Source organism: Pseudomonadota bacterium (assembly GCA_016719885.1).
In the GTDB taxonomy this organism is placed as follows: domain Bacteria; phylum Pseudomonadota; class Gammaproteobacteria.
Genome location: JADJYF010000010.1, coordinates 57,672 through 112,901, shown reverse-complemented (window position 1 = coordinate 112,901; position 55,230 = coordinate 57,672). Strand labels below are relative to the sequence as shown.

At 66.7% G+C, this 55,230-nt stretch carries 57 protein-coding genes (2 of these 57 running past the window's edge); 35 read left to right on the top strand and 22 right to left on the bottom strand.

The window, feature by feature from the left end; all coding sequences use genetic code 11:
- Together IPM80_11365 and IPM80_11360 are read right to left on the bottom strand one after the other, a co-directional pair.
- Positions 1-1,139, bottom strand: partial view of a flavin-dependent oxidoreductase gene (locus IPM80_11365; GenBank protein ID MBK8959009.1) — the 5' portion only. Its footprint begins 118 nt before the window's first position; only the first 1,139 of its 1,257 coding nucleotides appear in the window; it begins with the start codon at positions 1,137-1,139; its stop codon lies off the left edge, out of view.
- An 81-nt stretch (positions 1,140-1,220) separates the two neighbouring features.
- Complete coding sequence (locus tag IPM80_11360; protein ID MBK8959008.1) at positions 1,221-1,913, bottom strand: FadR family transcriptional regulator; 693 nt, start codon at positions 1,911-1,913, stop codon at positions 1,221-1,223.
- A gap of 269 nt (positions 1,914-2,182) precedes the next feature.
- Between IPM80_11360 and IPM80_11355 the strand changes: the two genes are divergently transcribed.
- The 3 genes from IPM80_11355 to IPM80_11345 are packed head-to-tail and all read left to right on the top strand — an operon-like array spanning position 2,183 to position 4,760.
- Positions 2,183-3,058 carry a fumarylacetoacetate hydrolase family protein gene (locus tag IPM80_11355; GenBank protein MBK8959007.1) on the top strand — a complete coding sequence of 292 codons (876 nt, stop codon included), beginning with the start codon at positions 2,183-2,185 and terminating at the stop codon, positions 3,056-3,058.
- 12 nt (positions 3,059-3,070) lie between these two features.
- Positions 3,071-3,436 carry a DUF1636 family protein gene (locus tag IPM80_11350; protein MBK8959006.1) on the top strand — a complete coding sequence of 122 codons (366 nt, stop codon included), beginning with the start codon at positions 3,071-3,073 and terminating at the stop codon, positions 3,434-3,436.
- A 31-nt stretch (positions 3,437-3,467) separates the two neighbouring features.
- On the top strand, positions 3,468-4,760 hold the full coding sequence (locus IPM80_11345; GenBank protein MBK8959005.1) for an amidohydrolase family protein: 1,293 nt from the start codon (positions 3,468-3,470) through the stop codon (positions 4,758-4,760).
- A 47-nt stretch (positions 4,761-4,807) separates the two neighbouring features.
- Here the strand turns inward: IPM80_11345 and IPM80_11340 are convergent, their stop codons facing one another.
- A complete protein-coding gene (locus tag IPM80_11340) occupies positions 4,808-5,935 on the bottom strand; it encodes an alpha/beta hydrolase (GenBank protein MBK8959004.1) in 1,128 nt (375 codons plus the stop codon).
- 144 nt (positions 5,936-6,079) lie between these two features.
- Here IPM80_11340 and IPM80_11335 point away from each other — a divergent pair, with 144 nt between their 5' ends.
- From IPM80_11335 to IPM80_11290, 10 genes are all read left to right on the top strand, one after another.
- Complete coding sequence (locus IPM80_11335) at positions 6,080-7,030, top strand: Tim44 domain-containing protein (GenBank protein MBK8959003.1); 951 nt, start codon at positions 6,080-6,082, stop codon at positions 7,028-7,030.
- A gap of 202 nt (positions 7,031-7,232) precedes the next feature.
- Positions 7,233-7,904 (top strand): 3-oxoacid CoA-transferase subunit A, encoded by a 672-nt coding sequence (locus IPM80_11330; protein MBK8959002.1) that lies wholly within the window; start codon positions 7,233-7,235, stop codon positions 7,902-7,904.
- Entirely contained in the window at positions 7,904-8,581 is a 678-nt protein-coding gene (locus IPM80_11325) for a 3-oxoacid CoA-transferase subunit B (GenBank protein MBK8959001.1), read from the top strand. The genes IPM80_11330 and IPM80_11325 overlap by 1 nt, the downstream gene beginning before the upstream one ends.
- Positions 8,582-8,594: 13 nt before the next feature.
- Entirely contained in the window at positions 8,595-9,314 is a 720-nt protein-coding gene (gene pcaH, locus IPM80_11320; protein ID MBK8959000.1) for a protocatechuate 3,4-dioxygenase subunit beta, read from the top strand.
- The gene (gene pcaG, locus IPM80_11315) at positions 9,311-9,838 is read left to right on the top strand and encodes a protocatechuate 3,4-dioxygenase subunit alpha (GenBank protein ID MBK8958999.1); all 528 of its coding nucleotides are present in this window, start codon (positions 9,311-9,313) and stop codon (positions 9,836-9,838) included. The genes pcaH and pcaG overlap by 4 nt, the downstream gene beginning before the upstream one ends.
- A gap of 2 nt (positions 9,839-9,840) precedes the next feature.
- The gene (pobA, locus tag IPM80_11310; GenBank protein ID MBK8958998.1) at positions 9,841-11,019 is read left to right on the top strand and encodes a 4-hydroxybenzoate 3-monooxygenase; all 1,179 of its coding nucleotides are present in this window, start codon (positions 9,841-9,843) and stop codon (positions 11,017-11,019) included.
- Entirely contained in the window at positions 11,012-12,373 is a 1,362-nt protein-coding gene (locus tag IPM80_11305; GenBank protein MBK8958997.1) for an adenylosuccinate lyase family protein, read from the top strand. The genes pobA and IPM80_11305 overlap by 8 nt, the downstream gene beginning before the upstream one ends.
- Position 12,374: 1 nt before the next feature.
- Entirely contained in the window at positions 12,375-13,571 is a 1,197-nt protein-coding gene (locus IPM80_11300) for a cytochrome P450 (protein ID MBK8958996.1), read from the top strand.
- 192 nt (positions 13,572-13,763) lie between these two features.
- Positions 13,764-14,621 (top strand): metal-dependent phosphohydrolase, encoded by an 858-nt coding sequence (locus tag IPM80_11295; protein ID MBK8958995.1) that lies wholly within the window; start codon positions 13,764-13,766, stop codon positions 14,619-14,621.
- A 64-nt stretch (positions 14,622-14,685) separates the two neighbouring features.
- On the top strand, positions 14,686-15,606 hold the full coding sequence (locus IPM80_11290; GenBank protein ID MBK8958994.1) for a quinoprotein relay system zinc metallohydrolase 2: 921 nt from the start codon (positions 14,686-14,688) through the stop codon (positions 15,604-15,606).
- Here IPM80_11290 and IPM80_11285 read toward each other — a convergent pair.
- The 3 genes from IPM80_11285 to IPM80_11275 are packed head-to-tail and all read right to left on the bottom strand — an operon-like array spanning position 15,572 to position 19,369.
- Entirely contained in the window at positions 15,572-17,152 is a 1,581-nt protein-coding gene (locus tag IPM80_11285; GenBank protein MBK8958993.1) for a glycerol-3-phosphate dehydrogenase/oxidase, read from the bottom strand. The genes IPM80_11290 and IPM80_11285 overlap by 35 nt on opposite strands.
- A 3-nt stretch (positions 17,153-17,155) precedes the next feature.
- Complete coding sequence (gene glpK / locus IPM80_11280; protein MBK8958992.1) at positions 17,156-18,637, bottom strand: glycerol kinase GlpK; 1,482 nt, start codon at positions 18,635-18,637, stop codon at positions 17,156-17,158.
- Between the two features lie 36 nt (positions 18,638-18,673).
- Entirely contained in the window at positions 18,674-19,369 is a 696-nt protein-coding gene (locus tag IPM80_11275) for a glycerophosphodiester phosphodiesterase (GenBank protein MBK8958991.1), read from the bottom strand.
- Between the two features lie 197 nt (positions 19,370-19,566).
- Between IPM80_11275 and IPM80_11270 the strand changes: the two genes are divergently transcribed.
- From IPM80_11270 to IPM80_11260, 3 genes are all read left to right on the top strand, one after another.
- Complete coding sequence (locus IPM80_11270; protein ID MBK8958990.1) at positions 19,567-20,097, top strand: gamma-glutamylcyclotransferase; 531 nt, start codon at positions 19,567-19,569, stop codon at positions 20,095-20,097.
- Between the two features lie 19 nt (positions 20,098-20,116).
- A complete protein-coding gene (locus tag IPM80_11265; protein MBK8958989.1) occupies positions 20,117-20,881 on the top strand; it encodes a hypothetical protein in 765 nt (254 codons plus the stop codon).
- A gap of 207 nt (positions 20,882-21,088) precedes the next feature.
- Positions 21,089-21,997 carry a LysR family transcriptional regulator gene (locus IPM80_11260; protein ID MBK8958988.1) on the top strand — a complete coding sequence of 303 codons (909 nt, stop codon included), beginning with the start codon at positions 21,089-21,091 and terminating at the stop codon, positions 21,995-21,997.
- Positions 21,998-22,081: 84 nt separating this feature from the next.
- On the opposite strand, the gene IPM80_11255 is transcribed toward IPM80_11260, so the two are convergent.
- The 10 genes from IPM80_11255 to IPM80_11210 all read right to left on the bottom strand — a co-directional run bounded on the left by IPM80_11255 (position 22,082) and on the right by IPM80_11210 (position 32,547).
- Positions 22,082-22,951, bottom strand: a complete 870-nt coding sequence (locus IPM80_11255; GenBank protein ID MBK8958987.1) for an FAD:protein FMN transferase — start codon at positions 22,949-22,951, stop codon at positions 22,082-22,084.
- 98 nt (positions 22,952-23,049) lie between these two features.
- Entirely contained in the window at positions 23,050-24,009 is a 960-nt protein-coding gene (locus tag IPM80_11250) for a hypothetical protein (protein MBK8958986.1), read from the bottom strand.
- Positions 23,939-25,663 (bottom strand): DUF3570 domain-containing protein, encoded by a 1,725-nt coding sequence (locus IPM80_11245; GenBank protein ID MBK8958985.1) that lies wholly within the window; start codon positions 25,661-25,663, stop codon positions 23,939-23,941. Before IPM80_11245 ends, IPM80_11250 begins: the two co-directional genes overlap by 71 nt.
- Positions 25,650-25,874 (bottom strand): DUF4266 domain-containing protein, encoded by a 225-nt coding sequence (locus IPM80_11240; GenBank protein MBK8958984.1) that lies wholly within the window; start codon positions 25,872-25,874, stop codon positions 25,650-25,652. Before IPM80_11240 ends, IPM80_11245 begins: the two co-directional genes overlap by 14 nt.
- 32 nt (positions 25,875-25,906) lie before the next feature.
- Positions 25,907-26,431, bottom strand: a complete 525-nt coding sequence (locus tag IPM80_11235; protein MBK8958983.1) for a TlpA family protein disulfide reductase — start codon at positions 26,429-26,431, stop codon at positions 25,907-25,909.
- A gap of 240 nt (positions 26,432-26,671) precedes the next feature.
- Positions 26,672-27,922, bottom strand: coding sequence for a cytochrome P450 (locus IPM80_11230; GenBank protein MBK8958982.1), 1,251 nt, complete (start codon positions 27,920-27,922; stop codon positions 26,672-26,674).
- A 34-nt stretch (positions 27,923-27,956) separates the two neighbouring features.
- Complete coding sequence (locus IPM80_11225; protein ID MBK8958981.1) at positions 27,957-29,075, bottom strand: alkane 1-monooxygenase; 1,119 nt, start codon at positions 29,073-29,075, stop codon at positions 27,957-27,959.
- 35 nt (positions 29,076-29,110) lie between these two features.
- Positions 29,111-30,298 (bottom strand): acyl-CoA dehydrogenase family protein, encoded by a 1,188-nt coding sequence (locus IPM80_11220; GenBank protein ID MBK8958980.1) that lies wholly within the window; start codon positions 30,296-30,298, stop codon positions 29,111-29,113.
- 80 nt (positions 30,299-30,378) lie between these two features.
- Positions 30,379-32,049, bottom strand: coding sequence for an enoyl-CoA hydratase/isomerase family protein (locus IPM80_11215; GenBank protein MBK8958979.1), 1,671 nt, complete (start codon positions 32,047-32,049; stop codon positions 30,379-30,381).
- Positions 32,050-32,055: 6 nt separating this feature from the next.
- The gene (locus IPM80_11210) at positions 32,056-32,547 is read right to left on the bottom strand and encodes a MarR family transcriptional regulator (GenBank protein ID MBK8958978.1); all 492 of its coding nucleotides are present in this window, start codon (positions 32,545-32,547) and stop codon (positions 32,056-32,058) included.
- Between the two features lie 230 nt (positions 32,548-32,777).
- On the opposite strand from IPM80_11210, the gene IPM80_11205 reads away from it, so the two are divergent.
- The 7 genes from IPM80_11205 to IPM80_11175 all read left to right on the top strand — a co-directional run bounded on the left by IPM80_11205 (position 32,778) and on the right by IPM80_11175 (position 38,704).
- Positions 32,778-33,944, top strand: coding sequence for an acyl-CoA/acyl-ACP dehydrogenase (locus IPM80_11205; GenBank protein ID MBK8958977.1), 1,167 nt, complete (start codon positions 32,778-32,780; stop codon positions 33,942-33,944).
- A gap of 12 nt (positions 33,945-33,956) precedes the next feature.
- Positions 33,957-35,093, top strand: coding sequence for an acyl-CoA dehydrogenase family protein (locus IPM80_11200; GenBank protein MBK8958976.1), 1,137 nt, complete (start codon positions 33,957-33,959; stop codon positions 35,091-35,093).
- A 15-nt stretch (positions 35,094-35,108) separates the two neighbouring features.
- The gene (locus IPM80_11195) at positions 35,109-36,050 is read left to right on the top strand and encodes a nitronate monooxygenase (protein ID MBK8958975.1); all 942 of its coding nucleotides are present in this window, start codon (positions 35,109-35,111) and stop codon (positions 36,048-36,050) included.
- A 32-nt stretch (positions 36,051-36,082) separates the two neighbouring features.
- Entirely contained in the window at positions 36,083-36,877 is a 795-nt protein-coding gene (locus tag IPM80_11190; GenBank protein ID MBK8958974.1) for an SDR family oxidoreductase, read from the top strand.
- A 30-nt stretch (positions 36,878-36,907) separates the two neighbouring features.
- Positions 36,908-37,705: an enoyl-CoA hydratase/isomerase family protein gene (locus IPM80_11185; protein ID MBK8958973.1), complete on the top strand. Its 798-nt coding sequence runs from the start codon at positions 36,908-36,910 to the stop codon at positions 37,703-37,705.
- A gap of 155 nt (positions 37,706-37,860) precedes the next feature.
- The gene (locus IPM80_11180) at positions 37,861-38,484 is read left to right on the top strand and encodes a hypothetical protein (GenBank protein ID MBK8958972.1); all 624 of its coding nucleotides are present in this window, start codon (positions 37,861-37,863) and stop codon (positions 38,482-38,484) included.
- On the top strand, positions 38,423-38,704 hold the full coding sequence (locus tag IPM80_11175; GenBank protein MBK8958971.1) for a hypothetical protein: 282 nt from the start codon (positions 38,423-38,425) through the stop codon (positions 38,702-38,704). The genes IPM80_11180 and IPM80_11175 overlap by 62 nt, the downstream gene beginning before the upstream one ends.
- 34 nt (positions 38,705-38,738) lie before the next feature.
- Here the strand turns inward: IPM80_11175 and IPM80_11170 are convergent, their stop codons facing one another.
- Positions 38,739-39,110 (bottom strand): nuclear transport factor 2 family protein, encoded by a 372-nt coding sequence (locus IPM80_11170; protein MBK8958970.1) that lies wholly within the window; start codon positions 39,108-39,110, stop codon positions 38,739-38,741.
- Between the two features lie 23 nt (positions 39,111-39,133).
- The gene (locus tag IPM80_11165; protein MBK8958969.1) at positions 39,134-40,702 is read right to left on the bottom strand and encodes a long-chain-fatty-acid--CoA ligase; all 1,569 of its coding nucleotides are present in this window, start codon (positions 40,700-40,702) and stop codon (positions 39,134-39,136) included.
- Positions 40,703-40,837: 135 nt separating this feature from the next.
- Between IPM80_11165 and IPM80_11160 the strand changes: the two genes are divergently transcribed.
- The 5 genes from IPM80_11160 to IPM80_11140 all read left to right on the top strand — a co-directional run bounded on the left by IPM80_11160 (position 40,838) and on the right by IPM80_11140 (position 45,493).
- The gene (locus tag IPM80_11160; GenBank protein ID MBK8958968.1) at positions 40,838-41,914 is read left to right on the top strand and encodes a 2Fe-2S iron-sulfur cluster binding domain-containing protein; all 1,077 of its coding nucleotides are present in this window, start codon (positions 40,838-40,840) and stop codon (positions 41,912-41,914) included.
- A gap of 66 nt (positions 41,915-41,980) precedes the next feature.
- Positions 41,981-42,985, top strand: coding sequence for a hypothetical protein (locus IPM80_11155; GenBank protein ID MBK8958967.1), 1,005 nt, complete (start codon positions 41,981-41,983; stop codon positions 42,983-42,985).
- Positions 42,986-43,088: 103 nt separating this feature from the next.
- The gene (locus IPM80_11150) at positions 43,089-44,177 is read left to right on the top strand and encodes a phosphotransferase family protein (GenBank protein ID MBK8958966.1); all 1,089 of its coding nucleotides are present in this window, start codon (positions 43,089-43,091) and stop codon (positions 44,175-44,177) included.
- Entirely contained in the window at positions 44,174-44,680 is a 507-nt protein-coding gene (locus IPM80_11145) for a hypothetical protein (GenBank protein MBK8958965.1), read from the top strand. The genes IPM80_11150 and IPM80_11145 overlap by 4 nt, the downstream gene beginning before the upstream one ends.
- 42 nt (positions 44,681-44,722) lie before the next feature.
- A complete protein-coding gene (locus tag IPM80_11140; protein MBK8958964.1) occupies positions 44,723-45,493 on the top strand; it encodes an SDR family oxidoreductase in 771 nt (256 codons plus the stop codon).
- Positions 45,494-45,732: 239 nt separating this feature from the next.
- On the opposite strand, the gene IPM80_11135 is transcribed toward IPM80_11140, so the two are convergent.
- From IPM80_11135 to IPM80_11120, 4 genes are read right to left on the bottom strand one after another with little or no spacing between them, the layout of a single operon-like run.
- Positions 45,733-46,239, bottom strand: coding sequence for a hypothetical protein (locus IPM80_11135; protein ID MBK8958963.1), 507 nt, complete (start codon positions 46,237-46,239; stop codon positions 45,733-45,735).
- A gap of 16 nt (positions 46,240-46,255) precedes the next feature.
- Complete coding sequence (locus IPM80_11130) at positions 46,256-47,449, bottom strand: phosphotransferase family protein (protein ID MBK8958962.1); 1,194 nt, start codon at positions 47,447-47,449, stop codon at positions 46,256-46,258.
- Positions 47,442-48,623: a phosphotransferase gene (locus IPM80_11125; GenBank protein ID MBK8958961.1), complete on the bottom strand. Its 1,182-nt coding sequence runs from the start codon at positions 48,621-48,623 to the stop codon at positions 47,442-47,444. Before IPM80_11125 ends, IPM80_11130 begins: the two co-directional genes overlap by 8 nt.
- 50 nt (positions 48,624-48,673) lie before the next feature.
- Complete coding sequence (locus IPM80_11120; GenBank protein MBK8958960.1) at positions 48,674-49,333, bottom strand: TetR/AcrR family transcriptional regulator; 660 nt, start codon at positions 49,331-49,333, stop codon at positions 48,674-48,676.
- A gap of 161 nt (positions 49,334-49,494) precedes the next feature.
- Between IPM80_11120 and IPM80_11115 the strand changes: the two genes are divergently transcribed.
- The 7 genes from IPM80_11115 to IPM80_11085 all read left to right on the top strand — a co-directional run.
- On the top strand, positions 49,495-50,760 hold the full coding sequence (locus IPM80_11115; protein ID MBK8958959.1) for a Rieske 2Fe-2S domain-containing protein: 1,266 nt from the start codon (positions 49,495-49,497) through the stop codon (positions 50,758-50,760).
- A complete protein-coding gene (locus IPM80_11110) occupies positions 50,727-51,245 on the top strand; it encodes an aromatic-ring-hydroxylating dioxygenase subunit beta (protein ID MBK8958958.1) in 519 nt (172 codons plus the stop codon). Before IPM80_11115 ends, IPM80_11110 begins: the two co-directional genes overlap by 34 nt.
- 9 nt (positions 51,246-51,254) lie before the next feature.
- Positions 51,255-52,160: a VOC family protein gene (locus IPM80_11105; GenBank protein MBK8958957.1), complete on the top strand. Its 906-nt coding sequence runs from the start codon at positions 51,255-51,257 to the stop codon at positions 52,158-52,160.
- A 6-nt stretch (positions 52,161-52,166) separates the two neighbouring features.
- A complete protein-coding gene (locus tag IPM80_11100) occupies positions 52,167-52,910 on the top strand; it encodes a glucose 1-dehydrogenase (protein MBK8958956.1) in 744 nt (247 codons plus the stop codon).
- Positions 52,910-53,902, top strand: coding sequence for an amidohydrolase family protein (locus IPM80_11095; protein ID MBK8958955.1), 993 nt, complete (start codon positions 52,910-52,912; stop codon positions 53,900-53,902). Before IPM80_11100 ends, IPM80_11095 begins: the two co-directional genes overlap by 1 nt.
- Positions 53,903-53,949: 47 nt before the next feature.
- Entirely contained in the window at positions 53,950-55,002 is a 1,053-nt protein-coding gene (gene wecB / locus IPM80_11090) for a UDP-N-acetylglucosamine 2-epimerase (non-hydrolyzing) (protein ID MBK8958954.1), read from the top strand.
- A 106-nt stretch (positions 55,003-55,108) separates the two neighbouring features.
- On the top strand, positions 55,109-55,230 hold the 5' portion of the coding sequence (locus tag IPM80_11085; GenBank protein MBK8958953.1) for a hypothetical protein. 70 nt of this gene lie beyond the right edge of the window; the window shows 122 of its 192 coding nt (coding positions 1-122); the start codon lies at positions 55,109-55,111; the stop codon falls past the right edge of the window.

Here is a 55,230-nt window from a genome sequence, read left to right as displayed (position 1 = left end):
GCTTCGCACAGGTCCAGCACCTGGTCGTGCGCACGACTGCGGTTGGCGGTGACCACCGCGGCGGTGGCCGGCAGACGCTGCGCTTCGTAGGCCAGCAAGGCCTCGCGCGGGTCGGCATGGATTTGCAACGCATCCACCAGCGCGCGGCAATCGAGCACGCCCTGCGACGCGCCGTTCGAGCCTATCGGCCACATCGGGTGGGCGGCGTCGCCGAGCAGGGTCACGCGCCCATGACTCCAGCGTGGCAAGGGATCGCGGTCGACCATCGGGAACGCGAAGGCCTGGCCCGAGGCGTGCGCGAGGGCCGGCACGTCCAGCCAGTCGAAGCGGAAGTCGCGAAAGTACTCGACGAATTCGCCGATGCCGGCGACGCGATTCCAGTCCTCGCGCTCGGGCGGCGCGGCGCCGTCCTCGCCGAGTTTGACCTCGGCTATCCAGTTGAACAGCGAGCGCCCCCGGCGCTTGTGCGCGGCCGAGATTTCATAGCCCACCACCTTGCATTCGCCGGTGCCGGCCGAAAACATCGTGCTGCCGCCGAGTATCGGCGCCGGCAGGTCGACGGTCATGCGCCACATCATGTTGCCAGCCCAACGCGGCGCGCCTTCATCCGGGTAGAAGGCGCGGCGCAGGCTCGAGTGTATGCCGTCGGCGCCGACCAGGATGTCGCATGCCACGGCGTCACGTTGCGCGCCGCTGGCGCGGCTCGCGAAGCGTGCGCTGACCTTGCGCGCGTCCTGGCTGAAACCCACGAGTTGATGATCGAGCACGATGGCCTCGGCGCCGAGGCGCATACGCACGGCGTCGGCCAACACGCGATGAAAGCTGCCGCGATGGATGGATACCTGCGGCCACGCGTAGCCGGCCTTGCGTCCGCGCGCCTCGCTCCAGATTTCCTGGCCATGACGGTTGAACCACATGTAGCGCTCGAGCTCCACGCCTTCGGCCAGCAGCGCGTCGAGCACGCCCAGGCGTTCGTATTCCTTGGCGGCATGGGGCAACACGTTGATGCCGACGCCGAGTTCGGCAAGGCTCGCGACCGCCTCGAACACGCGTGGACGGTAGCCTGCATCGTGCAGGGCCAAGGCCAGGGTCAAGCCTGCGATGCCGCCGCCGGCGATGAGGATGTCGGGTGTGCTCATGATGCAAGGCACGCTACACCAATCGCCATGCAGCGGGAATAGCGCGGCCGCGCGTGCGAGCCGGCCTGCCGACGTACTCGCTCACGCGCCGAACAGGTTGGCCTGCACTTCGTCGAGGTGGGCCTTCAACAGGGCGCTGGCCTGCGCTTCGTCGCGTTCACGCAGGGCCGCGACCAGGGCGCGATGCTGGGCTTCGTAGCGTTTGCGTCGCGCCGGCGTCAGCGCCTGCTGCTTGAGGCGCCCCCACTCACCGGCTTCGCGCACGACCGCCATCAAGGCGAGGATGGCGCCGATGAAACTGTTGTGCGTGGCAGCCGACAAGGCTTCGTGCAGCGCGCCGTCCCAGTATTCGAAGTCAGCCACGCTGTCGGCCTGCTCGGCGCCGAGCAGGCATTGTTCGAAGCGCGCGAAATCCTGCGGCGTGGCGTGACGCACGATGAGGCGCGGCAGCAGCGGTTCGAACAGGCGCCGCGCCTCCATGAGTTCCGCCGGACTGACGTTGTCGAGCTCGATGCGGGTGGCCGTGGCGGTGACGCCGCGCGTCGGCGCGCTTGCGACGTAGGTGCCGCTGCCGGCCGCGCGCCGCAAAAGACCGCGCGCGATGAAACCGTCCAACACCTTGCGCACCGCACCGCGGCTCAACAGGAAGCGTGCGCCAAGTTCGCGCTCGGCCGGCAACTTCATGGCCAGCGGCCACGCGCCGCTCGCGAGCTGGCCTTCGACGAAATGGGCGAGGGCGTTTGCCGCCTGGTTGTGACTGTCCGTGACCGGCATGGGCGGCGACTCCCGAAGGCGCATGGCATGCACCAGGTTGATGACCAATTGGTTTTTTTTGCGGATAAGCCTTGACGGCCGCCGCTGCGCTAAATACTTTTGCACAGCCGGCAGGCATTGGACATGTGCTCAACCAATTGGTCAAGGCCGGGGTGCGGGGCGCGCGTCGACGATGGCAGGGCGTCTTGCCGTCAAGTGCCGGCGCCGCTGGCGCTTGTACGAGTGGCGCCCCCGGCGTCGCCGACATCCATCCATTCACAAGGTCCGTCATGAAAATCGCCCGTTATTCCCATGCTTCCCGTGTCCAGCTCGGCCTGGTCGATACCGCCGCCGGCACGGTCACGCCGCTCGCCACCGACGCGGGCCATGGTGATGCGATGCTGGCGCTCATGCACGAGGCGCTGGCCGGCCACGCACCGCGCACCGCCGGCGCCGCCGTGCCCTTGGCGGACGTGAGCCTGCTGCCGCCCATCGCGCAGCCGCGCAAGAACATCCTGTGCATCGGCAAGAATTACGCGGCGCACGCCGCCGAGTTCACGCGCAGCGGCTACGATTCTTCGGCCAAGAGCGCGCAGGATGCGATCCCGGAGGCGCCCATCGTCTTCACCAAGGCGCCATGCGCCATGACCGGCGCGCGCGACGACATCATCGTGCCGTGGCACATCACCTCGCAGGTCGATTACGAAGCGGAGCTCGGCGTCGTGATCGGCAAGCCGGGGCGGCGCATCGCGCGCGAGCGTGCCTATGAACACGTATGGGCCTATTGCGTCATCAACGACGCCACGGCGCGCGACCTGCAGGCCAAACACAAGCAATGGCTGCTGGGTAAGTCCATCGACACCTTCTGTCCCATCGGCCCGTGGTTGACCACCGCCGATGAAGTCGAGCCGGGCAACCTCGACGTGCAGTGCTGGGTCAATGGCGAACTGCGTCAGAACGCCAACACGCGCGATCTGATCTTCGACATCCCCGCCATCATCGAATGCATCTCGGCCTCGATGACGCTGGAGACCGGCGATATCATCGCCACCGGCACGCCGGCCGGCGTCGGCATCGGTTTCACGCCGCCGAAGTTCCTCGCCAGCGGCGACGTGGTAAAGGTTGCCATCAGCGGCCTCGGCGAGATCGAGAACCGCGTGGTCTGAACGCCGCCGCCCGTGGCCGCCCTGTTGTTCGTGTGCGTGCGCTGCCATCGCTACGCCGAGTCGCGTAGCGATGCGGCGCGCGCCGGCTTGGACCTCGCTGAACGCCTCGCCGCGCTGTGTCGCGATGAACTAGAAGTGCGACAGGTCGCCTGCCTCGGCGCTTGTCCTCGCCCCTGCAACGTGGCGCTGCGCGGCAGCGGCCGTCAGAGTCTCTTGTTCAGCGACGTGGACGGCGCCGACGGCGTGGCGCTGGTCGAATTCGCAGCGACCTACTGGTCGCTGGCTGCAGGCAGCGATGCCGTGGCGGCCTTGCCGCCGGCGCTGCGCGTTAAACTCGCACAACAGACGCCGCCGCACGCCGGCAAGCGTCTTTCATGAGCAGCCGCGCACCAGCGGCGGGGAGAGCACCATGAGTCGCGTACTGTTCACCAATGTCGAGATCTTCGAAGGCACCGAGTCCCGGCGCCGGCCCGGCGAAGTGCTGTTGACCGGCAATCGCATCAGCGCGGTGGCCGCGCCAGGCGAGAGCCTGCCGCGCGACGGCATCGATGAAATCATCGATGGCCAGGGCTCGACCTTGATGCCGGGCCTGGTCAATCCGCACTGCCATTTCACCTACAGCAACGCGGTCAGCCTCGCCGACATCAACGCCTTGCCGGTGGAGGAGAACCTGCTCGTCACGCTGCGCAACGCGCGCACTTATCTCGATTATGGCTTCACCGCCGTGATCGGCGTGGCCTCGGCCAAGCCGCGCCTGGAAGTGGTGGTGCGCAATGCCGTCAACAAGGGCGAATTCCCCGGGCCGCGCATCCTCGCGTCGACGCCCGAATACACCGTCAGCGGCGGCGTGGGCGACGATTCGCGCCTGGACTTGTTCGTGCCTTCCATCGGTATCGTGTGCGACGGCGTCGAGGAATTCCGTAAATCCATCCGCCAGCTGATCCGCGAAGGCGTCGACATCGTCAAGTTCAACAACTCCGGCGACAGCTTCACCTTCGGCCGCATGCCGGGCGACATCAACCCGATGACCGAGGACGAAGTGCGCACCATCTGCGAGACGACCTTGAACATCGGCAAGCGCCTCGCCGCCCACGCGCATACCGACAGCGGCGTGCGCCAATGTATTCAATACGGCGTGGAACTCATCAATCACGCCACGTTTGCCAGTGATGCGACCATCGAGGCATTGGCCAAGGTCGCGCACAAGCACTGGGTGACGCCCGCCATCGCGGCGCGCTACAACACCACCTACGAAGCGCAGGCCTGGGGCATCACCACCGAAATCGCCGAGAGCATCGGCAACAAGCGCGAACTGGAGGCCGGCTGCGCGACCATGCAGAAGATGCATCGGGCCGGCATTCGTGTGCTGCCCTTCGGCGACTACGGCTTTGCCTGGATCCCGATAGGCACCGACTGCCGCGATCTCGAGCACATGGTCAACCTGTTCGACATGCAGCCCTGGGAAGCGCTGCGCGCCGCGACCGCTTATGGCGGCGAGGCGTGGGTGGGCAACAGCGGCGAAAAGCTCGGCCGCATCGCGCCCGGCTACCTCGCCGACATACTGCTCATCGACGGCGATCCGCTCGCCGACCTGAGCCTGCTGCAGGATCAGCGCCGCATCGTGGCGGTGATGAAGGATGGCCAGTTTCATCGCCGCTTCAGCGGCCGCGCCGAACGCGGCGCTGGCAAGGTCGCGGCCTGAGCGCTGCGGGTCGGCGCGCGATCACGCCGGTCACGTTCAAGCAGGGCTCAGCGAATGGCCGCCTGGGAGCCGTGCTGGTCGGCGCCCGCGCCCGGTGTACTGTCCGGCGGCGTCAGCGGAGGAAACAACAGCGGCAGGACTTCATCGGCGGTGAAGACGCAGCGCGCGTTGTGGCCGCAGTCCGGCACGATGCGGATGCGGTGGTGGGTACGCCAGCGCTGCTGCATGTAGGCGACGAAGGCTTCGCCGCGCGCGCGGCGCGTGGGGCCCTGCAGCATCGCCGCGCAGGATGAATCGAAACCTGCCAGCGGCAGCACATCGATTTGCCCCAGCACGTAGGTCGTCGGTCGGCTGGTGAGCTGTCGCACCAGGCGCTCACTTTCCATGGTGCGCGTGTAACCGGTGGTGCGCGCGTCGAGACCGAAAGGCCAGCGATTGAATTCGGGACATTGGCGTGCGTCGATGGCGCCGAACTCGAAACGTGCATGCGGCTGCTCGTCCTCCCAGGCCTGCCCGGCGGCGTGTGGATGGGCGTCACCGACCGGCAAGGGACGCGCGCTGTCCGGCCACGGATAGCTGGAAGGATTGGCCACCACGTAGCTCACTTCGACCGGCAGGTCATCGTGCAGCTTGTTGCTCATGGCATAGCGCATGGTGAATTGGCCGCCGGCGGAATGGCCGGCCACCACGATGCGGCGCAGCTTGGGGAACACGCCGCTGGTCGCCTTGCGCAGGATCTCGTCGACGAAATCGAAAGAGGTCAGATGCGGATGACTGAGTGCGCTGGCGCCGGCGCGCCAGCTGTCGCCGGTGCAGGAGAAATCAATCTGGGGCGGCGTGATCGGGTCTTCGCAATCGCGCGCCGAGGACGCCATGTAGGGCGCGACGATGGCGGTGTCTTCCATGGCGTGGGCAAGAAAGGCGGCAGCCATGGCGGTGCTGAAGTAGTTGTCGGCGTCGCGGTTCTTGCCGTGCACCATCACCAACAGGCGCGTGACGTGTTCGTTGCGCACGTCCAGCGAGTAGGAGCGATAAATGAGCGCGCGCGCCGGCCCGCCGCCGATCGTGACCCACTCCGTGCAGGCGCCGGGCGCGGCGGTGCAGGGCGCCGCGCTTTGCGCCGACGCGCCCGCGGCGGACAGCATCCACATCATGATCAACAGCAAGCCACGCATGACGGCAAGCTTATCAGGCTGGCGCGTATCGATTCACCGTCGCGCGCCAAGGCCACCGGGCGCGGAACCTTTGCTTGTCATCATGGCCAGACCTGCCATAGTACCCGGCCACGGGCCTTACACCGTCCATTGCGAGTAGTCATGATGTTCAAGCAAATCAGTCTCGTCTCATCCCTGCTGTTCGGGCTCGTCCTGTGTGTCGCGCCGTTCGAAGACGCCGAGGCCAAACGTTTCGGTGGCGGAGCGTCCTTCGGCAGTCGCACTTCGCACGGCACCGCCTACAAGCGCCAGCCGAGTGCCGCACCGGCGGCGCCGTCCGCCAGCCAGGCGCAGGCCATGGCGCGCAACCAGTCGGTGCGCGAGGGCTTGTCGCGTCGCGGCGGCCTGATGGGCATGCTGGGCGGTCTCGCCATCGGCGGCCTGTTGGGCTCGTTGCTGTTCGGCGGCGCCTTCGAGAACATCAATTTCCTCGACATCCTGATGTTCGCGGCCATCGCCTACATGCTGTATCGCCTCATGGCGGCGCGTAAAATCGCCAGCATGCCGCGGCCCGCCTACCAGCGGCAGGCGGAACCGGCGCCTTCGCGCGGCGGCCAGGATTACGCTCCGCCGCCTCCGCCGGCCGCGCCGCCCCAGGCACTGGACACCGGCGACTGGTTCCGTGGCGGTTTGAAGAACGACGATGGCGCGTCGCTGCCGGACTTCAACCAGGCCAGCGTGCCGGCTGGTTTTGACCAGGCGGCGTTCCTGGTTGGCGCCAAGAACGCTTACCACGACCTGCAAAAAGCCTGGGATGCGCGCGATCTCGCCGCCGTGCGGCGTCTCACCACCGATGCCATGTACGTCGAGATCGAAAACCGCATCAAGGAAATCGACGCCGACAACCGCACCATGGTGTTGAAGCTCGAGGCGGAATTGCTGGAAGCGCGGGAGGCGGGCGACCAGCTGGAAGCGGTCGTGCTGTTCGACGGCATCGTGCGCGAGGCCGATGACGAGCAGGCGCGCCAGGTGCGCGAGGTGTGGCATTTCACCAAGCCGCGCAACGCCACGCAGCCGACCTGGTTCCTGGATGGCCTGCAGCAGCTGGAAGACTGAAGCGAAATCGACGGCTGGAATGTCAGGCTTCAGCCTGACAATTCACGGCTGGCATGCCGCAGCCGGTGTCAGAGCTTCCTGAGGCCTGACCCGCAAAAGCAATGACCAGTGGATGAGGCAGGCTGACGGCCAAGCCTGCACCATCCACATCCCCCACACTTCTTGCCATAATTGCCGAGGACCTTCGTCACGGGACTTCGGCATGATCGATAAACGCGTCAGCACTCTCGCCGACATGGTGGCTGATTGCCCCGATCTGCGAGATGGCGCCATCGTGTTGATCGGCGGCTTCGGCGATGCCGGCGTGCCCGAGAGACTCATCGAAACCATCTGCGAGCTCGGCTTGCGCAACCTGACGGTGGTGAGCAACAACGCCGGCTCCGGCGATTACGGTCTGGCCTCGCTCCTGAAGGCCGGTTGCGTCGGCAAGATGGTGTGTTCCTTCCCGCGCTCGGCCGGCTCCATCGTGTTCGAAGAACTGTACGCCGCCGGCAAGATCGAACTCGAAATCGTGCCGCAGGGCACGCTCGCCGAACGCATACGCGCGGGTGGCGCCGGCATCCCGGCGTTCTACACGGCCACCGGATACGGCACGCCGCTCGCGCAGGGCAAGGAAACCCGCGAATTCGACGGCCGTCATTACGTCATGGAGCGCGCCATTCGCGCCGACGTGGCGCTCATCCATGCGCGCACCGCCGATCGCTGGGGCAACCTCACCTATCCCAAGACCGCGCGCAACTTCAACCCGATCATGGCCATGGCCGCCGCGACCACGCTGGCCGAAGTGCGCCGCTTCGTCGACAACGTGGCGCCCGAGGAAGTGGTCACGCCCGGCATCTTCGTCACACGCATGGTGGAAATAGGAGAGCGATGATGGTCAAGGCACTTTCGTCGGAAGACATTGCCCGGCGCGTCGCGCGCGACATTCCCAACGGTGCATACGTGAATCTCGGCATCGGCATGCCGATGCTGGTCGCCGACTACCCGGTGCCAGGCCGCGAGTTCGTGCTGCATTCGGAGAACGGCCTGCTGGGCATGGGCCCGGCGCCCACCGCCGGCGAGGAAGACATGGACTTGATCAATGCCGGCAAGCAGCCGGTCACCATCCTGCCCGGTGGTTCGTATTTTCATCATGCCGATTCCTTCGCCATGATCCGGGGCGGCCATATCGACATCTCGATCCTCGGCGCCTACCAGGTGGCGGCCAATGGCGATCTTGCCAACTGGGCCTTGCCGGGGCCCAAGCCGCCAGCGGTCGGCGGTGCCATGGACCTGGTGGCCGGCGCGCGCCAGGTGTGGGTGATGCTGGCTACCCATGTCGCCAAGGACGGTGCGCATAAGATCGTCGAACGTTGCGACCTGCCGCTGACCGGTCTCAATTGCGTGCACCGCGTGTACTCGGATCTCGCCGTCATCGACATCACGCCCGGCGGGCTGGTGGTCACCGACATGGTGGCCGGCCTCAGCGCTGCCGAACTGCAGGCCAACACCGGCGCGCCGCTGACGTTCGCCGACAGCTGTCGTGCCCTGCAGAGCGATCGCGCCGCCTGAGGATGAGATGAGCATGAGCACGTCGCGACTCTATGCGCCGGTGGCGCCGGGCATCCACCCGGCCAACGCCACCGACGCCTATCGCTCGAGCGCCAAGCGCGCGCCGCGCGAAGCCTTGGTAGTCATTCCCGAGACCTTGTCGGAAGTGAGCGGCCCGCGCTGCGGGCGCGAGCGGCTGGGGCATGCGGGCCACGATCTCACGCGTCCAGCCGGCGCGCGGGGCGGCGAGGCCCTGGGCCAACGCATCATCGTGCATGGCCGGCTGCTCGACGAGCGCGGACGCCCTGAACGCGGCGCGCTGGTGGAGGTGTGGCAGGCCAATGCCGCCGGTCGCTACCTGCATGACGGCGACCGCCACGATGCACCGCTGGACCCCAATTTCAGCGGTCGCGGCGCGGTGCTGACCGACGACGAAGGCCGTTACCGCTTCCTCACCATCGAGCCCGGCATCTACCCGTGGGGCAATCACTACAACGCCTGGCGGCCCAAGCACATCCATTTCTCGCTGTTCGGCCAGGCGTGGGCGACGCGGCTCGTCACGCAGATGTATTTTCCCGGCGACCCGACCTTGCCGCTGGATCCGATCTTCATGGGCGTGCCCGACGAGGCCGCCCGTGCGCGCCTGGTGTCGCGCTTCGATATCACCTGCAGCGAGCCCGATTACGCCATGGCTTACGAGTTCGACATCGTGCTGCGCGGCGCCGACGGCACGCCCTGGGAGGGGCGGCCATGAGCGCGCTCACGCCTTCGCAGACCGTCGGCCCGTACTTTCGCATCGGCCTCGACTGGCCCGACGCCTGGCGCCTTTGCCCGGTCTGCGACCTCAGCCTGCGCGGGCGCGTGCTCGACGGTGACGGCGCGCCGGTACCGGATGCCTTGCTTGAGATCTGGCAGGCCGACGCGGACGGTCGTTACCACGCCGAAGCCACGCAGGGCTTTCGTGGCCTGGGTCGCCGCGGGGTCGACGCCGACGGTGGATTTCGTTTCGAAACCATCAAGCCCGGCCGCGTGCCGGCGCCCGATGGCGGCTGGCAGGCGCCGCACATCAATCTCCTGGTGATGGCGCGCGGGCTCCTGCAGCATCTCTATACGCGGGTCTATTTTCCGGCGGATGCGGCGCTGCATGACGCCGATGCGGTGCTCGCCTGCGTGCCGGCCGCGCGGCGCCAGACCCTCCTGGCGCGCGCACACGCCGGCCACTTCGAGTTCGACATCCACCTGCAGGGGGAACACGAGACAGTGTTCTTCGCGCTCTGAGCATGGCGACCGCGCTCGACGTCGAGGTCGGCATCGTCGGCGCCGGCCCGGCCGGCCTCATGCTCGGCTGGATGCTGGCGCGCGCGGGTATCAGCTTCGTGATCGTCGAGCGGCAGTCGCGCGCGCACGTCGAAGGACGCATCCGCGCCGGCGTGCTGGAACAGGGCGCGGTCGACCTGTTGAACGCCTGCGAAGTCGGCGCGCGCATGCAACGAGAAGGGCTGGTGCACGACGGCATCGAACTCGCCTGCGACGGTGAGCGCCTGCACATCGACTTTCGTGAACTGACCGGCAAATCGGTATTGATCTACGGCCAGACCGAGATCACGCGTGACCTCAACCTCGCCCACGACAGCATCGGCAGCCGCATCCATTACGAAGCCGCGCAGGTGACGCTGGCAGGGCTGACCGACACGCGCGCCGCGCTGTCGTGCACGGTTGCCGGCGAAGCCCTGCATTTCCGCTGCCGCTTCATCGCCGGTTGCGATGGCTTCCACGGCGTGTCGCGGCCGGCGATCGCGGGACTGCGCGAATACGAGCGCGTCTATCCGAGCGGCTGGCTGGGCGTGCTGTGCGATACGCCGCCGGTGGCGCCGGAATTGATCTACGCCAGCCACGAGCGTGGCTTCGCCCTGTGCAGCATGCGCTCGCCGACGCGCAGCCGCTATTACGTGCAGGTCGGCGTCGACGAGCACGTCGATGACTGGTCGGACCAGCGCTTCTGGGATGAACTTCGCGCGCGTCTGCCGCGCGACGTGGCCGCGCGCCTGGTGACGGGGCCATCGATAGAAAAGAGCATCGCGCCGCTGCGCAGCTTCGTCGCCGAGCCGATGCAATATGGTCGCCTGTTGCTGGCGGGGGACGCCGCCCACATCGTGCCGCCGACCGGCGCCAAGGGCTTGAACCTCGCCTTCGCCGACGTCGAAGCGCTGGCGGCGGCGCTGTGCGCCGCCCTGCGTAAAGACGACGAGGCGGCGCTGGCGCGCTATTCCGAAACCTGTCTCAAACGAGTCTGGAAAGCCGAGCGCTTTTCGTGGTGGTTCACCGCCATCACTCACCGTCTGCACGACGACAGCTTCGCGCGCCGCCTGCAACGCGCCGAGTTCGATTACCTCGCCTCGTCACGCGCCGCGCAGACCGCGCTGGCCGAGAACTACGTGGGCCTGCCGCGCCATGTTTGATTCCCTGGCCGACGCCTACCTGGCGTCGCCGCGGGTGGCCGCGCTGTTCGACGCGCGGGCGACGCTTTCGCGCATGCTCCAATTCGAAGCAGCGCTGGCACGCGCCCAAGCCGCGCTCGGCATGATCCCGGTGCCGGCCGCCGCCATCATTGCCAGTGCGTGCGAGGTCTCGCACTTCGACATCGACGCCATCAAGCGCGAAACCGCCGCGAGCAGCAGCCCGACCATTCCGTTGGTCGCGGCGCTGACCGCGCTGGTCGCGAAGCGCGATGCCGCTGCCGCGTGCTACGTGCATTGGGGTTCGAGCACGCAAGACGTGATGGACAGCGCCTTGATGCTGCAAGCGCGCGCCGCGCTCGATGTGTTGCTGGGCGAACTCTCGGCGATCACCGCCGAGCTCGCCAGGCTGTGCGGTGACCATCGCGACACCTTGATGGTGGCGCGCACCTTGTCGCAGCACGCGCTGCCGACGGTGTTCGGCTACAAGTGCGCGCTGTGGTTGCACGCGATGTTGAATGGCGCGGCGGAATGCGAGCGGCTCGCGAACGCCTTGCCGCTGCAGTTCGGCGGCGCCGCCGGCACGCTGGCCGCCTACGGGTCGCGCGGTGTCGAACTGCGCGACGCAGTGGCGCGCGATCTCGAGCTGTGCGCGGTGTTGCCCTGGCATACCGAGCGGAGCGCGCCCCGTGCATTGGCGGCGGCGCTGGCAATGCTGGCGGCCAGCGCCGGCAAGCTCGGCAATGATTTGATTCTCATGATGCAGAGCGAAGTGGCAGAACTGAGTGAAGGGGGCGGCGGCGCGCGCGGCGGCTCCACCGCCATGCCGCACAAGCGCAACCCGGTCGCGGCCATCGCGGTGGTGGCCGGCGCGCATCGCGTGCCCGGTCAACTTGCCGCGTTGTTCTCCTGCTTCAGCCACGCCCATGAGCGCGCCAGCGGCGCCTGGCATGCCGAGTGGCAAGCGCTGCGCGAGATGTTCGTGACGGTCGGCGGCATGCTCGAGCAACTGCACGTCGCCCTCGATGGCCTGCGCGTGCACGGCGAGGCGATGCGCGCCAACCTCGAACGCGGCCAGGGCCTGGTGATGGCGGAAGCGGTGGCCATGGCGCTCGCGCCGAGTCTCGGGCGCGGCGCCGCGCAGGCCCTGCTGAAGCAAGCCGTGGTGACGGCCGTCGAACGCGGCGTGCCGCTCGCGACGGTGCTGGCCGACGATGCCACGGTGCGGCGGGAACTCGGTAGCGAGGGCCTGGCCGAGGTCATGGCGCCGCGCAATTATCTCGGCGCCAGCGCCGTCTTCATCGACGAGGTGATGGCGCGCTACCGGGCATGGCGCGCCGGGCGCGCGGCGAGCTGAGGTGATCGGCCCCGCCAGGCTGCCGGAATTCGACGTCGACCCCTACGACGCGGCGCTGCTGCGCGAGCCCGCCGCCTACTACCGCGCCCTGCGCGAATGCGGACCGCTGGTCTGGATCCCGCGTTACGGCGTATGCGCGAGCGGCCACATCGAGGTCGTCGAAGCGGCGTTCCGTGACTGGCGACGCTTCAGTTCGGCACGCGGCGTCGGTCTTGCCGATTTTTCGCGCGAGCCGCCGTGGCGAGCGCCGAGCATCATTCTCGAAGTCGACCCGCCCGATCACGAACGCACGCGCCGGGTCATGGCGCGCGCGCTGTCGCCGCAGGCGGTGCGCGCCCTCGAGCCGCGTTTCGCCGCGGTCGCCGCACGCCTGGTCGACGAGGCGCTGACGCGAGGCACGCTGGACGGCGTGAGCGCGCTGGCGGCGGCCTTTCCCCTCGAAGTGTTCGGCGACGCGGTGGGCGTGGCGCGCGACGGGCGTGACAAGCTGCTGGCCTATGGCCACATGGTGTTCGATGCCCTCGGCCCGGACAACGCCGTGCGCCGTGCCGCCCTTGCCCAGGCCGCCGACATCGTGCCGTGGATCAGCGCGCGCTGCGCGCGCGAGGCGCTCGCCGCCGACGGCTTCGGCGCGGCCATCTACGCCGCCGCCGATCGCGAGGAAGTGACGCCCGATGAAGCTTCTCTGCTGGTGCGTTCGCTGCTGTCCGCCGGCATCGATACCACCGTGGCGACGCTCGCCAACCTGCTGTATTGCTTCGCGACCCACCCCGACCAGTGGCGCCTGCTGCGTCGTGAACCGCGGCTCGCGATGGCGGCCGTGGACGAGGTATTGCGTTACGAGTCGCCGGTACACACATTCTGTCGTACCAGCACCGTCGAAGTCGCCTTCGGGGCCTTGGCCATGCCGGCCGATACCAAGCTCTTGTGCGTGATGGGCGCCGCCAACCGCGACACGGCGCGCTGGCAGGACGCCGAGCGCTTCGACATCGGGCGCGCGCCCCATCCCCATGTGGCCTTCGGCAGCGGCATCCACGTATGCGTTGGCCAGCACGTGGCGCGCCAGGAGATTGCCGCTTTGCTCGCCGCCCTCACGGCGCGCGTGGCGCGTATCGAATTGGCGGGCGCCCCCGAATGGCGGGTCGGCAACGCCGTGCACAGCCTCGCCGCACTGCCGCTCAAGTTTCACGCGGCTTGAGCCGCCAGCCTGTCGCGGAGCGCGCCTTGCGCGCGCTCGCAAGCGGCACTTTCACGATACCTCAAGTTTGTCACACTTCAGCCGCTGACAGCGGACAGTCCGGCACTCCGTGCCTATACTCGCCAACAACCGTACCGTGCTTTATGACGGACCAGAAGGCAAACGTACAATAGAGAAAGTGACGCGCCCGACATGTTGAACGTCACCAGTGTGCTGACCGCGATAGTCAGTGAGCGTGCGACGGAACATTTCCGTACGCTGTACCCGCGTGCTTCCGGGGCGCGGCTCGATCTCGCCGTCACCGTCGCCCATACCGCGCTCGCCGCCATCGCGCGCAGCGATGCGCTGTATCACAACGTCGAACATACCACCCACGTGACCATGGTGGGCCTGCAGATCCTGAAGGCCAAGCAGGAGCGCGAGCGCAGCGTGTCAGCCGAAACCTGGTGCAACACCGTCATCGCCCTGCTGTGTCATGACATCGGCTACGTCCGTGGCCTGTGTCGCACCGATACCGCGAGCGCGCTCGCGACCGGCGTCGACGGCCAGACTTTCCGCGCGGTGGCGGGCACCAGCGACGCGGTGCTGATGCCGGTGCACGTCAATCGCGGCAAGCGTTTCATCGAAGAACATTTCTTCGACAGCGACCTGGTCGACACGCGCTTCGTCAACGCCTGCATAGAGCGCACGCGCTTTCCGGTGCCCGACGACCCGTGGTACGCACAGACCGATGATTTTCCGGGACTGGTACGTGCCGCCGATCTGATCGGCCAACTGAGCGACCCGCGCTACCTATCCAAGCTGTCGGCCATCTTCTACGAGTTCGAGGAGATCGGATTCAACAATGCGCTGGGCTATGCACGGCCGGGCGATCTGCTGACGGCCTATCCGAATTTCTTCGACAAGAGCGTCGCGCCCTACATCGGCGTCGGCGCCAGCTATCTCGAGCAGACCGAGGAAGGTCGCGACGTCCTCAGTCATCTCTACGGCAACCTGGCCACCGCCCGCGTCGGGCAGCAGGCCGATCTGCGCGCCGTCGCCAACAGCTGACGCCGCTGCCGCGCTGCCCATGCAGCGCTTATGATGTTGGTCGTTCCGTCCGGAAGCGACCCCCATGTCTCCAGCCACCCTTTGCTTACTGGCCTTGCTGATGCTGATCTCGGCGCCGTGCACGCGCGCGGACGACAGCTTTCTGACGGCCATCGCGCCCGGCGTCTACATGCATCGCGGCCAGATAGCGGACATCGATGACGCCGCGCGCGGCGACAGCGCCAATCTCGGCGTCGTGGTCGGCGCGCGCTGCGTGGCCGTGATCGACACCGGTGGGTCGCTCGCCACCGGGCGCGCCTTGCGCGCCGCCATCGAACAGCTCACCGACAAGCCCATCTGCCATGTCATCAACACCCACGTGCACTTTGATCATGTGCTCGGCAACGCCGCGTTTGCAGAAGGAGGCGCCGAGTTTGTCGGCGCCGCGCGTCTGCCTGACAACCTCGAGGCCAGCCGCGATTTCTTCATCGAGAATTTCTCCGCCGAACTCGACGGTCGGCACGATGCCGCGGCGCTGGTGACGCCGAGCCGTCTCGTCGCCGAACCGACGCGACTCGATCTCGGCGGACGCTCGCTGCTGCTGACGGCCGTGGCGACAGCGCATACCGAAACGGATCTCACGGTACTCGACGAAACAACCGGCACGCTGTTCAGCGGCGACCTCGTGTTCCGCGAGCGGCTGCCGGTGCTGGACGGCAGCGTCAAAGGCTGGCTGGCCTGGCTCAAGGCCGCGAGCGGGCTCCCCTATGCGCGCGTCGTGCCCGGGCACGGGCCGCTGGACGAGCACTGGCCGCAAGGTGCGCTAGCCGAGCAGACCTATCTCGATGCGCTGCTGGTGGACACTCGCGCCGCCATCGCGCGCGGTGAGTTCATCGAGGATGCCAAGCACAGCGTCGCGACGCGCGAGCTTGCCCACTGGCAGCTCACCGCGCGCGCCCATCCGCTCAACGTCAGCCGCGCGTTTCGCGAACTGGAGTGGGAGTGAGGATGAAGGGTGCCGCGATGGCGCGCAGTTGTTCGAGCTCGGACGCCATCCATGCCGCGTCGCGTTGCAGTTCGCTGGCCATGATGCTGGCCACGCGCGGTGCGATGTCGAGGGCGGCGCGCGCATCGATGAACAGCGCGCGCGTGTGGTAGCTCAGGGCATCCGCCACCGTCATCGCCATCTCGTTGCGCGCCGCGTAGGCGAAGTGCGCGCCGCTGTAGGGCAGCGAAGCATGCAGGGGTGCGGCGAGCGTCGTCTGCTCGGCGCCGAGCTGCGCGACGCCGCGCGCCGGAAAGCCGACGGCGTCCACGCCATCGCGCGTGCCCTGCGGCGTCAGCAAGGCCAGCTCGCGGGTGCTGGCATCGTTCGCGCGCAAGCCCGCCGCCTTCAACGCCGCGTCGACGCACTGTTCGGCGACGCGGCGATAGGTGGTCCACTTGCCGCCGCTCACCGTCACCAGGCCCGACTCATCGATGGTGATGGCGTGTTCGCGGGAGATCTTCGACGAGCGTGCGCCGCCCGGCGCCGCCGCCAGTGGCCGCACGCCGGCAAAGCAGCTCAGCACGTCGTCATGACGCGGCGCGCGATGCAGGTGACGCGCGGTGACGGCGAGGATCATGTCCACCTCCTCGCGTCGCGGCCGCGGCGGAACGTCGAGCCGCTCGAGCGCGGTATCGGTGGTGCCGAGCAACACGTGCTCGTGCCAGGGAATGACGAACATCACGCGCCCGTCGGGCGTGCGCGGCATGACCAGCGCATGGTCCGAGGTATGGAAGCGTTTCGGCACCACGAGGTGGGTGCCTTGGCTCGGCAGGATCTCGGCGCCCAGCGAGGCGTCCGCGAGGCGTCGCACCGCGTCGCCATGCACGCCGCTGGCATTGATCACGACTCGTGCTTCGTATTCGTGGGTGTGGCCGTCCAGCGCATCGCGGGCGGCAACGCCACGCACCTGGCCACGCGCGTTCTTGAGCAGCGCTTCGACCGGCATGTGATTAAGCAAGGTCGCGCCACGCGCGGCGGCGGCGTGGGCCAGCGCCTGCAGCAGGCGCGTGTCGTCGAAAGCCGCGTCGGCATAGCACACGCTGCCGGCCAGCGCCGCGCGGCCGAGCTGCGGCACCAGGCGCCGGGTCTCGTCGGCATCGAGCAGGCGGCTGGCGGCAAGCTTGTGTGCGCCGGCCAGCGCGTCGTAGAGCTTGACGCCCGCCGCGTACTTGTAGAGTTCGAACCGGTTGGCGGCCGGCAGGATGAAGGGCAGCGGCTTGACCAGGCCGGGCGCGTTACCGAGCAGCAGCGCGCGCTCGTGCAAGGCTTCGCGCACCAGGCCGAACTGCGCCTGAGCCAGGTAGCGAATGCCACCGTGGATGAGCTTGCTGCTGCGAGACGAGGTGCCCGCGCCAAACGCCGCGCGCTCCAGCAGCAGCACTTCGAGACCGCGATGGGTGCAATCCAGCGCGATGCCGAGGCCATTGGCGCCGCCACCGATGACGATTACATCGTAGGCGGAGCGACGACTGCCAGCGGCGCGCAGAAAGGCCTGGCGTTGCATGCGTTAATCGGCCCACGCCAGTGCGCGCTCGATGGCGCGATGCCAACGTTGACGCTGCGCCTTGCGCTGGCCGGCATCGATGCGCGGCGCGTAACGCGCGGCCGCTTGCCAGGCGTTGCCCAGGGCCGCGCGGTCGGCACGAAGACCGACGCCGAGGGCCGCGAGCTGCGCGGCGCCGAAGGCGGTGCTCTCGGTCAGGCGCGGCCGCGCAATGGGCACGTCGAGCGCGTCGGCCTGGATCTGCATCAGCAGATCGTTGGCGCTCGCGCCGCCATCGACGCGCAGTTCGGCCAGCGCCAGCCCCGCGTCTTCCATCATCGCCACGCCAACGTCGGCCACCTGCCAGGCGATGGCATCGAGCGCGGCGCGCGCGATGTGCGCGCGACCGGTGCCACGGGTCATGCCGATCAGCAAGGCGCGCGCATGGGCGTCCCAGTGCGGCGCGCCGAGGCCGGTGAAGGCCGGCACCAACACCACGCCGTCGCTGCTGTCGACACTGGCGGCGAGCGCTTCGATGTCGGCACTGCGCGCGATGAGTCCGAGGCCGTCGCGCAGCCACTGCACGACGGCGCCGCCCATGAACACGCTGCCTTCCAGCGCGTACTCGCTGACGCCATCGATGCGCGAGGCGACGGTGGTCAACAAGCCCTGGCCGGAGCGCGCCACCTGTGTGCCGGTGTGCATGAGGATGAAGCAGCCGGTGCCATAGGTGCATTTCGCCATGCCGGGCGCGAAACAGGCCTGGCCGAACAACGCCGCCTGCTGATCGCCGGCCACGCCCGCGATCGGAATCTCGCCGCCCAACAGGCGCGTGCTCGCGCATACGCCGCTGCTGTCGACCACGCGTGGCAGCAGCGCGCGCGGGATCCGCCACAGCGCCAGCAGCTCGTCGCTCCAGTCGCCGCGCACGATGTCGTAAAGCTGGGTGCGCGAGGCGTTGGTGGCGTCGGTCACATGCTCGCGGCCTTCGGAGAGCTGCCAGATGAGCCAGCTGTCGACGGTGCCGAACGCCAGTTCGCCGCGCTCGGCGCGCACGCGTAGCGCCGCATCGCTGTCGAGCAGCCAGCGGATCTTCGATGCCGAGAAGTAGGCATCGAGCACCAGGCCGCTGCGCTCACGGATCAGCGCTTCGTGTTCACCGCCGCGCAAGGCCGCGCACAAGGCTTCGCTGCGACGGTCCTGCCACACCAGCGCATTGGCCACGGGTGCGCCGCTGCGCCTGTCCCATAGCAGGGTGGTCTCGCGTTGATTGGTGATGCCGATGGCGCCGACATCGGTGGCGCGGATGCCGGCCGCGTCCAGCGCACGCCTGGCGCAATCGAACTGCGTGCGCCACAGCGCCAGCGGATCGTGTTCCACCCAGCCCGGGCGCGGATAGATCTGCGTGAATTCTTCCTGCGCGAGACCGCGACATTGCCCGTCGCCGTCGAACACCAGCGCACGCGAGCTGGTGGTGCCTTGATCGAGCGCGAGGATGAACTTCATGGCAACACAAGATACCCCATCATCGCGACAGGCGGATTACCCGTGCGCGCGCGCCGCGATGACGCGCTCGGGATAGTCGGAGAACACGCCGTCGACAGCGGCCGCCCTGCAGCGCGCGATGGCCGGCGCATCGTTGACGGTATACACGTAGACCGCGAGACCGTGGCCGTGGGCGCGCGCCACGTGCGCGGCGTCGAGCGCGTCGAGGCTCATGTGCAGCGACTGCGCGCGCAAGGCCCGGGCGCGCCGCAGGGCCGTATCGAAGTCTTCCTCGTACAACAGCCCGAAACGCATGGCACCGCGCGCACGCGCCAGGGCCGCGCTGGTGTCGATATCGAAAGAAGACAACAGGATGTGTTGCCGCCACGCCGGTGACGCGGCGGTGGCTGCGAGCGTGCGTTCGATGACGAGCTCGGCGATGCCGGCTTCCTTGACCTCGATATTGAGTTCGACCTTGTCGATGGCCAGCGCGATGACTTCTTCCAGCAAGGGCACGCGCTCACCGCCGCCGGCATCCAGCGCGCGCAGCGCGCCGAGGCTCAAAGCCTTGTAGCTGCCGTGTCCGCTGGTGGTCCTGTCGAGCGTGTCGTCATGCAGCACGATCAGTCCGTCGTCGAGCAGACGCACGTCGATTTCCACGGCGTCGACGCCGAGCTCGATGGCATGGCGCACACCGGCCAGCGTGTTTTCGGGACAATGGCCCGCGGCGCCGCGGTGGCCGAATACGCGCATGGAAAATTTCACTCCTGTTGGCTTGCCGGTTCGCCTTGCGGCAGTCTGTCATAATACCGCCGCCTGGCGCGGGACGACCGCGCGGCAGCAGTGTGAGTCCACGCTGCATGAACGCCCCGGGCGGCTGCCAAGCGAGCAGCGCCTGGCGATCCCTATGAGCCTGGCGCGTGGTCCGCGCCGCATGATCCGTACGCACCATGACCTGGATATTCGGCTACGGCTCGCTGATCTGGCGGCCGGCTTTTGCATATGAAACGAGTCGCAAGGCGGCCCTGCGTGGCTGGCGCCGCCGTTTCTGGCAGGCCTCGCCCGATCACCGCGGCGTGCCCGAAGCGCCCGGCCGGGTCGTGACCCTGGTGCCCGATGCGCAAGCGGTGTGCTGGGGCATGGCGTTTCGCGTCGCGGCGCCGCACTGGCAGGCTGTGCTCGAGGAACTCGATCATCGCGAGCGCAATGGCTACACGCGTTGCAGCGTGGCGCTCGAGTTCGAGGACGGCGGCCGCGCCGACGCCATCACCTACGTGGCGCTCGCCGACAACCCGAGTTTCGTCGGCGCCGCGCCCTTGGATGCGATGGTCAAGCAGATTGCCGATTCCCACGGACCGAGCGGCAGCAACCGCGAATACCTCGCTCGCCTTGCCGAGCACCTCGCGCACTTGAACATCCACGACGAAGAAGTGCACGGCCTGCACCAGGCCGTACAGGCCCACGACATTGCCGGAGCGTGATGAGGTGAGCGTCGCGCCCATGTTCACGCGTTACATCGGCATCGATTACTCGGGCGCCGAAGCGCCGGTGTCGCGACTGCGCGCCCTGCAGGTCTACGAATCGGACGGTAACAGCGAGGCGCGCGCGGTGCCGCCGTTCGACAACGGCGCGCGCAACTGGTGTCGCAAGGAAGTGGCGCGTTTCATGCGCGAGCGCTTGCTGTCGGATCAGCCCTGCGTGATCGGCGTCGATCACGGCTTTTCCGTGCCGCTGTCCTACCTGCAGCGCAATGCGCTGACGAGCTGGGACGAATTCCTGCGGCATTTCTGCTTCCACTGGCCGACCACGCGCGATCACATGTATGTCGATTTCGTGCGCGACCAGGAGCCGCCGCCCGGCACCTCCGATGAATTGCGCCTGTGTGAACGCTGGACGTCGTCGGCCAAGAGCGTGTTCCAGTTCGACGTGCAGGGCTCGGTGGCCAAGTCCACGCACGCCGGCATCCCGTGGCTGAAGCAGCTGCGCGACGACCGACGCTTACGCGCGCGCACCCATTTCTGGCCCTTCGACGGGTTCGATATCAAGCCCGGACGCTCGGTGGTGGCGGAGATCTATCCGTCGATGTTCCGTCGGCGTTACGCCAATACCGAGCGCAGCGCCGATCAGCAGGACGCCTATGCCTGCGCGATGTGGTTGCGCGACATGGACGTGCTGGGCGCACTGCGTGAGTACTTCAATCCGCCGCTGACCTTGCCCGAACGACGCGTGGCGCAACTCGAGGGCTGGATCCTAGGCGTACGCTGACGAGTGCACCAAGGACGGGCGCGGCGCGCGCCTTAACCGAAGTTTGCACTGGGTATCGAACGGGCCATTGATTGCCCGCCCGCGCTCGCCTATTCTCGTCCTGCTGCGTCGCAACATCCGGCTTTCCCAGACGGCCCGCTGGCGATGCTTCGAAGCTATCGAGATTGGTGAGCCAGGCAGCGAGTCGCCGTGGATAAGATTGGACACATGCGGGCACTCGTGACCGTTGCGCGGCTCGGCTCGTTCTCGGCCGCCGCGCGCGAACTGGAAGTGACTCCCGGCATGCTTTCCAAGCAGGTCAAGCAGCTCGAGGAAGACCTCGACGTGCGGCTGCTACAGCGCACCACCCGCGGTGTGTCGCTGACCGATGCCGGCGAGCTCTACGTCGACCAGGTGGTCGACATACTGCAACGTATCGAAGACACCGAAATGGCGGTGACGGCGCTCAATTCGTCGCCGCGCGGCGTGCTGCGCGTGAGCTGTCCGCCGTCCTTCGGCACCCAGGTGCTGACGCCCATCATCGCGGCGTTCGCGCGCGGCAACAGTGGCCTGCGCATCGAGCTGGGCCTGCAGGATGCCGAGCCGGACATGGTCGCGTCGCGCCTCGATCTCATCTTCCGCATCGGAAACCTGAAGGACAGCTCGCTGGTCAGCAAGCAGGTCGGCAGCGCGCCTTACATGCTGTGCGCGTCGCCGGCTTTCATCGCCGCCAGCGGTCGGCCGTTGACGGTGCGCGAGCTGGCGGACTTCAACTGCATCCTCGATGAATCCATGGACGGCTACGAGCGCTGGAGCTTCATCGCCGACGGCACGCTGGTCGCACAACCCGTGAGCGGCAATTTTTCATCGCCAAGCACGGCGGCGGTCATCGAGGCGGCGGTGGCCGGGCTCGGCATCGCCTACGTGCCGCGCTACGCGGTGGTCGACGAACTGGCGCGCGCGGAACTGGCCGAGATTACCCTGGACAATGCCCGCGCGATGTCACTGCCAGTGACCGCGCTCTTCAGCAGCCGCCAGTTCATGGCGGCCAAGACCCGCGTGTTCCTCGATTACTTCATCGAACACGTGGACGGCACGACGGTCAGGCCGGGCGCCGGCGCGCGCACGGTGCAGTAGGGGAGCAGCGCGGTTGGTAGGTGCGAATTGATTCGCCCATTGAAAATCCCGAGGCGCGCCTCGAAGGTGCGAATGAATTCGCACCTACAGGGGCAGCAGGTCGCCACCGCTGTTGCCGTCGACATCCACCCACAGGTGGCGCAGTCCCAACGCCGCCAGCCACGCCGGTCCTTCTTCCTCCTTCAACATCGCGATGGTCGAGGCGCTGCCGGCGATGACGCAGAAATCCGCCACCACGCTGACCGCCGCCAGGCGTCGCACCGGCCAGCCGCTGCGCGGGTTGAGGATGTGGCCATAGCGTACGCCGTCGACCAAGATGCAGCGCTCGTAGTCGCCGCTCGAGGCCAGCGCACCGCGCTGGAGTTCCAAGGTGTCGAGCAAGGTCTCGGCGCGGCGCGGGTGCTTGATGCCGATGCGCCAGGGCTGCCCGTCGGCGCGCGGTCCGATGATCTTGATGTCACCGCCGAGATTGACCACGCCGTGGTGCAAGCCGCGTTCGTGGCACAGCGCGGCAGCGCGGTCGACCGCGTATTCCTTCACGACACCGCCGAAGTCGAGCTCGAGGCCCGGCTCGGGAAACGCCAGGCGCGGCGCTTGCCAGCGCAGCCGATGCCAGCCGACGCGCGCCTTCAGCGCGGCGATTCGCGCGGCATCGGGCAAGCCGCCCCGATCGAAACGCCAGGCTTGGCGCAGTACGCCGGAGGTGATGTCGAACAGGCCGTCACTTTCCGCGTAGCAGGTGGCGGCGTAGTCCAGGAGGCTCGCGGTTTCCGCGTCGACGTCGATGCTGCCGCCGCGCGCCGCGACGCGATTGATGGCGGACAGGAAGCTGTCTTCACGGTAGCGCGAGTAACGCGCTTCGAGACGCGCGACGTCGGCGATGGCGTGCTCGGCGCCCGCGCGTGCATGCGCAGCGTCCGCCGCGAACACCTGGATCTCGCAGGGCGAGCCCATGGCCTGGAACGGAAAGCGATGAAGGATGAGCGGCACGGCGGTACTTCTGTGTCTCGCCGTGCATTGTAACGACAGCGGGCGGCCTCGCCGCCGCCCTGCTACAGGGATAGTTCCCAGCGCAGCTGCAGGCTGCCCTGGCGTTCGAGCTGATAGCCATTGAAGTGATCGGCCACCGGCTCCAGCCATTCCACGCTCACTCGATTGCCGCGCAACAGGCCCGATGGCACCACGGCGTTGACACCGAAGCCGACGTCCCACCACTGTCCGCCGCTGCTGTCGGCACTGTCCATGGGGCCGTTGATGGCGCTTGGTGTATCGACGTACTGGTAGACCTCCTGTGTTTCGGCGCCGACCAGGCGCGTACCGATCACCTGCGGCGCGGCGTGAGCATCGAAACGACCGTGCACACCGCCCTGGTTGGTGTACTGGCCGCGTATCGAGGCCGACAGCCAATCGGCGAGACGCACGCTGCCCCAGGTGGTGGCCTGGAAGCGATCGCCGAGCCGATAGCCGGCGTCGTTGCTCGCTTCCATGCGCTTCGTGCCCGACAGTTGCGTGCCCCAGGCAAAACGCAGCAGTTCGCCGCTGTAGGTCAGGCTCGGATGAAAGTCCCAGGTGCCGCTGCCCAGTTGACTGTCGTAGGCGCTGAAATCGCGACTGCCCGCCAGACGCTGCTCGACGCTGCCAGTCGGCGCGCTGAAGCCGAGGCCGGCATGCACTTCGTGGCTGCGGGTTTCGAACAGTCCATAAAGAAAATGCAGGTTGACGTCGCCGAGGCCGCCGGCGCTGCGCGTGTAGCTTACGCGCGGCGGCGGAATGATGCCGAGCGCATCCTGCACGTCGGTATCGAGATCGCGCAGCGCGATGTCGTGATTGACGTAGGCGGCACTCACGAGCATCGTCGCGCTTGGGCCGAGGCCAAGCATGAAATCGACGGTCGAGACATGCGTGTCGCTGTCGCGCGGCGTCAGCGAACACAGCGTGTTCTCACACGCGCGCGTGATGACTTCGGTATCGCCGGCGCGGCGCCCGCCGTGCTGGATGCCGTTGCCGCGCATGTCGTAGTCGAAGTGATAACCGACTTTCCATGTCGCCTTGGGCCGCGAGCAGGTGATCCCATCGCACGCCGGCCGGTGCACGGCGCAGGCGCACCGGCGTCGTGCCAGTGGCGTCCGCCTGGGGCAGGCCGCCCGCCAGTGCCGGCGCGGAAAGATCCATGGACAGCGTGGCGTAGACCACGTAGGAGTCGACGTCGGTAAAACTCTTCTCGCCGCCGCCACCGAGTTTCAAGGCGCCGGCGTGCACCGAATAATCGGCGCCGATTTCGATTTTCGCGCCCTTGCTGAATTCGCGGCTCACCGCCAGTTCGCCGCCGATGCTGCCGAAGCCCGACAACCGCGCGTCACTGGAGAAATCGCGACGTGCGAGCCTGCGGAAGTCCAGCGGTCGCGGCACGCCCGGAAATATCGGTCCCGGCAACGCCGGATAGGCCTGGTTGAACAGGAAGTAGGGCGCGTAGAAATCGGCGCGCGACTGCGAGTAGTAGCGCGTGCCCGGCACCAGCATCCAACCGCCGCCGAGCGGCTGATGCCACGACAGGTTGATGGTGTGGGCATCGATGCCCCAATCGTCGTGGAAGAAGCGATAGTCGGCGTGCAGGGCCGCGTCGAGCGGCGCGATGTAGTCGACGTAGCGCACGTGCCAGTTGAACTGGTCGCGTGATCCGGGCCGCTGTTCCAGCACGCCGCGCAGCTGCACGGTGCGCAGACCGCTGGCGTCGATGAACTGGTCCGGATCGTCGAACGCCAGCATGGTCGCCTTGTAGGGATTCTCCAGGTAGCCGCTGCTGCGCGTGTAGCCCATGCCGGCTTCGACCAGCGAGTTCTTGTTGATGACGTGGGTGACGCTCAAGCTCGCGCCGATATCGTGACGCTGGCCGAACAAGGTGTTGTGCCCGCGGCTCTCGCGGATGTAGCCGAGATAGGCGCCCCAATCAGCGGCGGCATTGGCATCGAGCGAGGCGTTGATGTTGCTGACGGTGTAGCTCGCGCCCCATGTCAGCGTGGTGCGCTTGTGATCGAAGTCGAAGCTGCCGCCGGTATTGAGAAAGCCCGAGTGATAGTCGGGTTCCTCCGACACGCCGCCGCCCACCCCGAACGAGGCGCGGTCCCAGCCGTAGTCGAGTCGGCCGTCGACCTGGCGGCGCGTTTCCGGTGACGCGGACGCCATCAGGTGCACCAGGCGTTGATCTTCCGTGCTCTTGAATTTCTGGCCGTCGAACGAACCGGGATCGACATCCTGCGGGCGATGCTTGCTGTCGGTCAGGTAGGCGAGTGGCACCGATGCGCCCGACACCAGCTGCTCGTTGATGGCGGCCTGCGGCAGGCTCAGTACCGGCGTCGCGCCCGACCAGGTGTCCTGCGTGTAGTTGAGCGCGAAGCGCCAGCGATCGGCCAAGGTGTTGCGTACCGCCAGCGCCAGGCTGTCGACTTCGATGGGCCGCAGGTTCAGAGACTTGTAGGTGCGGCCTTCGAGATCCCGTTCGCCTTCGGCGTAATGGTGATAATCGAGCGTCGCGGTGCTGCCATCGTCGGCGGCGAAGCCCTGGCTGCCCATGAGTCCGGGCAGGGCCAAGGCCGCCGCCGTCAGTGCACGCAGCGCGCTGGCCGGCCGCACGCTGCTTGGCGTCGGCGCCTGCTCAGTTGCAGCCACAGCCACCACCGGCGGCGGCGCCACCGCCCGAGGCCGCCTCGCGACTCATCTCGAGATGGGCTTTCATGGCGGCCTGCCCGGGATTGGTGGTCAAGGCCATGTGCGGCTTGGCGAGATTGCCGCGCTCCCAGGGATGTAATGGCGCGCAGCCGCCGAGCAGCGCGATGCCGAGCACGGCCAGCAGTAGTGCCGGAATGGATTTGTCAGGCATGAACAGTCCGTGGGCAGGTCTCGATTGTCCGATCAGGGCGCGGGTTCGGCCAGCAGGGTGGCGGCAAGTCCGCGCAGCAGTTGCGCGTCACCGCCGCGAAAGCCATGGTGGACGTAACGCACCTTGCCAGCGCGGTCGATGAGATAGGACGACGGCATGGCTTCCACCTGGAAGGCCGATGCGCAGGCCTGGTTGTCGCCGCCCGCGACCTCGAAGCTGGCCGGGTGCTTGGCCAGGAAGCTTTGCGCATCGCCCGCTTCTTCGTCGAGATTGACGGCCAGCACCGTCAGCCCCTTGGCGCCGAGTTCGTTGTGCATCTCGTTCATGAACGGGAAGGACTGCCGACACGGCCCGCACCAGGACGCCCAGAAATCGACATAGACCACCTGTCCGCGATACCGTCCGAGGTCGACGGGTGCGGCGGCCTTGTCGATGCTGAACTTGCAGGCTGGCGCGGCCGGCGCGTCCTGCGCGGCGGTCAGTGATTCGGCGGCGTCGCAGCTCGCCGTCGCGAACAGCGCCGCGAGCAGCAGCGGCGGTACGCAGCGCGGTTTCATTTCATCCCATCCGAAAGGCATGCAGTCTCCTTGCGCACAGCGCCGGGTGGCCGGCGTTATTTAGCATCTTGGGCGTTCGTCATTCGTGATGACGCTGATCGTAGGCGTGCTTGCGACCCGGACCGGCCGCCATGGTTTGGGCCGATGCCGCGAATCGGCGTGGGGCAATGTCAGGAATGCCAATCGATTGGCATTGCGGGCACGCCATGCGGCCTGCCCGCCCACCAGGCACGTCGCCGCTCAGGCGGGCGGCGTCCAGCGCCCGTGCAGCGACAGTACGCCGTTCATGAAATTGGACAGCAGCATCTTGGGCTCGCCGACCACCAGGTCGGGCATGCGTCGTGAGAACTCGCGCAGGCTCGATTTCACCATCTGGCGACCGAGCGAGGCGCCCATGCAGAAGTGCGGGCCATAGCCGAAGCTCAAGTGGCGGTTGGGCGCACGGTTGAGATCGAAGCTGTCCGGCGCCGGCACCGCCCTTTCGTCACGGTTGCCCGAGCAATACCACAGCACGCACTTGTCGCCTTTCTTGATGGTCACGCCGTCGAGCTCGAAATCGCGCAGCGCGGTGCGGCGGAAATGCATCAAAGGCGGCGACCAGCGCAGGATCTCTTCGACCGCGTTGTCGATGCGCGCTTCGAAGTCCTGCAGCAGCCAGGCCTTCTGCTCGGGATGATTCTGCAGGTTCATGACCGCGTGGGCCATGGCATGCCGCGAGGTGTCGTTGGCCGCGCCAACCAGCAGCGTGAAGAATGCGCCGAGCTCGTCCTGGGTCATGCGCTGGCCTTCGTGATCGGCTTCGACCACCCAGGTCATGAGGTTGTCATCGGGTTCGCGCCGGCAGCGCTCGGCTTCCGCGTAGGCAATGGTCATGATCTTCTGCGCAGCGTCCTGGAACACCGCCAGCGGTGAACCGATGTGCGCATAGCTGGGGTCGGCCCAGCTGCCGAGCTGTTCGGCGGCTTCGATCAGGATCTCGCGCTTGTGCGGATCGCTGATACCGACGAACACGCCGGCGAACACGCGCCCCGGCAATTGCTTGAACACCAGTTCGCACAAGTCGCCTTCACCGAGATGCGCCACCTCGCCGATGACGCTCTCGGTCATCTCGCGGATCTGCTGCTCCATGCGCCGGATGTTCCGTGGGCTGAAGGCGTGCTGGACGATGTTGCGCAGCGCCTTGTGGCGCGGGTCATCCATGACGATGAACGAGAGTATGGTCTCGAGCTGCGGAAAGTCGTCGAGGAACACGCCTTCCGCCGACGAGAATACGGCGTCGTTGCGCGATAGGTCCTTGATGTGTTCGAAACGCGTGATGGCCCAGAAGCCCTTGCTGTTCTCCAGCCCCGGCGCGAGAGGCTCCGGCGCCGGGTGCCAGGACACCGGCTGGTTGTCACGCAGCCACTTGAAACTCTTTTCCCGTTCTTCATAGGGCCGTGCCCAGAATTCGAGGGTGCTGAGATTGATGTCGGGATGGGATGCGTTGGCCATCGGAGACGTCCTGGGCTTGGCGTTGAAGTGAATGTCAGGCAGCGACGGTCGCGCCGGACGCCGGCGTCGAATCGGCAAACCAGTCCGGCCAGCCGGCGGCGAGGTTCTGCGCGCGCGCGATGTCGCGCTCTTCGGCGCTGGCGAATTTCAAGTCCCACTCCTTGAGCTTCGGCATGATGATGACCTTGTGCCACAGGGGCGGTATCAAGGCGGTCAGGAAGCACAGGAACACGTTGGGCGTGCGGATCGCGGTGGTGTCGGGCTTCAGCTTGTAATAGGGGATATAGGAATCGAGATGATGATCGGCGTGGTTGGTGATCTCGAAAGCGACGATGCGCGTGAAGAAGCCAAGATGATTCCACACGTGGCGACGCGCTATCGGCCGGCCTTCGGCGCGCACGATGCCGTAGTGCTGGAAGTAGTTGAAGGACTCGACCCACAGCCGCGCGATCAGCATCGAACCGAGCGCCGCCGCCACGCCCGTCCAGCCGGCCACGCTGTAGGCGATGGTGTGGAACACGAGCTGCGCGAGCACCGCCTTGTAGGCCTTGTGCCGCCACGACCAGCGGCCGTAGCCGCGCTTTTCCAGCGCGTCGCTCTCGATGCGGGATGACATCAGCGTGCTGGCCAGCACCGCGCGTGGCGTGAAGCCGTACAGCGTCTTGCCGCGCACCGCGGTATCGGAATCGGCCAACGTGCCGACGTCGAGATGATGGCCGACGGTGTGGCCGACGTTGCGCGTGCAGTCGAGATACACCACCTGGCCATAGGTGCCCACCACCTGCGGCAGCCAGCCGCGCTGATGGTAAAGCTCGTGGGAGGCCGGCACGTAGGCGATGACCGACATCCAGGCGGTGCTGATCAGGGCGCCGGCCCAGTCGATGCCGCTGAAATGGCCGTGGGCGGCGGTCCATGCCAGCACCAGCACCAGCAGCGGACCACTCAACGTGCACAGCCACAGCGGAATGCTGGCCAGGCGTCGGTTGTTCATGTGTCGCACCGCGAGATCGAGCGGCAACAACTCGTCGATGACCGCGAATACGAACAGCGTCGACAGTCCGAGCCACGCCCAGGCGCCGCCCAGGCACAGGCCGGTGGCCGTCAACAGCTGCAGGCCGAAAGTCAGGTAATAGCGTGCGTAATCCGTGAACATGAGCCGTCTCCCCGAACAACCGTTGCTTTCACTCTTTACTGTCGCGCCGCGCTGTCACGCTGCGCACCGCGCTCTTTGTGGGCCTTGAACATGTCGCGGCCGATCAGGTACTTCATGATCTCTATCGAACCGCCCGCGATCTTCACCACGCGCGCGTCGGCGTAGGCGCGGCAGATCGGGTATTCCCACATGTAGCCCCAGCCGCCGAACAGCTGCAGACATTCGTCGACCGTCTTGCAGTGCAGGTTGGACAGGAACATCTTGGCCATCGCGGCGTCGAGCGGGTCGAGCTCGCCAGCCAGGAACAACTCCATGCAGCGGTCGGTGAGCACGCGGCCGGCGGTCGCTTCGACCTTCAACTCGGCGAGCTTGAACTGGGTGTTCTGGAAGTCGGCGATGGTCTGACCGAAAGCTTCGCGCTGGGCGGTGTACTCCACCGTCCAGTCGATGACGGCTTCGATCACCGTGGCGCTGCGGATGGCCTGGGCCAGTCGCTCCTGCGCGAGCTTGGTCATCATGATGGCGAAGCCTTCGCCTTCCTTGCCGAGCATGTTGGACGCCGGCACGCGTACGTTCTCGAAGAACAGCTCGGAGGTGTCCTGCGCTTTCATGCCGAGCTTTTCGAGGTTGCGGCCGCGCGTGAAGCCGGCGCGGTCGCCCTCGACCAGGAACAGGGTGATGCCCTTGGCGCCGGCCGCGCCATCGGTCTTGGTGGCGAGCACGATGAGGTCGCACAGCTGGCCGTTGGAGATGAACACCTTCTGGCCGTTGATGACGTAGTCGTCGCCATCGCGCACCGCGCGCGTGCGGATGTTCTTGAGATCGGAGCCGGCGTGCGGCTCGGTCATGCCGAGCGAGCCGATCACCTCGCCGCTGACCATCTTCGGCAGCCATTGCTTCTTCTGCTCTTCGGTGCCGAAAGAACTGAGATAGGTGGCGACCAGGTCGGTATGGATCATGAAGCCCGGGCCGGTGGCGCCGGCGCGTGCCATCTCCTCGAACACCACCACGTCGTACAGCCAGTCGGCGCCGGCGCCGCCGTAGGCTTCGGGCACCGCGCAGCACAACATGCCCGCTTCGCCGGCCTTGCGCCACAGGTCGCGCGGTACGATGCCGGCCTCTTCCCATTGCGCATGGAACGGCGTGATTTCCCTGGCGATGAACTTGCGGCACGCGTCGCGAAAGATTTCATGATCGGGCGAGAACAGTTTGCGTCCGATCATGGGTGCACGCTCCGCGCGGCGCGCGCCGCCGTGGCGTGATGAAGACGAGCCGGGCTCATCATGTCAGCGTCCTCGTGATTTCAATGGGAGTAATAGGGGGCCGCGCGCAGCGTGGCGGGCGCCTGGGCGCCGGCGAGTTCGCCACGGCGCAGCATGTCGAGGTAGCTGAGCGGCCCGCCGCTCCAGGCCGGAAAGCCGAGCGCGAATACCGCCAGCACATCGGCGTCCTCGGCGCAGGCGAACACGCCTTCGTCGAGCAGGCGCGCCGCTTCCAGTGCCACGGTGGTCAACAGTTTGAGTCCGTAGACGCGATCGACATCGGTGTAGCCCGCAAGCGCGGCGACCTCGAGACCGGCGCGCACGAACAAGGCCTCGAGATCGAGCGCATGGGCGGCCGCCGCGCGCGCGCTGGCGCTGCCGATGTGCTGCGCGGCGTAGGCGCGCACTGCTTCTTGCAGGGTGTGCACCGCGCCCGGCGTCGCCGCCGTGGTGACCACCGGCGTCATGCGCAGGCGCTGGGCGATGCCGAGCGCGACCGCGGTGGCGGCGGCATCCGAGCCGGCAATCTCGACACCGTCGGCGTGCTCGAAAGGCGCGGCGAGGCGCAGTTCCGCGTCGCCGTCGCCAGGCGTGTCATGGCGCAGGGCGCGCACGCGGATGATGCGCGTCGCGGCATCGTCGAATGCCAGCAGCGCATCGGCGGCGCTGGCGTCGGCCGCCACTTCGAAGCGCTTGGCGAGGCGCGGCGGGAGGCTGGCGAGGCCCCGTACCGCCACGCGCGTGATGTCGGCCGGCTTGGCGCCTGCGCGCGCGGCGGCGCGTTTCGGCGCGGCGGTCTTGGACAGGAAACTCGTACGCACCATGTTGCCGGCCACCGGGCCCAGCATGAGCGGCAGGAAGCTGTCGATCTCGACTTCGATGCCGGCCTCGATATCGCGATGAAAGCCGTCGCGCAGGCATTGCATGATGGCGCCGACGGCCGGGTAGAGATGCGCCACGCGTGGGCCCGTACATGCCATCGCCAACAATCGCTCGACGCTGTCGGGCGCATCGAGCAGCCGTTCGAGGTCGGCCGGTGCGCGCCAACCGCGCCGGTCCCAGCGTGCGCCGGGGGTGGCGTGGCGCGCCATTTCCCGTGCGCTGGCGAGGAGCGCCGCAGGATCCGCGAGCGCATCGACCAGTCCCGCTTCGAGCGCCTCCGCCGGCGTCACCGCTTGACCGCCGAGCAGCATGCGCGCCGCGAATGCGGGACTGGTGAGGCGCGGCAGTCGTTGCGTGCCGCCCGCGCCCGGCAGCAGGCCCAACAATACTTCGGGCAGGCCCAGGCAGGGCGTGGCGCCTTGCGCGGCGATGCGGTAGTGGCAGGCCATCGCCAATTCGAGACCGCCGCCGAGCGCCAGGCCATTGACGGCCGCCACGGTCGGCACGCGCAGCTTTTCGAGTTTGCGCAGGGTGTAGGTGAGACGCGAGAACACGCGACGGATCTCGGCGGGCGTGTGCTTGAAGCGCAGCGTGGTGAAACCTTGCACCATGGCGAGATCGGCGCCGGCCATGAAGGCGTCCTTGCCCGAGGCAATGACCACGGCTTTCAGCGTCGGCGTCTTTTCGATGAGCGTGATGAGCGCGGCGAGGTCGTCGATCATGTCGTCCGAGAAGACATTGAACGGTCGTCCCGGCATGTCCACGAGTGCCACGCCGATGCCGTCGGCATCGATGTCCAGGCGCAGGTTCTTCAACTCGTGGCGGATCATCGCGCCTTATTCCTGAAGCTTGCCGGCGGCCATCTTGAGCAGGTTGTCCTTGATCGCGCGCAGGGTGCGGGCCGTGGCGCGCACGTCTTCCGGCGAGATGCCGGCCAGGATCTCGGCGTTGGTGGGCTCGGAAATGGAGCGCATCTTGTTCACCACCTTGCGTCCGGCGGCGGTCAGGAAGATGCGCTTGACGCGACGGTCCTTGGCATCGCTGCGACGCTCCACCAATTCCACCGCCTCGAGCCGGTCGACCAGGCCACCGAGCGCGACCTTGCCGAGATCGAGCTGTGCCGCCAACTCCGATTGCGCCATGCCGTCTTTGCGCCCGAGATAGGCCAACACCCAAGCCTGCGAACGCGTCACGCCGGCGGGTTTCAATGCGGCGTTGTATATGATGCGACGCAGGCGCGAGGTGTCGTGGATATAGAAGCCGAGGCGGATGGCCCAGTCTTCGTCACTCACTTGTTCGTCGCCGATATTTTCGTTTTCGCGCGCCATGGATCCTCCCGTTGCGAGATCACTGCCGGCCAGCGCACTGGCGACGCGGGAAAGTATATCGACGCTGACCATACGCTGGTGTAAATCCCTTTGACAGAGGTAATACGCATGCTTACTATACGCAGGCTAATCTGTTCGTCAAGCCATCGCGCGCTCGCACGCTGTCGACACGCTCGCGTGCCGAGGCTTGCCCGTGTCATGTTCGCCAGCCATCACTGAAGGAGACTGTCGTGGATTTCGATTTGACCGAAGAGCAACGTGCAATCCAGCAGGCGGTGCGTGCGGTGGTGCACAAGTTCGATGCCGACTACTGGCTCGAACGCGATGACGATGGCGAATTCCCGCATGCCTTCCACGCCGCCATGGCCGAGGCCGGCTGGCTCGGCATCACCATGCCGGAAGCCTACGGTGGCGCCGGCCTCGGCGTGACCGAAGCCGCGCTCATGATGCACGAGGTGGTGAGCAACGGCGGTGGTATCGCCGCGGCGTCGACCGTGCATATCAACCTGTTCGGGCCGCACCCCATCGTGGTGTTCGGTACCGACGAACAGAAGCGGCGCTGGGTGCCGCGGCTGGTGGCGGGGCAGGACAAATGCTGCTTCGGCGTCACCGAACCGGATGCCGGTCTCAACACCACCCATATCAAGACCTTCGCCAAGAAGGTCGACGGCGGCTACCTCGTCAATGGCCAGAAGGTGTGGACCTCCACCGGCCAGGTGGCAAGCAAGATCATGCTGCTGGCGCGCACCACGCGTCTCGAGGATTGCAAGCGCCCGACCGATGGCATCAGCGTGTTCTACACCGATGTCGACCGCAGCAAGATGGAAATCAAGCGCATTCCGAAGATGGGCCGCAAGGCGGTCGATTCGAACGCGGTGTTCATCGACAACCTGTTCATTCCCGATGAGGACCTGATCGGTCAAGAGGGCAAGGGCTTCGGTTACATCCTGCACAGCTTGAATCCCGAGCGCGTGCTGATCGCCATCGAGGCCATCGGTGTCGGCCAGGATGCCCTGCGCCGCGCCACCCGCTACGCGCAGGAGCGCGTGGTCTTCGATCGGCCCATCGGCATGAACCAGGGCATACAGCACCCGCTCGCCGAGAACTGGATGAATCTCGAAGCGGCCTACACCATCGCCATGAAGGCGGCGTGGCTGTACGACAACGGCCGGCCCTGCGGCGCCGAGGCCAATGCCGCCAAGTTTCTCGGCGCCAAGGCCGGTCATGAGGCCTGCCTGCAGGCGGTGATGACCCACGGCGGTTTCGGCTACGCACGCGAATACCACGTCGAAAGGCTGCTGCGCGAAGTGACCATCACGCGCATCGCGCCGGTCACCGAGCAATTGATCAAGTGCTTCATCGCCGAAAAGGTCCTGGACCTGCCGAAGAGCTACTGAGAGATTAAGGACATGCTGGCGCGCACCATCTTCGACGACGAGCACCACCAGTTCCGCGACGCGGTGCGGCGTTTCTTCGCCGCCGAGCTGACGCCCAACATTCCGCGCTGGGAAGCGCAGGGCCAGGTCGACAAGTCCTTCTGGCGCGCCTGCGGCGAGCAGGGCGTGTTGTGTCCCGACATGCCGGAAGCCTATGGCGGCGCCGGTCTCGACTTTCGCGCCAATGCCATCGTGCTGGAAGAAACGTCCTACACCGGCTCGGCGACGCCGGCGTTCGGCGTGCATTCGGACATCGTTGCGCACTACCTCTTGAAATATGCCCACGACGATGTGCGCCAGGCCTGGATCCCGCGCATGGTCGATGGCAGCGCCATCGCCTGCATCTGCATGACCGAGCCGGGCGGCGGCAGCGATCTGAAAGCCATCCGCAGCACCGCGCTGCGCGAAGGCGACCACTACCGCATCAATGGCGCCAAGACCTTCATCACCAATGGCGTGACGGCGGACATCGCCATCATCGCCGCGCGTACCGGCGCCGAGCCGGGCGCCAAGGGCATCTCGCTGTTCTTCTGCGAAACCGACCGGCCCGGCTTCAAGGTCGGGCGCAAGCTCGACAAGGTCGGCCAGGCCTCGTCCGACGTCGCCGAGATCTTCTTCGACGATCTCACGGTGCCGGCCCATTACCTGCTGGGCGCCGAGAACCAGGGCTTCGTGTACATGATGCAGGAGCTGCCGCAGGAGCGCATGTCGATTGCCGTGACCGCGCATTCGGCCGCGCAACGCGCCTACGATCTGACCGTCGACTACGTCAAGCAGCGCCAGGCCTTCGGCCATGCGCTGATGGAATTCCAGAACACGCGCTTCGTGCTGGCCGATCTGCGTACCCAACTGCAGGTTGGCTGGGCGCACCTCGATGCCTGCATGGCCGCGCTGGTGGCGCGCAAGCTCACCACCGACCAGGCGGCCTCGGCCAAGCTCTTTCACACCGAGCTGCGCTCGACGGTGACCGATGCCTGCGTGCAGCTGTTCGGCGGCTATGGCTACATGAACGAATACGAGATTGCCCGGCTCTGGAAGGACACCCGCATCCAGCGCATCTACGGTGGCTCGTCCGAGATCATGAAAGAACTGATCAGCCGCGCCATCTGAGTCGCCGAGACCGTCATGTCGCTGCCCACGCTCCTTGCCACGCTGCGCGCGCCGATCATGGCGGCGCCGATGTTCATCGTCTCGACGCCGGCGCTGGTGGTGGCGCAATGCCGGGCCGGCATCGTCGGCTCGATGCCGGCGCTGAATGCTCGCACCGACGTGCAGCTCGATGCGTGGCTGGGCGAGATCACGAGCGCGCTCAGCGCCGATGGCGCGATGGCACCGTTCGCCATCAACCAGATTGCTCACCGCAGCAACGATCGCCTGGCGCGCGACACCGAGATCATCGTCAAGCACCGCGTGCCCATCGTCATCATCAGCCTGTCGGCGGACCGCGACATCGTCGATGCCGTGCACGCCTATGGCGGCCTGGTGTTCAACGATGTGATCTCCGACCGCCATGCGCGCAAGGCCATCGACAACGGCTGCGACGGCCTGATCGCGGTGGCGGCGGGCGCGGGCGGCCACACCGGCAATGTTTCGCCGTTCGCGCTGGTGGAAGAGATCCGTGGCTGGTGGGATGGGCCGCTGGCGCTGTCCGGCGCCATCGCCACCGGTCGCAGCGTGCTGGCCGCGCTGGCGGCGGGCGCGGATCTGGCCTATATCGGCACACCGTTCATCGCCACCGAGGAAGCCAACGCGGCGATTGATTACAAGACCATGGTGACCGGCGCGCGCAGCGCCGACATCGTCACCACCGATTATTTCAGCGGCGTGCCGGCCAATTTCCTGGCCGGATCCATCGTTCGCGCCGGGCTCGACCCGCGGGCGCTGCGGCGCGACCCCGAGCACGCCACCAACGTCAGCCCCAGCGGCGATTCGCACAAGACCTGGCGCGACATCTGGGGCTGCGGCCACGGCGTCGGCGCCGTCACGGATATCGTGCCGGCGGGCCTGCGTGTGGCACGATTGATTTCCGAATACCAGGCGGCGCGTGTCGCTTTCGGCCTGCGCTGACATCACACTAGCATTCGACGAGGAGCGTTTTCATGGATCTCGGACTCAAGAACAAGGCCGTCATCGTTACCGGCGGTGGCTCGAACATCGGCCGCGCGATCGTGCTCGGCTTCGCGCGCGAAGGCGCCAGGATCACCATCGGCGACATCGATACCGCGCAGGCCAACGCGGTGGCCGACGAGGCGCGCAAGGCCGGCGCCGCCGCGGTCGAGGTCGTGCAGTGCGATGTCACGTCCCTCGAACAGGTGCAGGCCATGTTCAAACGCACCACCGATGCCTTCGGCGCGGTCGATGTGCTGGTCAACAACGTCGGTTGGGACAAGCTCATGTTCTTCACCCAGACCACACCCGACCTGTGGGCCAAGATCATCCAGGTCAATTTTGTCGGCATGTTGAACTGCACCCACACCGCGCTCGCGATCATGGCGCCGCAGAACAAGGGCGCCATCGTGTCGATCAGCTCCGATGCCAGCCGCCAGGGCGAACCGCGCGAGGCGGTTTACGGCGGCATGAAGGCCGGCGTCAACAGCTTCATGAAGACCATCGCCAAGGAAAACGGCCGCAACGGCATACGCTGCAATGTGGTGTGCCCGGGCGTGACCATTCCGGCCGAGACCTCGGAAGTCGGCGCCAACAGCATGTGGGTCAACAAGGACAGCATGTTCACCCCCGACCAGCTCGCCCAGATCGCCAAGAGCCTGCCCTTGAAGAAGATCGGTCGCCCCGAAGACGTCGCCAATGCCGTGGTGTTTCTCGCTTCCGAAGCCGCCGGCCACATCACCGGCCAGGTGCTGAGCGTGAGCGGCGGCTATTCGATGATCGGTTGACAATTACAGCCAGCAAATGAGGAGAGTCCCATGAGCAATTACGAAGACGTTCTTTACGAGAAGGTGGGCCGTACCGCCATCATCACCATCAATCGCCCGCAGAAATACAACGCCTTTCGCCCGCGCACCGTCGTCGAGCTGCTGGACGCCTTCCAGATGGCGGGCTGGGATCGCGACATCGGCTCGGTGGTGTTCACCGGCGCCGGCGGCAAGGCCTTCTGCACCGGCGGCGACCAGTCCGACCACAGCGGTGGCCAGTACGGCAACAACGATGCGCGCGGCGCGGTCGGCATGCCGGTCGAAGAACTGCACTCGGTGATCCGTGACATCCCGAAGCCGGTCATCGCCAAGGTGCGCGGCTACGCCATCGGCGGCGGCAACGTGTTCTGCACGCTGTGCGACATGACCATCGCGTCCGACAACGCCATCTTCGGCCAGGTCGGCCCCAAGATGGGCTCGGTCGATCCCGGCTTCGGCACCGCCTACCTCGCACGCGTGGTGGGTGAGAAGAAGGCGCGCGAGATCTGGTACATGTGCAAGCGTTACACCGCCAAGGAAGCGCTGGACATGGGCCTCATCAACGCCGTGGTGCCCGACGCCGAACTCGATGACGAAGTGATGCGCTGGTGCGAGGAACTCAACAAGCGCAGCCCGACCGCCATCGCGCTCGCCAAGAAGAGCTTCAACGCCGACACCGAGTCCATCCGCGGCATGGGCCAGCTCGCCATGCAGGCGCTGCGTCTTTACTACTACACCGAGGAGTCGCAGGAAGGCGTGAAGGCCCTGAACGAGAAGCGCGAACCGGACTTCATGAAGTTCTATCGTTAGCAGCGCCCGATCAATGTGCGATTGAAATCGCACCTACAGGACTCCTTGTAGGTGCGAATTCATTCGCACATTCATACCTCCATTCCGCAGCGTTTTTCTTTCGCCGCGTTTGTGCAATCCTCCTCTCACGCAGCGGCGAGAGAGGGGATCGTGCCATGACGACCGACATCGGTTTCGAAGACATCAAGCTCGAGTACGTATCCATAGCCGAGGCGCGCAAGCTCGGCGGCCTGCGACTGATCCTGGGCGCCTACACCATTCCCGGTCCGTGGCGCGAATCGTGCAAATCCCTGTTCGACGTCAAGGGCATCCCCTATGTGCCGGTGCGCTGTTCAAACGAGGGCGCCTCGGAAACCAGCTTCGGCGCCGACGGCAGCCACAGCGAGTTGATAGCCTGGACCGCGCAGTCCAGCGCACCGGTGGCCATCTGGGAGGACGAACGCCCGCGCTCGAGTTGGATAGACCAGTTGAACCTCGCCGAGCGACTGGCGCCCGCGCCGCGCCTCGTCCCCACGGACTTCGAGGCGCGCGTGCGCATGTTCGGCCTCATCAATGAAATCGCCGGCGAGAACGGTCTCGGCTGGAGCAAGCGGCTGATCCTGGTCGGCCAGGCGTTGGCCAATGCCGAACCCGGCAGCGCCGACTACGCGTTCTGGCAAGACGCTGGGCGAGAAATATCTTTACACCCCGGCGGCGGGGCAGGCCGCCAAGGCGCGCATGATCGAGATCCTGGTCAAGCTCGATGCCGAACTCGCCATCAGCCGCGCGCGCGGCACTGAATATTTCGTTGGCGACAGCCTGTCGGCGCTCGACATCTACGCGGCCTGCTTCTACGCGCTGCTCGATCCCCTGCCGCCGGCGCTATGCCCGATGGCAAGCAGCTATCGACCGGCCTATCGCAATGCCGATCCGGACATCGAACTGCACATGACCGCGGCCTTGAGCGCGCATCGCGATTTCATCTACCGCGAGCATCTGACGCTGCCGGTGCTGTTCTAGCGGATGAAGGTGCGCGTGAACGCGCACCCACGGTTCACAGGCCCGGCCAGCGGCTCCAGTCGGCATAGGTGCGGTCGGTGATCACTTCACCGTCGCGAATGGTCAGCACCGCGACGAAGGGCACCGACCAGTCGGCGCCGCGATCGGCGTCCTTGAGTTCACACTCGACACACACGGTGTCCCCCGCGATATGGGTGCGCAGCACTTCCAGGCGACGCCGAGGCGCCTTGGCGAGCACCGCGTCTTCCACTTTCTGCAGCCCTTTGCGGCCTTCGATGACGCCTAGCCCCATGGGGTAGACCTTGCAGTCCGCGGCGTAGCATTCCTGCACCATGCGCGTCGCGTCATCGTTGTAATAGCGCGCCCAGCGCTCGACCAGCGCCTGGGTATCGTGCGTCTCGCTCATGTCGCCGCCCTCGTGGATGATGTTCAACCGACGCCGCGATCCTGGCCGGCCCAGTACGGTTCGCGCAACTCCTTCTTGGCAATCTTGCCGCTGCCGGTCATGGGAAACGAGGCGTGGAAATCGATGCTCTTCGGCAGCTTGTAGCCGGCCAGGCGCGGCCGGCAGTAGTCGATGAGTTCATCGGCGCTGACGCTCATGCCGGGCTTGACCACCACGCAGGCTTTCACCGCTTCGCCCCAGCGCGCATCGGGCACGCCGATGACGGCGGCGACCGCCACCGCGGCGTGGGTCGAGAGCACCGATTCTATTTCGGTCGAATAAATGTTCTCGCCACCCGACACGATCATGTCCTTCAGGCGATCGTGAATGTAGTAAAGCCCTTCCTCGTCGCGGATCGCGATATCGCCGCTGTGATACCAGCCCTGCTCGAACACCGACGCGGTGATTTCCGGCTTCTTCCAGTAACCGCTGGCGAGGGAGGGAGAACGGATCCATAGCTCGCCCGGTTGGCCGTCGGCCACATCCTGCCCGTGCTCGTCGACGATACGCAGTTCAATCAGCGGCAGCGGTTTGCCGCAGGCCTTGAGCTTGTCCTCGCGTTCGAGGTTGTGCTCCGCCGGACGCAGCAGCGTGACGGCGCCGGAGGTCTCGGTCGCGCCGTAGAACTGCATGAAGCGGCAGGGCATGGCGACGATGGCGCGCTTGATGAGCCCGAGCGAAATCGGCGAGCCGGCATACATCACGAGACGCAGCGACGAGAAATCGGCCTGCGCCGCCTGCGGGTGATCGAGCAGCATCTGGATCATGGCCGGCGCGAACGCGGTGATGGTCGGCCTCTGCGTGGAAATCGACTCAAGGGCGGCGCCCGGCTCGAACTGCCTGTCGATCACCACCGCCATGCCGTTGTACATCGACTGCAGCGACAGGCCGATGGCGAGCAGGTGGAAGTTCGGCAGCGCGACCAGGAAGCGGTCTTCCGGCTTCCATTCGAAGGCCGCTTCGAAATGCTCGCACAGGCGCATGTGATTGAAGTTGTCGTGGGTGAGCACCACGCCCTTGGGATCACCCGTGGTGCCCGAGGTGTAGAGCTGTATGGCGCCGGCTTCCATGGCCACCGCCGGCAGCGGCGCGCTGTCGAAACCGCCCAGCCAGCGACGCAGCGGATCGTCCGCGCCGCGTGCGCGATCGACTTCCTGGACAGTGATGTCGAGATTGGTCGCTTCGACCATGCTCGCCCACAGCGTCGCGAATTCCGGTTCGACGAACGCGAACGAGGCTTCCGAATCGGCCAGCACGCGGCACAGCTCCGGTGGCGACAAACGCCAGTTGAGCGGACAGAAACAGGCGCCTGCCTTGACGGTGCCGAACAGGGCGAGGAAGAAATCATCGGAGTTCTTGCCGAGGTAAACCACGCGCGCACCGCTCGTGACGCCGGCCGCGCGCATGCCATGGGCGAGGCGCCGGGCCTGCTCGTCGAGTTCGCCGTAGCTCGTCAGATGGCCTTCATAGACCAGCGCCGTGCGCGTCGGCGCATGGCGGGCGTAGTAATCGAGGTAGTCGCCGAGCGTCCGGATTTCCTTGTAGACCCACATTGTCGCCGTCTCTCCCCCTTACAGATCCGTCGCCGACGACGGCTCGAAAAAAAATCGTAATCATGCGTACGGTATGTTAGCTTTTGGCCCGGCTTCTGGAAATACAATCAGGCGATCGCGGGGGAGCGACTGGCCATGGGGATTTTGAGCGCGCTGTTCGGACAGAGCGTCAGCAAGGTGACGGTGCAACCTTCGGGCGTCGCCTTCGAGGTCAAACGTCATCAATCCATACTCGAGGCCGCGCTCGCGGAGGGTATCGCCTTTCCCCATAGCTGCACGGTCGGCACCTGCGGTTCGTGCAAGTGCCTTCTCAAGTCCGGCAAGATTCGCGAGATCACCAATTTCGCCTACGTGCTGTCGGCCGAGGAACTGCGCGACAACGTGGTGCTCGCCTGCCAGGCGGGCGCCAAGACCGACGTGGTGCTGGAGGTGCCGGGCCTGGAAGCGAAGCGCCTCAATCCGGCCGGCGATTTCATCGGGCGCATCACCGCGCTCCAGGACCTCACGCACGACATCAAGCGTGTCACCTTGACGCTGGATCGGCCGCTGCGCTTCGACGCCGGCCAGTACGTGCAACTGGCCGTCGATGCGGTGTTCGGCGCGCGTGCCTATTCGCTGGCCATGGCGCCCGCCGCGGCCGGCAATTCGACCATCGAATTGTTCGTGCGCCGCGTGCCCGAAGGTGAGTTCACCGAACTGCTGTTCGCCGGGCATCTCGCCGATATGCCCATCAAGATCCACGGGCCCGCCGGCAATTTCTGGCTGCGCGACAGCCGCGCGCCCATGATCTGCATTGCCGGCGGCAGCGGCCTCGCGCCCTTGCTGGCCATGCTGGAGAGTGCCACGGCGCGCGAGGTCGGGCGCAACTGTGTACTGCTGTTCGGCGCGCGCACCCAGGCCGATCTCTACGCGCGGGACGCCATCGATGCCATCGCCGCGCGCTGGAACGGCGCCTTCAGCTTCGTGCCGGTGTTGTCCGACGCCGCCGCCGATGCCGCTTGGCAAGGCGCACGCGGGCTCGTCACCGAACACATCGCGAGCGCCGCGCAAAGTTTGATCGCAGCCGACACCGAGGCCTATCTGTGCGGCCCACCGCCGATGATCGATGCCGCCCTGCCGCTGCTGAGCGCGCTGGGCATCGCCGCGGATCATGTGCATTTCGACAAGTTTCTCGATGGCCGGCATGGCCTCGCGCGCCAGGATCTCGCCTGACCGCGCCCGCGCCACGTTCTCCACGCACTTCCATCACAGCCACGCCAAGCGCAAGCGGAGCATTCCATGATCACACCGAGGGACATGAGCTATCACCCGGAGGCGATGGCCAATCTGACCGATGCCGCCACGCGTCACTCCTGGGCCGAGACCTTCTACATGCCGTTCGCGGTGCCGGAGCTCGGCCTGTTCGGCAGCGCCTACGTGATGGCGCGTCCGGGCGTCGGCGTCACCACCAGCGACGTCAAGATCTACCAGGGTCTCGGCCGCTCACGGCTCGACGCGCTGTACAGCGACAACCAGACCCAGGTCCCGGCGCCGGCGGAATTCAACAAGTTCACGCTGCCGAGCGGGTTGTCCTGCGATCTCAGCGCGGGGCCCGAGCGCTACCGCGTGAGCTACGAAGGCATCGACGACACGCGCTTCGAGCTCGACGCCGAGGCCATCATGCCGGCCTATGACATCCACGACCCGAGCATGGACCCGATGGCGGCCGACTCCGAGCAGGGGCGTGCCGCGAGTTCGGGTTACGGCGCCGCCTATGGCGGGCATTACGATCAGCTGGTGCGCATCCGCGGCCAGCTCACGGTGCGCGGCAAGCCCTACGCCATCGACTATGTCGACTGCATGGACCGCTCGTGGGGCGTACGGCCGGAGCGCGCGCTGCAACCGATGGCCTGGCTGCACGCGATCTTCGGTGAGGACTACGCCTTCCATGCCATCTGGTCGATGAACTACGACGGCGCCGCCGACGCGCAACACAGCTTCGCCCATGGTTTCGTGCTCGACCAAGGCAAGGTGCATGGTTGCACCGCCGGCAAGGTCATCGTCACCCGCGATGGCATTTGGGGCGCGCATTACGAGATCCATGCCACCGACGTGCGCGGCGTGAGCCATCGCTTCCTCGGCGCGCCGGTCGCGTCGGGGCTGTGGGAACCCTATGGCTGCGTGGGCGTGCCGAACGTCATGAACCGCTACGTGGCGGCCGACGGTCGCGTCGGCTACGGCGAGATCCAGGAAGGCTGGTTCTACGATACCTACCTGCGCCTGCGTGCGGCCGGCAAACTGTAGCCACGTGGTGACGGCGACTACGCAGCGATCGGACGACGCCGACGCCACGCGCTGGAACCGCGATGACATCGAGCCGCGCATCGTGCACGTGCTGGCGCGCAAGATGGCGCGCCGTGGCCACGGCGGCTATGGCGCGCGCAGCGTTGCCGAAGTCACAGCGCAATTGACCGCGCTATTCGCGCATGAAGGCCTGCGCGATGTCAGCATCAGCTCTCTCGCGCGCATGACGGGCGGCGCGTCGAAAGAACAGTTCGCCTTTACATTGAGCCATGCCGCGTCGCCGGCGCCCGAGCGCCTGGTGTTGCGCATGGATCCGTGGATGGGCATCGTCGAGACCTGTCGCGGTCGCGAAGCGCAGCTGCTGGCGGCCTTCGCCGGCACGGTGCCGGTGCCGCCGCTGCGCTTCGTCGATGCCGATGGCGAGCATCTTGGCCAGCCGGGGCTCATCACCGGCATGGTGGCCGGCAACACCGCGCCCACCGACGTCGCGGCCAAGGCCGTGACCGGGGTCGGCATCCGCTTCGAGCACTGGATTGCCAGACTCGCGCCACAGTTCGTGGCGAATCTTGCGCGCATCCACGCCTTCGATTGGCGCCGCGCCGAGCTTTCCTATTTCGACGCGCCGGCGGCCGGCACCTGCCAGGCGGCGCTGCGCCAGGTCAACTGGTGGGCGCGGGTCTGGCAGCAGGACCTGGTCGAGCCCGAGCCGCTGGTGACACTGGTCGAACGCTGGCTCAGGGAAAACGCGCCGGTGTGTGCGCAGCCGGTGGTCGTGCACGGCGACTATCGCATCGGCAACTTCATGTTCGTCGAACCGAGCGGCGATTTCAGCGCGGTGCTGGACTGGGAGCTCGCGCACCTCGGCGATTTTCATGAAGATCTCGCGTGGAGCGTGCAACGGCTGTTCGGCACGCCGCGTGAGGATGGCGAGCTCTTGATCTCGGGACTGATGACGCGCGCGGATTTCTTCGAACGCTATGCGCAGGCGGCCGGCGTCACCATCAATCCCGACACCATCCGCTACTACGAGATCCTCAACGCCTGGAAGTGCATCATCATCAATAACAGCTCAGCGTGTCGCGCGGCGCTCGAGAGCCAGAGCCACCAGGACCTGGTGCTGACCTGGATGGCTTTCGGCTCGGCGGTATTCATGGCCCAGCTCGACGAACTCCTGGGAGCGGCTTGCGCATGAACCCGGATCTCGATCTCAGGTTGAAATCGGTGCTGAAGGCGCTGACCGACGTCATCTTGCCGGCGCTGCCGGCCGACGAGCGCATGGCGCGCGAACAGGCGCGGCTGGTACTCGGCCACCTCGACATCATCGCCGCGCAATGGAAGCATGCGCTCAAGCTCGAGCTCAGCAACCTGGCGCTGGCCTGTGAACTCGCCAGCGATCTCGCGGGCATGAACTACGACAGTACGCTGGGCGACGACTTGATCGCGGCTCTTGCCGCAGCGGCGGAGGTTGATCGCGGCGATTACGATGCCGTGAGCCACGCCCATCGCGCGCTCAAGGCCGTCATCGATCGCCTGCTGGCGCCCCATCACGCGGAACGCCTCACGCCGGCGATGACCGCCGCGGTGCTGCGTTACAACGCGCGTCGCGCCGAGCGCGAACGCATCTGGCACGGCGCCGCCGGTCTCGACCCGGACGCCAGCCGGCTGCCGCCCATCGCCGCGCTGTTCGAACCCTGAACGCCAAACCCCTTGTCATTCCCTTCCGGAGAGCGAACCGCCATGGAAAACCCAATGAATCTCACCGACCGCGTGATCATCGTGACCGGCGCCGCGCAAGGCATCGGCCGTGGCGTGGCCTTGAAGGCCGCCAGCCTCGGCGCGCGCCTGGTGCTGGTCGACATCAACGGCGATGGCGCGCGTGAAACCGCGGAGCTGGTCGGCGGCCAGGCCGACGTGCACGCCGGCAGCGTCGCGGACCCGGCGTTCGTGCAGGGCATGGTCGAAGCAGTGGTGGCCAGGCACGGCACCATCAACGGCCTGTTCAACAACGCCGGCATCATCCGCACGGCCATGATCCACAAGATGTCGCTGGCCGACTGGCAGGCGGTCATCGATGTCAATCTCACCGGCGTTTTCCACTGTCTGCAGGCGGTCGGCCGGCACATGCTGGAGCGCGCCGAGGCCGGCGAAGTGGCGTCGCGTCGCATCGTCAACGTGTCGTCCATCGCCGGCCGCCGCGGCACCATCGGCCAGATCAATTACGGCGCCGCCAAGTCCGGCGTGCTGGGCATCACCATGAGCGCGGCGCGCGAATGGGCGCGCTTCAACATCGGCGTCAACAGCGTGTGCTTCGGCGCGGTGGAAACGCCCATGACCGAAGTCATCCGCAGTCCCAAGTTCATCGAACGCACCATGGCCGGCATCCCCATGGGCCGCATCGCGCAGCCGGCGGAAGTGGCTGAGCCCTGTTGCTTCCTGTTGTCCGACGCGGCCAGCTATATCACCGGCCAGCATCTGAACGTGGATGGTGGCGCGCAGATCGGGTTTTGAGGCGTCTGGATTCAACCCCCCCCCCCCCCCCCCCCCCCCCCCCCCCCCCCCCCCCCCCCCCCCCCCCCCCCCCCCCCCCCCCCCCCCCCCCCCCCCCCCCCCCCCCCCCCCCCCCCCCCCCCCCCCCCCCAACCGATGTCAGGCTGAAGCCTGACCCACGGTCGAGAGGGTATTCATTGTGGGTCAGGCTTCAGCCTGACATTCATACCGCAAGGGCGAGTCGATCATGCGCAGCGCCCTTACACCAAATCCTCGAGCGGCGGTACACCGTCCGGCTCGAGTTCCCAACCCTGCGGCGCGAACCACGCGCGTTCCCGCAGCAACTGCTCATCGGCATGAGTGAGCACCAGCGCCGATAGCGCGGCGCGCGCCGCGTCGTCGCCATCGCGATAGGCGCTACTCACCACCGCGCCGCTCAGCGTACGCAGGCCGTGTATGGCGTCGAGGATCTCCTGTGGCGTGGCCCGTGCGCGCGCCAGCACCTCGGCGCCGGCGTGGGTGGCGCCCGCCAGCCCGCCGTCGTCGTCATAAGGCTGCAGTGCTCGACACAGTGTGAGCAGGCGCGCCAACTCATCGCAGTCGTAGCGGTACTGCAGCGGCAGCCGCGCCGCCATCAGCTGCAGCATGCCGATCACGACCTGGGTTTGTTCGACGGCCAGCGCGTTGTCGGCATCGACGGCCGGCAGCACCACTTCGGTGAGCGCGCGGATGGCGGTGGCGAGTTGAAGGTCGGCGCGTAGTTGCATGAAGGTTGCTCCGCGATCAGCCTTCCGCCAGCAGCGCGCGCAGCTCAGCGAGGAGCTTGGGACCGATGCCGACGATCCAGGCCATCAATACGTCCTGGTGGGTTTTGGCGTTGTGGGCGATGCGCCACGCTGTGCCGAGCGCGATCACACCCTGCACCCAGCCGCACAGCACCCGGTAGTAATGCAAGGTGGCCGGGTCCACGCGCACCCCGCTCTCGTCCTGGTAACGCGCCAGGAATTCGCGTTCCGGTACGAGGCCCGCCACCAGCCAGGTCTTGCCGTCTTCGGCGCGCAGGCCGTAGGCGGGGTTCATGGCCCAGGCGAGGTCGGCGTGCGGGTCGCCGATGCGCGCCATTTCCCAATCGAGGATGGCGGTGATGCGCGCGTCGTGCTCGGTGAACAGGAAGTTGCCCATGCGATAGTCGCCGTGCAGCAGCGCCGGTCGCGCGCAGGCCGGCCTGTGCCGGCGCAGCCACGCGCAGGCCAGGCGCATGAGCGGCACGTCTTCGTCGGCGTCTTCTTCCCACACCCGTTCCCAATGATTGAGCGTGCGCTCGATGCAATCGAGGCCGGGCGCGTGCTTCTCATAGCTCGGCAGCGGCAGCCGCGCCACGTCGGTACGATGCACGCGCGCGATGGCGGAGACGAATTGCGGGCCGAGACTGTCGCGCCAGTGCGCCGCGAGTTGCGTGCCCATGCCGCTGGCCTGGCTGGTGGCGTCGCGCGGCTTGGTCACGCCGTCGACGAAGCCGTAGATGATGGCGGGATAGGGCAGGTGGCGCGCCTCGTCATCGACCCAGTACACCGGCGGTACCGGCACGATGCCCTGCATGGCGGCCAGCACTTCGTATTCGCGCCGCCGACTGCTCTCGACCACCGATTCGGCCGGCTGCATGCGCAGCACCATCGCACTGTTGCGACGCGGCTCGCCGGGCGGCGTCCACCCGAGCGTGAACGCCATCTGCAGTTTCGACGCGCCGCCGGTCAGCCAGCGCGCGTCGCTGATCGTGAAGTCGTCGCCGACCTGCTCACGGATCAGCGCCGCGCTGCCGGCCAGCAGGGTGGCGAGGTCGCGATGCAGGTAGCCGGGCCCGGCACGTTGTTCGAGCTTGCGCGTGAGGATCCGATCGATCTCGGGCTCACAGGCGAAGCGCGCGCGCAGCGCCGCGATGGCGGCCGGCGCCGGCCGATCCTTGTCGGTCTCAAGCACCCATGTAGCGCCGCTTGGAACTCGCCACCGCTGCCAGCGAATCGAGGTCGTGGACGGCGTGCGCCATGCGCTCGATGAAGGTGAGGCTGGCGGCGCGCGGCTGCATGGCCGGCGCTTCCGGCGGCTGGCCGAGGGTGCCGGTCCACCACGCCAGCGCACCGAACATCTGTGCGCGATAGGCCAGCCACGCTTCGTCGAAGTCGATGGCCGGCACACCCTTTTCGCGCATGAGGTCGAGGTAGTACTTCAGGAGATCCTTTTCCCACGCGCGGCGCTGCTCGACTGTGAGTGCAGTCGAGATGCCGTAGGAAAGATCGCGGCTCCAATGGCCCTTGCACGAGCACTGCCAGTCGGTGAGGCCCATGCGGTCGGGCGCGGCGATATACCAGTTCTTCAAGTGCACGTCGGAATGCACCAGCATGCGTGGCAGGTGGCTGTGCAGGGCGATGGCATCGACCGTCGCCGGCCAGATGGCCTTTTCGTGTTTGAACAATTCGGCCGGGATCACCTCGCGTGCCTCGGCGAAGCCGCGCTGACAGGCCTGCTCGAAGCCCGCTTCCTTGGCGGTGATGGCGAAATAATCTTCCCAGGTGTTCCACGGCGCGAGCGTGGTGTCGAGCTCGGGGCTCTGGTAGTAGGCCGCGTGCACCGACGACAGCACGCGCATCTGGCTGCGCGCGAGTTCCAGCGTCATGGGCGTGGAGTAATTGCAGAATTCCACCTGGCTGGCGATGTCGCGCATGATGACGATGGAGTTCAAGGAGCGCGGATTGAAGCGCGCGTGCAGGCACACCGGCGCCTCGATGTCGAGCGTGGGGCGCACCTTCTGGAAGAACGTCACTTCCGCTTCGATGCCGCCGTTCATGCCTATGATGAAACGGTTCTCGAGATGCTGGGTGGATTTGCCGAACACCGTGTCAGGCAGGCCCGCCGCGCGACCCGCGTCGTTGTATTCGAGGAAGATGCGGCGGCGGCTGGCGGTGCCCTCGTCCTTGCTGTCGAGGCGATAGCCGGTGACCTTGGCATCCTGGCCGTCGCCGATGAGGATGTCGGTCAACCACTCGGGCGTGATGAGGTCCCAGGCCAGCGGAATTTCCTCGCGACTGTAGACCTTGGCTGCATTGGCCGCTTCTTGTTCGTAGGCGGCCTTGATCTGTTCGAAACTGAGTCCCATGAACTGTCTCCCCTGCGACGTTCGTGCTGAACGCCGGTTGTCATCAACGATTACTTGCGCCGTCGCGCGGCCACGCGTCGCGCCGCGGGCGGTGCCGCGAGGCCGGCCGCGCGCAGGATTTCCACCCAGCGTGTGCAAAGGCGCTCGAAGCGTGCGCGGCCGGGCTCGACCAGGGCGCGCACCGCGAAGCCGCGCGCGACGCTCATGCTGAGCGCGAGCACGTCCTCGGCATCGGGCAGCTTCCAGCCCTGCTCGACCAGTTTCTCCAGCCACAGCCGTTCGACGCGGCTGCGATGGCGCAGGGTGCTGGCCACCAGTGCGTCGCGCAGCGCCTGCTCGTTGCCGCCGGCCATGAGGATGTCGAGCGCCACGCGGAAATAGTCGGAAAAGAAAAACGCCTGGCTGTCGGCCATGAGCGCGGCCAGGATGTCATCGTCACTGTCGAAGGCGCGGATGCGCGCCAGTGATTCCTCGGTCGACTGCGACCAGGCATGTTCGATGGCCGCTTCGGCCAGCGAGTTCTTGGTCGGGTAGTGATGCAACTGCGCGCCCTGCGACACGCCCGCCGCGCGCGCCACCGCCGCGGTGCGGAAGTTCACGTAGCCACCGTCGCGGATGACCTCGTAGGCAGCCTGCGCCAGGCGCCGCTGCATGCGCGCCGAGCGTTCGGCCTGGGGCACTCGCGGCAGGGTGGCGCTGCGCTCGGACATGCGTGGGAGGCGTCGGTGACTAAGGGAAAAACAGTGTAACCGGTAGGCAAGCGTTTGCCATCCCGGCCTGGGCAGGGCATTTTGACGGTTTACTCGCGCACTGCTTCCGTGTAGTTTTGAAAAACAAACCAGCTGCACGGTTTTTAACAGGGGAGCCGATCGTGACCGCCAGCCCTTCCGCCTTGCTCGACGATGACCGTGCGCGCGGTGTGTTCCGCGTCGCGCGGCGCGCTTTTACCGACCCGGAAATATTGGCGCGCGAGCGCCTGGCCATATTCGAAAACTGCTGGCTGTATCTCGGTCACGATTCGGAGATCGCAAAGCCCGGTGACTACTTGACGCGCAAGGTCGCCGGACGCGACATCCTGTTCGCGCGCGGCAAGGACGGCACGGCGCGCGCGTTCTTCAACACCTGTCCGCATCGTGGCGCGTTGGTGTGTCGCGAGGGGGCCGGCAATGGCGCGATGTTCCGCTGTTTCTATCACTCGTGGGCCTTCGACCTGGAAGGCCGCCTGGTCAACCGACCGGGCGACGAGGGCTATGGGGAAGGTACGCGCAAGGGCGGCATGCACGATCTCGTGCGCGTGCCGCGCCTCGAGCAGTACCGCGGGCTGTACTTCATGCACTTGCAGGCGGCCGGCGATGATTTGAAAACCTACCTGGGCGGCGCGCTGGAATACATCGACCTGGTGCTGGACCAGGCCGAGACCGCCATGGAGATCGTCGGCGGTACCCAGGCCTATGGCTTCGATGCCAACTGGAAACTGCTGTGCGAGAACAGCTTCGACGGTTACCACGGCCTGCCGACCCACGTCAGCTATTTCGACTACGTGAAGTCCAAGCCCGGTTCGCTGGTGGAAGTCGCCATCAAGGGCCGTGCCTTCGATCTCGGCAACGGCCACGCGGTGGTGCAATACACCGCGCCCTGGGGACGGCCCGTCGCGCAGTCGGTGCCGGCCTGGGGCGACGCGGCGGCGCGCGAAGTGGCGGCCATCAAGGCGCGGCTGGTCGCGCGCTTCGGCGCCGAGCGCGCCGAGCGCATGGCCACCACCAATCGCAACCTGCTCATCTTTCCGAACTTCGTCATCAACGACATCATGGCCGTGACCTTCCGTACCTTTTACCCGGAGGCGCCGGACAAGCAGGTGGTCAACGCCTGGGCGCTGGCGCCGCGCGAAGAATCACCCGCCATGCGCGAGCTGCGCCTGTTCAATTTCCTCGAGTTCCTGGGACCAGGCGGCTTCGCCACGCCCGACGACTGTGAAGCCCTGGCCCTGTGCCAGCGTGGCTACGGCAGCCTGGGCGGTGCGGGCTGGAACGATATCTCCAAGGGCTATCTCAGCGACGAACCGCAGGTGGACGACGAAGCGCAGATGCGTGCGTTCTGGCGTGAATGGCATCGCCGCGTCACGGAGCAGCCGGCATGAGCGCGCCCGTCACCCGCAGCGAACTCGAAGATTTCCTGTATCTCGAGGCGGCGCTGCTCGACAACTGGCAGCTCGACGAATGGCTGGCCCTGTTCGTCGACGGTGCGCGCTATTTCATCCCGCCGGCCGGCGCCGACGACGATGCCGATCCGGCCACCCTGCTGTTCTATGTCGCCGACGATTACCACCGCCTGTGCGAACGCGTGAAGCGTCTGAAGAAACGCACCGCCCATGCCGAGTTTCCGCGCTCGCGCTGTCGGCGCATGGTCAGCAACGTGCGCTACCTGGCCGGCGACGCCGCGCGTTTCAGCGTCACCTCGAACTTCGTCACCTGGCGCAGCAAGCTCGGTGTGACCGACACCTTCTTCGGTCACCACGTCTACGAGTTGACGCAGGTGGCGGGACAGCTGCGCATCCTTTCCAAGAAGACCTTCCTCGATCAGGACGACATCCGCGAGCAAGGCAAGGTCAGCATCATTCCCTGAGGGCGCCCCATGTCACTCGATTTTCGCTATCGTCGCCTGGCCTACGTGGCGCTCAATGTCACCGACCTGGCGCGCTCCGATCGCTTCTACCGCGACATGCTGGGCCTGCAGGCGGCGGGCGCGACGGCGCACGGCGAGCACCTGTATCGCTGCAGCCGCCGGCACCACGATCTCATCCTGCACCAGGGGCCGGTGCCCGGCCTGCGGCGCGTCGCCTGGCAGATGGAAAGCGCTGATGATCTCGCCAAGATGCGTCGCCACCTGGCGCAGCTCGGTCTCGCCGTCCACACCCTGGACGCCGACTACTGCGCGAGCATGGGCCTCGACCAGGCCTTCCAGATCACCGAGCCCCATACCGGCGCCACGTTCGAATACTGCGCCGAGCTCGTCGATGCCGACACGCCCTACACCCCGACCGTCACCCGCATCGTGCGCCTCGGTCACGTGGTGCTGGGCGCCCGCGACTACGAGACCACCGAGCGCTTCTTCACCGACGAGCTCAACTATCGCGTGTCGGACAGGATTGACGGCGCGGTGACCTTCATGCGTTGCTTTCCCAATCCGCTGCACCATTCGTTTGGTCTCAGCAAGTCCGACAGCAACCGGCTGCATCATGTCAATTTCATGGTCACCGACATCGACGACATCGGTCGCGCGCTGCATCGCGCGCGCAAGCTGGACGTGCCGGTGGTGTTCGGGCCCGGCCGTCATCCGCCGTCCGAATCGATATTCCTGTATTTTCTCGACCCGGACGGCAACACCCTGGAATACAGTTTCGGCATGGAGGAATTTCCCGAAGTGGCGCCGCGCGAACCGCGACGGCTGCCGCTGGCGCTGGAATCGATAGACTACTGGGGCGCCGCGCCGCAGGGCGAGTTCGGCAAGGGCGGCGCCATCGAAGCACGAGCGAAGTAGGGGACCATGCACAATCTCACCGGCAAGACCGCCATCGTGACCGGCGCCGCGGGCGGCATCGGCTACGCGATCGCCGAAAGACTGGCGGCCGATGGCGCGCGCGTGTGCGTGGCCGACATCGACGCGCGCGCCGAACAGGCGGCCGCGCGCCTGCCGCACGACGCCACCGGCTTCGTCGGCGATCTCAGTGACGAGCACACCGTGCGTGACATGATGGCGCTCACCCACGCGCTGTTTGGACGCATCGACATCCTGGTCAACAACGCCGGCGGCGGTGTGATCCGGCCGTTCCTCGAGCACACCGCCGAGACCTTGAAGCAAACCATAGACCGCAACCTGTGGACGGTGCTGTGGTGTTGTCACGCCGTGCTGCCGCTGATGCTCGCCCAGGGCGGCGGCCGCATCATCAACATCGGCGCCGACTCGGTGCGCAACGGCCTGCCCGAACACGCCGCCTACAATGCCGCCAAGGGCGGCATGCATGGGCTCACCACCGGGCTTGCGCGCGAATTCGCGACGCGCAACATCACCGTCAATACCGTCGCGCCGTGCATGGTGGCGACGCCGATGGTGGAAGAACTGATGGCCAGGAACGATCCCTGGGTCATGCAGTTCAACGCCGTGATCCCCATGGGCCGGCCGGGGCGCATGGAAGAAGTGGCGTCGATGGTCGCCTACCTCGCGAGCGACGAAGCGAGCTATGTCACCGGCCAGGTGCTGAGCGTCAACGGCGGCAGCACCATGCTGTGATGGCTGAGCTGGCCGCCGCCACCGTCATCGACGTGCACACGCACGTGGTGCCGGCGAACTTTCCCGCCAATCCCTCGCCGGACAGCAATCCGCGCTGGCCGTGCATGTGCATGCAGGGCGCCGAGCGCGCCGTGATCGAATTCGCCGGCAAGGCGTTTCGTGAACTCGATGCGCGCTCCTGGGACGTCGCGCGGCGCATCGAGGACATGGATCGCGATGGCGTCGCCGTGCAAGCGCTGTCGCCGATGCCGGAACTCTTGTCCTACTGGTTCTCGCCCGGCGATGGCCTGCAACTCGCGCGCTACGTCAATCACCAGCTTGGTGAAATGGTGGCGCGCGCGCCGCGGCGGTTTCACGCGCTCGGCATGGTGCCCTTGCAGGACGTGGAACTCGCGTGCGCGGAACTCGAGAGGCTCAAGGCGGACGGCTTCAAGGGTGTGCAGGTCGGCAGCAACATCAATGGCGTGATGCCGGGCGATGCGCGCTTCGAAGCCTTCCATGCCGAGTGCGAGCGTCTCGGCATGGCGGTGTTCGTGCATGCACTGCATCCGGTCGGCGCCGAGCGCCTCAAGGACTTCCCCGATCTCGTGCCATTCGCCGCGTTTCCGCTCGATACCGGCCTGGCGGCCATGCATCTCATTCGTGCCGGCGTGCTGGAGCGCCATGCGCGGCTGCGCATCGGCTTCAGTCACGGCGGCGGCGCCGTCATCCCGCTCACCCACAGGCTCAAGCAGGGCTGGTTGACGAGCGACGGTTTCAACGGCCTGTTGCCCCATCCGCCCCACCACTACGCCGCGCGCTGCTACTACGACAGCCTGGTCTACGACGCCGATTACCTCGCCTATCTCATGAACGAATTCGCGCCGGGGCGGGTGTTCGCCGGCAGCGATTATCCCTACGCCATCGCCGAAACGGACCTGGCGGGATTTCTCGACCGCGCCGCGGCGGCCGACAGCAGCTTGCGGGCTGCGGTATCCTTCCTCGCCCTCTGAGCGCCGCAACTGTGCCGCGCCGCGCGGCAGCACCTCACGGGAACAGCATGAGTCATCGCATCGTCACCATCGTCGGCGCCCGCCCGCAATTCATCAAGGCCGCGGCCCTGAGCCGCGCGCTGCGCGGCGAACCCGGCTTCGAAGAATGGCTGGTCCACACCGGCCAGCACTTCGACGACAACATGTCGGAGGTGTTCTTCCGCGAATTGGACATCCCCGCGCCGCGCTTCCATCTCGACATCCACGGCGGCCCTCACGGCCAGATGACCGGGCGCATGCTGGAGGCGATAGAGCAGGTGTTGCAGGACACCCAGCCGGCGCTGGTGCTGGTTTACGGTGATACCAATTCCACGCTCGCCGGCGCCTTGGCGGCCGCCAAGCTGCACATCCCGGTGGCGCACGTCGAGGCCGGCTTGCGTTCGTTCAATCGGCGCATGCCGGAAGAGATCAATCGCGTGTTGACCGATCACGTGAGCGCGCTGCTGTTCTGTCCGACCTTCGATGCGGTCTCGCATCTCGCCAACGAAGGCATCACCGCCGGTGTGCATCACACCGGCGACATCATGTACGACGCGACGCTCCACGCGCGCCGCGCCGCGCAACGGCAATCGGACATCCTCACGCGCCTTGCGCTCACGCCGGGCGACTACGTGCTGTGCACGCTTCATCGCAGCGAGAACACCGACAGCGAAGCGCGCCTGCGCGCCTTGCTGGCCCACGTGCGCGAGACGGCGGGCGGGCGCCCGGTGGTGCTGCCGCTGCATCCGCGCACGCGCCAGGTGCTGGCGCGCTTCGCCATCGGCACCGAGGGACTGAACCTGGTCGAGCCGCTGGGCTATTTCGACATGCACGCGCTGCTGGGCGGCGCCGCGCTGGTGCTGACCGACTCCGGCGGCGTGCAGAAGGAAGCCTATTTCCACCGCGTGCCCTGCGTCACCCTGCGTGACGACACCGAATGGACCGAGACCCTGGTGGCCGGCTGGAACCGGCTGTGGACCCAGCCGCACTACGTGACGCCGCGTGTCGACATCGCCGAGTACGGCGACGGCGATGCCGGCATGCGCATGGTGGCCTTGCTGCGACGCTTCCTCGATGGCTGAACGTTGCGCCCCGCGCAGTGCGCTTCGAGGATTGCCACGGGGCGGAAAAATTCTGCTTTTCATGGCACCCTAGCGGCGAGTGTCGCGCTGTCGGCGTGACGGATCCGTGGACGCAAGCATCGAGGAAGTCGTCGCGATGGCGAAGAAGGTATCGACCCTGGGCGAGATTTGGGCTTTTCTGCGCGCGCGCAAGAAATGGTGGCTGGGCCCGATCATCGTCGTCATGAT

What these genes read in the sequence shown, in the direction of transcription:
- IPM80_11330 (MBK8959002.1), top strand. Translation starts at nt 7,233, where the DNA reads ATGATCGATAAACGCGTCAGCACTCTCGCCGACATGGTGGCTGATTGC.
- IPM80_11230 (MBK8958982.1), bottom strand. Translation starts at nt 27,922, where the DNA reads ATGGCCAACGCATCCCATCCCGACATCAATCTCAGCACCCTCGAATTC.
- IPM80_11240 (MBK8958984.1), bottom strand. Translation starts at nt 25,874, where the DNA reads ATGCCTGACAAATCCATTCCGGCACTACTGCTGGCCGTGCTCGGCATC.
- IPM80_11265 (MBK8958989.1), top strand. Translation starts at nt 20,117, where the DNA reads ATGTTCACGCGTTACATCGGCATCGATTACTCGGGCGCCGAAGCGCCG.
- IPM80_11295 (MBK8958995.1), top strand. Translation starts at nt 13,764, where the DNA reads ATGTTGAACGTCACCAGTGTGCTGACCGCGATAGTCAGTGAGCGTGCG.
- pcaH (MBK8959000.1), top strand. Translation starts at nt 8,595, where the DNA reads ATGAGCACGTCGCGACTCTATGCGCCGGTGGCGCCGGGCATCCACCCG.
- IPM80_11305 (MBK8958997.1), top strand. Translation starts at nt 11,012, where the DNA reads ATGTTTGATTCCCTGGCCGACGCCTACCTGGCGTCGCCGCGGGTGGCC.
- IPM80_11145 (MBK8958965.1), top strand. Translation starts at nt 44,174, where the DNA reads ATGAACCCGGATCTCGATCTCAGGTTGAAATCGGTGCTGAAGGCGCTG.
- IPM80_11095 (MBK8958955.1), top strand. Translation starts at nt 52,910, where the DNA reads ATGGCTGAGCTGGCCGCCGCCACCGTCATCGACGTGCACACGCACGTG.
- IPM80_11175 (MBK8958971.1), top strand. Translation starts at nt 38,423, where the DNA reads ATGATCGAGATCCTGGTCAAGCTCGATGCCGAACTCGCCATCAGCCGC.
- IPM80_11100 (MBK8958956.1), top strand. Translation starts at nt 52,167, where the DNA reads ATGCACAATCTCACCGGCAAGACCGCCATCGTGACCGGCGCCGCGGGC.
- IPM80_11185 (MBK8958973.1), top strand. Translation starts at nt 36,908, where the DNA reads ATGAGCAATTACGAAGACGTTCTTTACGAGAAGGTGGGCCGTACCGCC.
- IPM80_11170 (MBK8958970.1), bottom strand. Translation starts at nt 39,110, where the DNA reads ATGAGCGAGACGCACGATACCCAGGCGCTGGTCGAGCGCTGGGCGCGC.
- glpK (MBK8958992.1), bottom strand. Translation starts at nt 18,637, where the DNA reads ATGAAGTTCATCCTCGCGCTCGATCAAGGCACCACCAGCTCGCGTGCG.
- IPM80_11275 (MBK8958991.1), bottom strand. Translation starts at nt 19,369, where the DNA reads ATGCGCGTATTCGGCCACCGCGGCGCCGCGGGCCATTGTCCCGAAAAC.
- IPM80_11105 (MBK8958957.1), top strand. Translation starts at nt 51,255, where the DNA reads ATGTCACTCGATTTTCGCTATCGTCGCCTGGCCTACGTGGCGCTCAAT.
- IPM80_11360 (MBK8959008.1), bottom strand. Translation starts at nt 1,913, where the DNA reads ATGCCGGTCACGGACAGTCACAACCAGGCGGCAAACGCCCTCGCCCAT.
- IPM80_11215 (MBK8958979.1), bottom strand. Translation starts at nt 32,049, where the DNA reads ATGATCCGCCACGAGTTGAAGAACCTGCGCCTGGACATCGATGCCGAC.
- IPM80_11125 (MBK8958961.1), bottom strand. Translation starts at nt 48,623, where the DNA reads ATGGGACTCAGTTTCGAACAGATCAAGGCCGCCTACGAACAAGAAGCG.
- pcaG (MBK8958999.1), top strand. Translation starts at nt 9,311, where the DNA reads ATGAGCGCGCTCACGCCTTCGCAGACCGTCGGCCCGTACTTTCGCATC.
- IPM80_11210 (MBK8958978.1), bottom strand. Translation starts at nt 32,547, where the DNA reads ATGGCGCGCGAAAACGAAAATATCGGCGACGAACAAGTGAGTGACGAA.
- IPM80_11290 (MBK8958994.1), top strand. Translation starts at nt 14,686, where the DNA reads ATGTCTCCAGCCACCCTTTGCTTACTGGCCTTGCTGATGCTGATCTCG.
- IPM80_11220 (MBK8958980.1), bottom strand. Translation starts at nt 30,298, where the DNA reads ATGATCGGACGCAAACTGTTCTCGCCCGATCATGAAATCTTTCGCGAC.
- IPM80_11160 (MBK8958968.1), top strand. Translation starts at nt 40,838, where the DNA reads ATGGGGATTTTGAGCGCGCTGTTCGGACAGAGCGTCAGCAAGGTGACG.
- IPM80_11180 (MBK8958972.1), top strand. Translation starts at nt 37,861, where the DNA reads ATGACGACCGACATCGGTTTCGAAGACATCAAGCTCGAGTACGTATCC.
- IPM80_11255 (MBK8958987.1), bottom strand. Translation starts at nt 22,951, where the DNA reads ATGGGCTCGCCCTGCGAGATCCAGGTGTTCGCGGCGGACGCTGCGCAT.
- IPM80_11285 (MBK8958993.1), bottom strand. Translation starts at nt 17,152, where the DNA reads ATGCAACGCCAGGCCTTTCTGCGCGCCGCTGGCAGTCGTCGCTCCGCC.
- IPM80_11345 (MBK8959005.1), top strand. Translation starts at nt 3,468, where the DNA reads ATGAGTCGCGTACTGTTCACCAATGTCGAGATCTTCGAAGGCACCGAG.
- IPM80_11335 (MBK8959003.1), top strand. Translation starts at nt 6,080, where the DNA reads ATGTTCAAGCAAATCAGTCTCGTCTCATCCCTGCTGTTCGGGCTCGTC.
- IPM80_11260 (MBK8958988.1), top strand. Translation starts at nt 21,089, where the DNA reads ATGCGGGCACTCGTGACCGTTGCGCGGCTCGGCTCGTTCTCGGCCGCC.
- IPM80_11225 (MBK8958981.1), bottom strand. Translation starts at nt 29,075, where the DNA reads ATGTTCACGGATTACGCACGCTATTACCTGACTTTCGGCCTGCAGCTG.
- IPM80_11235 (MBK8958983.1), bottom strand. Translation starts at nt 26,431, where the DNA reads ATGAAACCGCGCTGCGTACCGCCGCTGCTGCTCGCGGCGCTGTTCGCG.
- IPM80_11135 (MBK8958963.1), bottom strand. Translation starts at nt 46,239, where the DNA reads ATGCAACTACGCGCCGACCTTCAACTCGCCACCGCCATCCGCGCGCTC.
- IPM80_11270 (MBK8958990.1), top strand. Translation starts at nt 19,567, where the DNA reads ATGACCTGGATATTCGGCTACGGCTCGCTGATCTGGCGGCCGGCTTTT.
- pobA (MBK8958998.1), top strand. Translation starts at nt 9,841, where the DNA reads ATGGCGACCGCGCTCGACGTCGAGGTCGGCATCGTCGGCGCCGGCCCG.
- IPM80_11140 (MBK8958964.1), top strand. Translation starts at nt 44,723, where the DNA reads ATGGAAAACCCAATGAATCTCACCGACCGCGTGATCATCGTGACCGGC.
- wecB (MBK8958954.1), top strand. Translation starts at nt 53,950, where the DNA reads ATGAGTCATCGCATCGTCACCATCGTCGGCGCCCGCCCGCAATTCATC.
- IPM80_11120 (MBK8958960.1), bottom strand. Translation starts at nt 49,333, where the DNA reads ATGTCCGAGCGCAGCGCCACCCTGCCGCGAGTGCCCCAGGCCGAACGC.
- IPM80_11110 (MBK8958958.1), top strand. Translation starts at nt 50,727, where the DNA reads ATGGCATCGCCGCGTCACGGAGCAGCCGGCATGAGCGCGCCCGTCACC.
- IPM80_11200 (MBK8958976.1), top strand. Translation starts at nt 33,957, where the DNA reads ATGCTGGCGCGCACCATCTTCGACGACGAGCACCACCAGTTCCGCGAC.
- IPM80_11165 (MBK8958969.1), bottom strand. Translation starts at nt 40,702, where the DNA reads ATGTGGGTCTACAAGGAAATCCGGACGCTCGGCGACTACCTCGATTAC.
- IPM80_11355 (MBK8959007.1), top strand. Translation starts at nt 2,183, where the DNA reads ATGAAAATCGCCCGTTATTCCCATGCTTCCCGTGTCCAGCTCGGCCTG.
- IPM80_11325 (MBK8959001.1), top strand. Translation starts at nt 7,904, where the DNA reads ATGGTCAAGGCACTTTCGTCGGAAGACATTGCCCGGCGCGTCGCGCGC.
- IPM80_11195 (MBK8958975.1), top strand. Translation starts at nt 35,109, where the DNA reads ATGTCGCTGCCCACGCTCCTTGCCACGCTGCGCGCGCCGATCATGGCG.
- IPM80_11155 (MBK8958967.1), top strand. Translation starts at nt 41,981, where the DNA reads ATGATCACACCGAGGGACATGAGCTATCACCCGGAGGCGATGGCCAAT.
- IPM80_11150 (MBK8958966.1), top strand. Translation starts at nt 43,089, where the DNA reads ATGGCGCGCCGTGGCCACGGCGGCTATGGCGCGCGCAGCGTTGCCGAA.
- IPM80_11250 (MBK8958986.1), bottom strand. Translation starts at nt 24,009, where the DNA reads ATGCGCGGCAACGGCATCCAGCACGGCGGGCGCCGCGCCGGCGATACC.
- IPM80_11340 (MBK8959004.1), bottom strand. Translation starts at nt 5,935, where the DNA reads ATGCGTGGCTTGCTGTTGATCATGATGTGGATGCTGTCCGCCGCGGGC.
- IPM80_11190 (MBK8958974.1), top strand. Translation starts at nt 36,083, where the DNA reads ATGGATCTCGGACTCAAGAACAAGGCCGTCATCGTTACCGGCGGTGGC.